This window comes from Collimonas sp. OK307 (genome assembly GCF_900113705.1).
GTDB lineage: Bacteria > Pseudomonadota > Gammaproteobacteria > Burkholderiales > Burkholderiaceae_D > Collimonas.
The window spans coordinates 57,672-115,342 of sequence record NZ_FOQI01000007.1; the positions used below are offsets into that span (position 1 = coordinate 57,672).

A 57,671-nucleotide genomic window follows, 5' to 3' on the forward strand; every position below is an offset into this window, starting at 1 on the left:
CTCAAGCAGATTGTCGATAACGGCGTCACCCAAAACATCACGACCTTGTCGAAACGGGTTAATGAACTGGGCGTGAGCGAGCCGATCATCCAGCGCCAGGGTGCTGACCGCATCGTAGTGCAAATGCCAGGCGTGCAAGACGTTTCGCGCGCCAAGGACATTATCGGCCGTACCGCCACGCTGGAAGTACGCATGGTGGATGAGTCGGTGACTCGCGGTACGGAAGCTACCGCTGCCGTACCTTTCGGCTCCGAACTGTTCAAGGTCGGCAAGAATGCGCCGGTGGTGCTGTACAAGGATCCTGTACTGACTGGCGACTATATCTCCAGCGCTGCAGTCAGCTTCGACCAGAACCAGCAACCGGCAGTCAGCATCGACCTTAATGGCGACGGCGGCCGCAAGATGCGAGACGCTACCCGAGGCAAGGTTGGCAAGGCGATGGCGATCGTGCTGTTTGAAAAAGGCAAGGGCGAAGTCCTGACCGTGGCGACGATTCAAAGCGAATTGGGTTCGCGCTTCCAGATCACCGGCATGGGTTCGCCGGAAGCGGCGGCCGACCTGGCGCTGCTGTTGCGCGCCGGCTCGCTGGCAGCACCGATGACGATCATCGAAGAACGCACCATCGGCCCGCAACTGGGCGCCGAGAACATCAAGAAGGGTTTTGATTCGACCATGTACGGCTTCGCCGTCATCGCCGTTTTCATGATCATCTACTACATGTTGTTCGGTCTGTTCAGCGTACTCGCCCTGTCGGTCAACCTGTTGCTGCTGATTGCGGTGCTGTCGACTTTGCAGGCAACGCTGACCTTGCCGGGTATCGCCGCGATTGCGCTGACCCTCGGTATTGCGATCGACGCCAACGTGCTGGTGAATGAACGTATCCGCGAAGAACTGCGCAACGGCAATTCACCGCAGGCAGCGATTTCCATCGGTTTCGACCGCGCCTGGGCCACCATTCTCGACTCGAACGTGACGACATTGATTGCCGGCCTGGCGCTGTTGATTTTCGGTTCCGGTGCGATCCGCGGTTTTGCAGTAGTGCATTGCCTCGGTATCCTGACTTCGATTTTCTCAGCGGTCTTCGTTTCGCGTGGTTTCGCCAATCTTTGGTACGGCCGCAAGAAGAAACTGACTAGCTTGTCGATTGGCCAGATCTGGAAGCCGAACGCTTGATTGATTTGCAACTAAGCTGCTGCAACTAAGCCGCAGCCAAGCTGCAAGCGGATATTGAATAACGTTGTGGCCGCATTGGCATCCATGGATGCGCGGCCACACAGGTAAGAACCAATGGTGTGAACCAAAAGGAATGTGATGGAACTTTTCCGTATCAAAAAAGATATTCCGTTCATGCGCCATGCATTGATATTCAATGCGATCTCGGCGCTGACGTTTGTATTCGCCGTATTCTTCCTGTTCTCGAAAGGCCTGCATCTGTCGATCGAGTTTACCGGCGGTACGGTAATCGAAGTCGCCTACAGCAAACCGGCCAATATCGAGGGCATACGCAAGACGGTTGAGGGCATTGGTTATACCGATAACCAGGTCACCAATTTCGGCACCGCGCAAGATGTGATGATTCGCCTGCCTGCAAAAAAGGGTGAAAATTCCAATGAGCAAAGCGCTACCGTACTGAAAGCCTTGCAGCAGCGGGACCCCGATGTCCAGTTGAAACGCACCGAGTTCGTCGGACCGCAGGTGGGTGACGAACTGGCGCATGACGGCTTGATGGCGCTGCTGTTCGTGGTGATCGGCATCATGATTTACCTGGCCATCCGCTTCGAATGGAAATACGCGGTAGCCGCGATTATCGCCAACTTGCATGACGTGGTGATCATCCTGGGCTTCTTCGCATTCTTCCAATGGGAATTCTCGTTGACTGTATTGGCGGCGATCCTGGCGGTATTGGGTTATTCGGTGAATGAATCGGTGGTTGTGTTCGACCGGGTACGCGAAACTTTCCGTGATCGCCGCTTCGGCAAACTGGCGGTTTCGGATGTGATGAACCATGCAATCACCAGCACGATTTCCCGTACCATCATCACGCACGGCAGTACTGAAATCATGGTGTTGTCGATGTTCGTGTTCGGCGGCCCTGCATTGCATTATTTCGCACTGGCGCTGACTATCGGTATTCTGTTCGGTATCTACTCTTCGGTGTTCGTGGCAGCGGCTGTGGCAATGTGGCTTGGCGTCAAACGTGAAGACATGATCAAGCCGATCAAGGAAAAAGACGAGACTGACGGCGCTGTAGTGTAAGGCGTTGCAGTTATAAAAAAAACCAGCCTTCGGGCTGGTTTTTTTTGGTCCGACGAAATGAACGCCGGATGCGGTACTTTAGATTTTCTTCGCCAGCAATGCCGCATGTCCGATGTAGTTGGACGGCGTCATGGCCAGCAGATGGTCTTTGGCTTCCTGCGGAATTTCCAGCTTGAGGATGAACTCGCGCAGGGCGTCTTTGGAGATGCCTTTGCCGCGTGTCAGTTCTTTCAGCTGCTCGTACGGGTTCTCGATGCCGTAGCGGCGCATCACGGTTTGCACCGGCTCGGCCAGCACTTCCCAGGTTGCGTCCAGATCGTCCGCCAGGCGGCCCGGATTGACTTCCAGCTTGTTCAAGCCGCGCAGGCAGCTATCGTAAGCCAGGATCGCGTAACCGAGGCCGACGCCGATATTACGCAGCACGGTGGAGTCGGTCAGGTCACGCTGCCAGCGCGACAGCGGCAGCTTTTCCGACATGTGCTTGAGCACGGCGTTGGCCATGCCCAGGTTGCCTTCGGAGTTCTCGAAATCGATCGGGTTGACCTTGTGCGGCATGGTCGACGAACCGATTTCGCCAGCCTTGGTGCGTTGTTTGAAAAAGCCGAGCGAGATGTAGCCCCAGATATCGCGATTCAGGTCGAGCAGGATGGTGTTGGTGCGGCTGATGGCATCGAACAGTTCGGCCATGTAGTCATGCGGTTCGATCTGGATGGTATAGGGATTGAACACCAGGCCCAGACGCTGTTCGATCACATTCTTCGAGAAATTTTCCCAGTCGAAATCGGGATAGGCCGACAGGTGGGCGTTGTAATTGCCGACCGCGCCGTTCATCTTGCCCAGGACTTCCACCGCAGCGATACGTTTCACCGCACGTTGCAGGCGCGCCACGACGTTAGCCATTTCCTTGCCGAGCGTAGTCGGGCTGGCTGGCTGGCCATGGGTGCGCGACATCATCGGCAAATCGGCATTGGTGTGCGCCAGCTCAGTCAGCTTGGCGATCACTTGTTGCAAGGCTGGCAGCAGCACGGTATCGCGCGCGGCTTTGAGCATCATGCCGTGCGAGGTGTTGTTGATGTCTTCCGAGGTGCAGGCGAAGTGGATGAATTCAGATGCTGCGACCAGTTCCGGTACATCCTTGACTTGTTCCTTGAGCCAGTATTCAACCGCTTTGACGTCGTGGTTGGTGACGGCTTCGATGGCCTTGATGCGTTCTGCATCAGCTTCAGTGAAATCGCTTGCCAGTTTATCTAGCAGTGCACTGGCGCTGGCGGAGAACGGTTTGATCTCGGCGAAGCCGGCACTCGACAGCGCTTGCAGCCAGGCGATTTCAACCTTGACCCGGTGGTGCATGAAACCGGCTTCAGACAGGATCGGGCGCAGCTTATCGGTTTTGGCGGCGTAGCGGCCATCCAGCGGGGACAGGGCGGAAAGCGTGGTAAGAGACATGATAATGATGACTATAGAGGTGAGTGAAGATAGGGCTGGCGCGCCAGTTGTTTCTGTTTTGCAACTGCACAGCGTCGCTATAGGTGCGAAAGACAACCAATCTGGAATTCTAACAACAACGTCTGGCAAAAGCGCAAGGCAAAAACGCAAGGCAAAAACAAGCTAAACCGAATTTTACCATTGGCACCGTGGTAAATATGCCGCTTTGCACACGGGCAGGGTCGGTGATGAACAAAGTGGCAGGGGGCGAATGCTATAATCAGCCAACATTTTTTACAATAAGTGACATATGAAGCTGATCGGTTCCTTAGGTAGTCCTTTTGTTCGCAAAGTTCGTGTTGTCATGGCGGAAAAGAAGCTTGATTACGACTTTGTGCTGGACGATGTCTGGGCTGCCGACACCAAGATCCAGGCTTCCAATCCGTTGGGCAAGGTACCTTGCCTGGTGATGGAAGATGGCGGCGCCATGTTCGATTCGCACGTGATCGTCGAATATCTTGACACCCTGACACCGGTTGGCAAGTTGATCCCGATCAACAGCCGCGAGCGTTCCGAAGTGAAATGCTGGGAAGCGCTGGCCGATGGCGTGCTGGATGCCGGTGTATTGATCCGCCTGGAAAACAACCTGCGGCCTGAAGAGCTGCGCAGCCAAGCCTGGATCGATCGTCAACAACGCAAGATCGACGCCGGCCTGAAAGCGATGGCGGCGGGTCTGGCGGAAAAGCCATTCTGCTCCGGCACCCATTATTCGCTGGCTGATGTTGCTGTTGGTTGCGCGCTGGGCTGGCTCAGCTTCCGTTTTCCGGACATTACCTGGCGCGAAGATTATCCGACGCTGGCCAAGCTGTTTGATAAATTATCTGAACGTCAGTCGTTCAAGGATACCGTTCCGCAATAATTTGTACGCTGCAAATTAGCCAATGCATTAAAATCATCAACCATGACTACGCAGAATTCTCATTCCACTTGCCAGCTTGCCCGTTGCGGTGCAGTGGCATTGTGCCGCGTAGTTAAAGCAGAAAAACAGCAGCTCATCTGACCGGAGCTCGCTGTTCCGTCAGATGGGCGACGGAACAGCAGGCTTTCGGATAAATCTCTCCCTCCCGCACGCAAACTCCTTCGCACTTCTGAACGGACCCATGACGGTCAACTCAGTTAATTTTTTTCAGGAGTGTTGTGATGTCAATCTTTACTGGTATCTGGGTGGCGCTGGTCACCCCTTTTTCCGATGGCCAAGTCGATCATCCGGCTTTGCGCAAGCTGGTGCGGCACTATGCCGAAGCTGGCGTGAGTGGACTGGTGGCGCTCGGCACCACCGGCGAAGCCGCCGCGCTGGACCAGCTTGAGCAACAGGCGGTGGTGCACACCGTATTGGATGCCGCGGCCGGCTTGCCGGTCATTGTCGGTTTGGGCGACAATCATAGTGGGCAGTTGCACCAAAACCTGCGGCAGTTTAGCGAGCGGGACAGGGACATCGCCGGCTTTTTGATTCCCGCACCTTGTTATGTGCGGCCGTCACAGCAAGGCATTATCGATCACTTCACCCGCCTGGCCGACGCCAGCCCGGTGCCGCTGGTGCTGTATGACATTCCCTACCGCACCGGCGTGCAGATCGAACTGCAGACTCTGTTGACACTCGCCGCGCATCCGCAGATACAGGCGGTCAAAGATTGCAGCGGATCGATAGCCACCACCCAGGCACTGATCGCGGACGGTCGCCTGCAAGTGCTGGCGGGAGAAGACATCAACATCTTCAACAGCCTGTGCATGGGCGGCAGCGGCGCCATTTCGGCATCGGTGAATGTCTGCCCGCAACGGTTCGTGGCGCTGTACCGTGCGGTAGTCGAGCAGCGTTTGCACGACGCCCGCGCCATTTTCCATGAACTGGCGCCGTTGATTCGGATGATGTTTGCAGAGCCAAGTCCGGGGCCGGTGAAGGCATTGCTGGCGCAGCAGGGATGGATCCGCGACGAGCTGCGCGCGCCGATGACGGCAGCCAGCCCGCCGTTGCAGGCGCAGCTACGCCAGCTGCATCTGGCTCAGAGCGAATCCTGCTGAGACTGCTGATTGGTCGCCAGGCTATTTTTTTTCGGAGCGAAGAAAGTCGACGGCGACTGGCCGAAGGTTTTCCGGAACATGGCGGAGAAGGCCGACTGGCTGGCGTAACCCAGTTCGGCCGCCACCAGCGACAGCGGCATGCCACGCGCGATCATCGGCGCCGCGTGCGCCAACCTGATCTGCTGCCGCCATTGACCGAAAGTCATGCCCAGGTCGCGCTCGAACAGGCGCGCCAGAGTTCTCTCCGAAGCACCAACCTGCTCTGACCAGTCAGCCAGCGTCTTGCTTGAATCGGGTGTTTCCATCAGTGCCTGGCAGATCGCCTGCAGGCGTTTTTCAGTCGGCAGGGAGATGCGTATGCCGGGTGTTCTTGCCGCGGCCAGTTCGTCCAGTATCAATTGGCTGAGCAGCGACTCGCGCAGGCTGTCGTCTTCGGCTTGCGACAGCGCCACAATCAGTTCACGCAACAAGCCCGACACTTCCAGCACAATGCAGTCCTGGCCGTGAAACGGCGCCGCATCGGGATGGACATACAAGGCTCGCAACTGCGATTTTTCGATGGTCGCCATTTCATGCTCCACGTACGGTGGAATCCAGATGGCCCGCAGCGGCGGCACGATCCAGGTGCTGTTGCCCACACTCACCCGTAATACGCCTTCCGGCGCATAGGTGACCTGGCCCCAGGGATGGGAGTGGGCGCGCAGCAATTCGGCGGCGGCAAGGTTACGGGCGCGCAAGCGTACCGGGTGCTGTGCATCCGGCACGACATCGACCAAGCCTATCTTGGTATGGGTAAGTATTTGTACGGGCATGATGATGGAATGGCAGAAACACGACAAATTATGTCTTTCTATCTTAAAACAGTCTCGGCTTTTTTGCTTACACTGATGCCTTGCGAATGAGAAAGAGTTATTGCAACGGCTGACCAGGCTGCTTTTCATCTCATTTGCGCCTTATTCCAACTAGCCATTCCATCACCATGCAAACCGCTGCCAAGCAGATTTCCCCCACGCTGGGATCGCACGATGCCGAAAAAACCGGTTTTCGCGTATTGGGCGCCATCAGTTTTGCCCATTTCCTGAATGACATGATCCAGTCGCTGATCTTGTCGATCTATCCGCTGCTGAAAGGTAATTTCAATCTCAGCTTTGCGCAGATCGGCCTGATTACCCTGACCTACCAAATTACCGCATCGATCTTGCAACCGCTGGTGGGGTTGTACACCGATAAACATCCTAAGCCGTATTCGCTGGCATTGGGCATGGGCTTTACCCTGGTGGGCTTGCTGATCTTGTCGGTTGCGCCTAGCTACGGCATCTTGCTGTTCGCCGCAGCTCTGGTCGGTACCGGTTCATCCATCTTCCATCCCGAGTCGTCGCGCGTGGCGCGCATGGCTTCCGGCGGGCGCCACGGGCTGGCGCAGTCGATATTCCAGGTTGGCGGCAATGCCGGCAGTTCCATGGGGCCGTTGCTGGCGGCATGGATTGTGATTCCGCACGGACAGACCAGCATCGCCTGGTTTTCAGCAGCTGCGTTGCTGGCGATTGTGGTGCTGTGGCAGATCGGTAACTGGTACAAGCGCAAGCGTATGGAGGCCAAAGGCAAGCCAGCTAAAGTAAAGCAGCACTATGTGGCGCTGCCGCGCAAAAAGGTCATGTTCTCGATCGGTATCTTGCTGATGCTGGTTTTCTCGAAATATTTTTACATGGCCAGCCTGAGCAGCTACTTCACGTTTTACCTGATCGATAAATTCCAGCTGTCGGTGCAATCGGCTCAGCTGCATTTGTTTGTATTCCTGTTCGCGGTGGCTGCCGGTACCGTGCTGGGCGGCCCGATTGGCGACAAGGTTGGCCGCAAGCTGGTGATATGGGTATCGATTCTGGGCGTGGCGCCATTTACCCTCATGCTGCCGTATGCGAATCTGTTCTGGACCGGCGTGCTGACGGTGGTGATCGGCGTGATCCTGGCTTCCGCATTCTCGGCCATCCTGGTATTCGCCCAAGAGCTGGTGCCTGGCAAAGTTGGTACCGTGTCAGGTCTGTTCTTCGGGTTTGCCTTCGGCATGGGCGGTATCGGCGCCGCCGCCCTGGGTCAGCTGGCAGACATGACGAGCATCCGTTTTGTCTATCAGGTCTGCTCTTTCCTGCCATTGATCGGATTGCTGGCGGCGTTCTTGCCGAATCTTGAGGGGCATCGGCGAAAAGTTGCTGGCTGATTGGAAATTCACGTAAAAAAAGCGCGCTGTCGAAAGCGCGCTTTTCTTCTATCTGCTACCGCATTACGGCATCGCTGTATTATTTCTTCTGCTTGGCCACCCACTGCTCCAGCGCCTGCAGCGTATTGCTGACATGTTTATCCGGGTCCAGGCTGCTGTATTCGTAAATGATGCTGCCGTTGGGAGCGATCACATACGATACCCGGTCGGCGTAGCTGGTTTTGGAGAGCAGCACCGAATCGTAGGACTTCATGATCTTCTGGTCCTGATCGGCGGCAACCGGAAATTTACTGCGGCATTCGCTGACTGAAAATTTGTTGAGCGTGTCGATGTTGTCGGCCGAAACGCCGATTACGGTAGCGCCGAGCGCTTTGTACTTGTCGACCGCATTGGCAAACAAGTGGGCCTCAATGGTGCAACCCTTGGTGAACGCGGCGGGATAAAAATAGAGCACTACCGGGCCTTTTTTCAGCTCGTCCGCCAGCGAATAGCTGAATACCTTGCCGCCGAGCGAGGCCTGGGTCGTAAATGGTGTAGCTTGTTCGCCAGCCTTGAGGGCGGCAAAGGCCGGCGCTGCAACAGCACTGCAAACCAATAAAGCGGCAATCAATCGTTTCATGAGGACTCCTGGTTAAAGATAGGTAGCATCATGCGTCGAGATCGCAACGTTGTCCAATCTCATGTTCAGTTTGCACGGGAGACCAGCTGCTTAGCGGCCATGCCAGCCACCACCACCACCCCAGCCTCTGCCGCCCCAGCCACGCGAGTAGCCAATACCGATATCCACGCTTGGTGCTACATAAACCGGTGCCGGAGCATAGTAGCCGCCACCGTAATAGCCACCGCCATAACCGCCGCCATAATATGCGTCACCACCGTACGGATAGGCGACGCAGCCGCCTAGCAGCAAGGTTGTGCCCAGCAAGGTTACACCTATTAAAAGTCGCTTGTTCATAAGGCTCTCCATCCATTGTTCTAATACAAATTGGATATAAGCCTAGCAGATTAGTTCAGATTGGGAAGAGTGATGTGTATCACGTGAAATCTGTGATGGTGGGGAGTATGCTTGAATAAGCTTTGATATAAGGAGGTAATTCAAGGATTTTTCCCTATACCCCGCCCAGTATCGATGCGGGGCATAGGAATTGATGTGCTACTTTTACAATCGGTAACCAAATTCACGATGAAATCGATCATCGATTTCGGCGCGGCTAGGTGTGTGATTCTGCGGGCCCTGATGGGCAATCTTGATGCTGCCCAACAAGCTGGAGAGACGACCGGTGGTGGCCCAGTCCATGCCGTTGCTCAAGCCATACAGCATGCCGGCGCGGAAAGCGTCGCCGCAGCCGGTAGGATCCAGCACTTGTTCGGCCTTAACGCAAGGAATGTCGATTTTTCCGCCAGCGGTGAATATCTCCGCGCCGAGTTCGCCACGGGTCACTACCAGCGCCGATACGCGCTCGGCAATTTGCGGCAGTGACAAGCCGGTGCGTGAAGCCAGCATTTCGGCTTCGTAATCATTCATGGCGATGTAGGTCGAGAGTTCGATGAAGTGCTTCAGTTCGTCGCCGTTGAACATCGGCATGCCCTGGCCCGGATCAAAGATCAGCGGGATGCCCAGCGCCACGCAGTCGGCAGCGTGTTGCAGCATGCCGTCACGGCCATCGGGAGCAACGATCGCCAGTTTGACCGGACCGGCATCGGCCACTTTGTTTTCGTGCGAGTAGGTCATCGCACCTGGATGGAAGGCGGTGATCTGGTTGTTGTCGGAGTCGGTGGTAATGAAACATTGCGCGGTGTAGATCGATTCGATGGTGCGCACGGTTTTGCGCGAAATACCTTGTCGATCCAGTCTCTCAAGATAGTCACCGCCATCGTGGCCGACGGTGGCCATGATCTGCGGATCCCCGCCCAGCAGCTTCAGGTTGTAAGCGATATTACCGGCGCAACCGCCAAAGTCGCGGCGCATGGTTGGCACCAGGAACGAGACGCTGATCTTGTGCAACTGATCCGCCAGCAACGAATCCGAGAAACGTCCCGGGAATTGCATGATGACGTCGAAAGCCAGTGAACCGCAGATGAGAGAGGACATATTATATTTTTTTGGACAGGGTTTAAACGTAGGGTGGGTACGCAGTGCCCACGCGTGAATTTACAACATCTACGAGACGATTAACGATACCGAGTTTAGCATTACGGATAATACAGATATACCCGGTAACCCGATGCTTTCAGCTGCAATAGCTCAAACCCCAGTTTCACAGGCTGTTCCTGGTCACTGCCGAAACCCTGGGCCGGACTGATCGATGCGTTCAAATAGTCGTGAGGCGCAAATACCCTCCGCACTATCGCCTTCTCATTCGCATCGTTCAAGGTCAGCTCGATGTTGGGCCAGGCTTGCACTGTGTCGCTGCGATTGCGCAGCAACAGGTTGAGTGAAAACAGATTGCGCGCCGGATCCACTGCTTGCAGTTCATTAGCCTCGATCGAAATACTGTCGATTTTCATAGGCAGGTCAATCGTACAGCCGATTTTCGCACAGGCGCTGACCAGCGCCGGCTTGAACTGCGGCATGCGCGCCGCCAGCTGGTCACGGAAAAAATAGGTCGACTGCCCAATCAATCCAACTAGCAATAGTGCGCCTATGCCCCACATGGCTCCACGCAGCGGGCCGCCGAGGCGCTGCCTGCGTCGCGCGCTCAGGACGAAGTCCGGTTCATCGCTGACATCCAGCTCGGGTTCGGCGGTTTTCTCGCGGTTTTTCTTTTTTCTGCTGTTTTCGCTGCTGTCGGTCGCGTTCGAGGAGGCTGCAGCTGCGGCGTTCTTTTCTCCGCGCCATGGCTTACGCTGAAGCTCATCGATGATGCGATCCAGCTCGTCATCGTCGCTGTGCGCGGTACCATCTTTCGCTCCGGTTTTTGCCGGCAACGGGTAATCGTCTTGCCCCGCAACGTGCATCAAGGTCATGCGCGCCATCTGATGATCTTCGTCATCGCCATGGGTATCGTCTACATGGCGATGCCAGACATTCGGCGCCTGCGAACTGGTTGTCGGTTCGTCCGGGTCGGTGGCGGCGGACGGCTTGATCAAGCCGAATGGCGTGTGATGCACATCGGCTGGCGCCGATTGACTGGTTTCTTCAGCGATGCGTAAATCTTCTTCGAGGCCATCAATCGCGGCTTCTACCCGATCCGACGCCGTGATCTTCGTTTCGGGTGCGTTTTGAGGTGTGCTTTGAGGCGTGTTAACGACGACCGGCTCGCTGATGCTTATTGTCGGTAGCGGGCGATCGGTTGCAAGCGCCGCTGCCGGCATTGGTTCTGGCACCGGCTCCTGCCGCGGTGCGATGTGAACCGCAGGTAGCGCTTCATCATGTTGAGGTTCTGCTACGGCAGCCTGGTCGGAGTCGAGGGTATGGGTTTGAACGGTGTTGACTTCTTGCTCTGGCGCCGCTGCAGGTGTAGCCACCGGCGCTGCCAATGGCGCTGCCAATGGCTTTGCCACTTCGGGCCGCACCAGGTGTTCGATACCGTTGAAGACTTCGCGGCAGCTGCCGCAGCGTACCAGGCCGCCGCGCAGCTTCAGCTGGTCATTGGCGACCCGAAAGGTGGTTTGACAATGCGGACATTGGGTCGCGAGCGCCATGGCGTGCTGCTTACTTCAGGCTTCCGGACAGCGCTACCCAGCCATCCTGTTCTGCCCAGACGGTCAATGGAATCCACTGCGCGTAGGCGGCAATGACATCATCTGCCTGCTCTGCCAGCACGCCGGACAGGGTCAGGCTACCGCCGGCCGCGATGCGGCTGCACAGCATCGGCGCCATCAGCTTGAGCGGGCCAGACAGGATGTTGGCCACCACGATGTCGAACACTTGCAGCGGGCTTTTCGTGCTGAAGTCTTCCGGCAGATAGTAGGCGACGTCGCAATGATTGCGTTCGCTGTTGTAACGCGCCGCATCGATCGCGTGCGGGTCGATATCGACGCCGATGACCGTGCTGCTACCGCCGAGTTTCTTGGCAACCATGGCAAGGATGCCCGAGCCGCAACCGTAATCGAGTACCGATTGCGGTTTTTGCAACGGCACATGGATTTCCAGCCACTCCATGCAGAGACGGGTGGTGGGATGGCTGCCGGTGCCGAACGCCAGTCCCGGATCGAGTTCCAGGATCAAGCCATTGGTGTCGGGCGCATCGTGCCAGCTAGGCACCACCCAGATATTCTTGCCGATATGGATCGGTTCAAATTGCGATTGCGTCAGGCGCACCCAGTCTTGTGCCGCGACCGGACGCAAGGAGTAGGGTGGGACTGCGACGCCACAAGCTTTGGCGGCGTTGTTGACGATAGCATCATGATCGGCATCGACCTCGGCCAGAGCCACCACCCGGCTGCGTTGCCAGGCGGCTTCCTTGGGCTCCATGCCGGGTTCGCCGAACAGAGGTTGTTCAGCCGCGGTTCCCAGGTCAGCATCTTCTACCGAAACCGATAAGGCGCCAGCATCCATCAACGCATCAGACAGCGTCTCGGCGTCGCTTAGTGCTACTTCAATAACAATTTCGGTCCAGCTCATCAGATGCCTTACTGTGTGTTGAGGAGTATCACCCGAGGGTGGCGCTCCTTATTTCTTTACGCGCTTATTTCTTTACTGCCTTATCCGTTTCTTTCGCCGCCACCGGCCGTTCGGCCAGCTTGTGCTCCAGATAGTGGATGTTGGTGCCGCCTTCGATGAAACGGGCGTCAATCATCAGTTCGCGATGCAGCTGGATGTTGGTTTGTATGCCTTCCACAACCATTTCCGACAGAGCGATCTGCATCCGCCTGATAGCTTGCTCGCGAGTGGCGCCGTAAGAAATCACCTTGCCTACCATCGAATCGTAATGCGGCGGCACGAAATAGCCTGCATATGCATGCGAATCAACCCGGATGCCAGGGCCGCCAGGTGCATGCCATGACAGGATTTTGCCAGGAGATGGCGTGAATTTGAACGGGTCTTCGGCGTTGATACGGCATTCGATCGCGTGGCCGGACAGCTGGATATCGCGTTGGCGGAAACGCAGCTTTTCGCCGGCCGCAATACGAATCTGTTCCTGCACGATGTCGATGCCGGTGATCATTTCGGTGATCGGATGCTCAACCTGAACCCGGGTATTCATTTCGATGAAGTAGAACTCGCCGTTTTCATACAGGAATTCAAAGGTACCGGCGCCGCGGTAATCCATCTTGCGGCAAGCTTCGGCACAACGATCGCCGATTTTTTCGATGATCTTGCGCGGGATGCCTGGCGCCGGCGCTTCTTCGATAACCTTCTGGTGGCGGCGTTGCATCGAGCAATCGCGTTCACCCAGCCAGACGGCGTTCTTGAACTGGTCGGCGAGGATCTGGATTTCCACGTGGCGCGGATTTTCCAGGTACTTCTCCATATACACTTCCGGATTGCCGAACGCGGCGCCGGCTTCGGTCTTGGTCATGGTGACCGCGTTGGCCAGTGCCGCTTCGGTATGCACCACACGCATGCCGCGTCCGCCGCCGCCGCCGGCTGCCTTGATGATGACCGGATAGCCGATCTTGCGGGCAATCTTGACGACTTCCTTCGGATCGTCCGGCAACGCGCCTTCAGAGCCCGGTACGCAAGGCACGCCGGCACGGATCATCGCTTGTTTGGCAGATACTTTATCGCCCATCAAGCGGATATTCGCCGGCCGCGGGCCGATGAAAACAAAGCCTGATTGCTCAACGCGTTCAGCGAAATCGGCATTTTCGGACAAGAAGCCGTAGCCAGGGTGGATTGCCTCGGCATCGGTGACTTCTGCCGCGCTGATGATGGCTGGCATGTTGAGATAGCTCAGGCTGGACGGCGCAGGGCCGATACAGACCGATTCATCTGCCAGTTTCACATACTTGGCGTCACGATCAGCCTCGGAATGGACCATCACGGTTTTGATGCCCATTTCACGGCAGGCGCGTTGGATGCGCAAGGCGATTTCGCCGCGGTTGGCGATAAGGATTTTTTCAAACATAGTAATTGGTATATGCGTCGCTAAAAGTTAAGCGTTATCAAGCATTGGGTTGGTAACTCAGGCCTCGCATGACTGCGGAAGACGGCTCTGCATTAACAACCAGAACGGCGAGATCCGTATGACGCGGATGCCGCCGTGCAGACTACTCAGTGATGACGTATTAGTATTAATTAGCCAATAATAAACAATGGTTGGCCGAATTCGACCGGCTGGCCGTTTTCCACCAGGATCTTCTTCACTACGCCAGAAACGTCGGCTTCGATTTCATTGAGCAATTTCATTGCTTCGATGATGCACAGGGTGCCGCCTTCTTTGATTTCCGAGCCGATTTCGACAAACGCCGGCGAGCCGGGAGCCGACGAACGGTAGAAAGTGCCGACCATAGGCGATTTGACAATATGGCCTTCCGGCACTACCTCTACCGGTGCCGCTGCAGCCACTGGTGCCTGCGCTGGCGCCGCTACCTGGTATTGGGCAGGGTGTTGTTGTGGTTGCATCATGACAACCTGGTTTTGCTGGGAAGCAGACGACTTGACGATACGGACCTTGCTTTCGCCTTCGGTCACTTCAAGCTCTTCGATGTCTGACTCCGCGACCAGGTCGATCAGCGTTTTGAGTTTTCTCAAATCCATATGCAATCCTTCAGAATATATTAATGAAAAGCTATTTTCGTTTTTTTGACAGACAGACAGCTCAGCGCAGTCGCAAAGAACCTGCAAAGACTCAGTGCTACTGCAAGGCTATCAACTAGAGTTTCTTAATGGCAAAATCAATTGCGGCACGGTAACCATCCACACCCAAACCACAAATGACACCCACTGCGACATCCGATAAATAGGAATGATGTCGAAATGTTTCTCGCTGGTGGATGTTCGAGATGTGGACTTCTATAAAACGGATTGCCACTCCCGTTAATGCGTCGCGTAAGGCCACGCTGGTATGCGTAAGCCCGCCGGGGTTGATCACAATGGCGTCGACACCTTCTGTTTTGGCCGCGTGGATGCGGTCTATCAGTGCGCCTTCGTGATTGCTTTGGAAGTGCTCAAGCCGAGCCCCGGCAGCAGTTGCCTGGACCCGTGCTGCTTGTTCGACATCGCTGAGCGTGGTCGAACCGTAGACTTCTGGCTCTCTTGTACCCAGCAAATTCAGGTTGGGTCCGTTGAGTAGAAGTATATTTTTTGCCATGGAGATGATGCTCCGTTTGACGATGATGGCCGCATTTTGCCGTCAAATGACGCTGACTGGCAAGGGGAAATTTGTTTCTGTTAAATTTCAGCGGGGCAATGTTAATTATTTTTCCCGAGTGCGCCAAGGCTACAGCAATCCCAGGTCTTGTCGTAACTCGTCAAATTTAATGCTACCCAGATACATTTTTTTTACCTGGCCATCGCGGCCTATCAAGACGGTAAAGGGCAGGCCGCCGCTCTGGTTGCCGAACTGCCGCAGCAGCGCAGTGGCGCCAGTACCGGCTACATATAATGGGTAAGAGATTTTGTACTTTTCTGCAAATTTAGCTATGTTGTCGGCGGAATCGATACCGATGCCGACGATTTGAATATTTTTAGCAGCTATCTCAGCTTGCAGGGCATTCAGTTCCGGCATCTCTTCCACGCATGGCGCGCACCAGGTTGCCCAAAAATTGACGACCAGGGGTTTGCCCTTCCATTGTGACAATGCAGTGCTCTTGCCACTGGCGTCAGGTATTTCCTGGGCCAGCAGACTGGCTACCGCCACGCTTTCAGGAGATGCCGGCGTATGGCGTTGAACGCCAAAATAAACGCCGATCACGCAAAATAGAATGGCAATCGGCACAAATATGAATATATTTCTTTTCATTAATCTTCTTTTTGATTGTCTTCCGGATTGATCAATGCAAGCACCGCATTAAGATCGGCACGTTCGGCCCGTTTACCGGATGCGGCCCTGATACTACCGCGCAAATCGTCAGTTTCATATAGGGTGAGATGAAGTCCTTCTTTTTTATACATGAAACTTACAGTTTCGACCGGGTCGTTATTACCACCGGTTTTAAGAGGTGGGCTGGTCGACAGCTCAAATTGCACATTCTTATTAAAAAGGAAAATTTCGACGTCTTTGGGGCTGTCGACAAACAAGTGTAAATAGATATCCGAGTGTTCCCCGGCAGTGCCGTTGAGGACGGCGCCTGTAAGATAAGGCTTAAATTGCGTTAGTTCACCCATGATTTCGGCGGCTATCCGGCGCAAATGCAAGAGGCGCGCCGGTTGGGTGTCGGCAAAGAACAGTGCGTTATAACTACGTACTTCTTCTTCGATCTGAGCGTTATCAGGCAGGAAATCACCGCGCGTTTTCCCACCACCTCGTTTGCTGCCGAGGCACAGCTCCACGGCTTTACGCTTCGCAGTGCCATAATCGGCGCCGTCCTCGGCGATCATGCGGGCCGCCGCCGCCGCAATTTCCGCGCGCAGCTGTTCTAGTTCAGGTGAAAGATTGGATGTCATGACCGGCATGATAAATCCATTTGACCGCGCGCGTTCTGCTGTCCGTGAATACACTAAATACAGGATTAAGCAGAATTTGAAACCGTTTGCCGGTTTTCAGTGCCTTACCTCCTCTTTTTTACTTTTTCCAGGCCCTGTTACCGGGTGCGGCGGCCGCTCAGGTAAAATCACGGTATTCCTCTTTTCAGCATAGTGAAACTCAAGAATGCATATTCATATCCTTGGTATCTGCGGCACCTTTATGGGTGGTTTGGCGGTGCTGGCCAAACAGGCCGGGCATAAAGTCACCGGCTGCGATGCCAATGTGTACCCACCGATGAGTACCCAGCTCGAAGAGCAGGGGATTACCCTGATTCAAGGCTTCGGTGTCGAACAAACTGCTTTGCAGCCCGATTTGTACGTAATCGGCAATGTTGTGGTGCGTGGTAATCCGCTGATGGAAGAAATCCTGAATCGCGGCTTGCCCTATATCTCGGGTCCGCAATGGATCGGCGAGCATATTCTGCGCGACAAGTGGGTTCTGGCGGTGGCCGGCACCCACGGCAAGACCACGACTTCAGCAATGCTGGCCTGGATCCTGGAAGATGCCGGCTACGATCCGGGTTTTCTGATCGGCGGCGTGCCGATGAATTTTGGCATATCGGCGCGTTTGTCGGGTAAGACAGGCGCTGGCACAGAGGCATCGTCGTTCTTTGTTATCGAAGCCGATGAATACGATACGGCATTTTTCGACAAGCGCAGTAAATTCGTCCATTACCATGCCAAGACCGCGATTCTGAATAACCTGGAATACGATCACGCCGACATCTTTCCTGATCTGGCGGCGATCGAAACCCAATTCCATCACTTGGTCCGCACCATCCCTGGCGTCGGCCGGCTGATCGTTAATGGCCGCGAACCGGCATTGCAACGTGTGCTGGACCGCGGATGCTGGAGCGAAAAGGAATTTTTCGGCGGTGATAACGACCAGCAGGGCTGGTCGCTGTACACGCAAGACAACGGCCACTTTGAAGTAGGTTTTAATGGCGAACCGCAGGGCACGGTGCAGTGGGAATTGAGCGGCGAGCATAACCGTATGAACGCCGTGGCCGCAATTGCCGCCGCCCGCCATGTCGGCGTACCGCCGGCGCAGGCCGTCGACGCCTTGTCCCGCTTTGAAAGTGTTAAACGGCGCATGGAATTGCGCGGCAGCGTTCGCGAGATAGCGGTGTACGACGACTTTGCCCACCATCCAACCGCAATTGCGACCACGGTCGCCGGTTTGCGCAAAAAAGTAGGCGCGGCGCGGATCCTCGCGGTGTTGGAGCCGCGCTCGAACACGATGAAGCTGGGAGCCATGAAAGAAGCGCTGCCGGGTAGTTTGAGCGAGGCCGACCTGGTGTTCGGCTATGGCGCCAGGGGCACTGGAAAAGACGCGCTGGACTGGAACCTGGCCGCAGCTTTGCAGCCGCTTAGCAGCAAAGCGAGTACTTACGACCAGCTCGACCAGCTGGTGGCGGCGATAGTCAAGGCGGCCCAACCGGGGGACCAGATACTGGTGATGAGCAACGGCGGTTTCGGCGGCGTCCATCAAAAGATTCTGACTGCGCTTTCTTTGCCGTTGCCGGAATTGCAATGATTTTGTATCTGCACGGTTTTCGCTCTTCGCCCCAATCGTTCAAGGCGCGTCTGCTAGCCGAGCGCATGCAGCAGCTGGGGCGGGCTGCCGAATATCTGTGTCCGCAACTGCCGGCATCACCAGCTGCCGCGATTGCTTTGGCGCGCGGCTGCCTTCAAGATTGCGATCCGGCTGACCTGACCCTGATCGGCTCCTCGCTGGGCGGTTACTACGCCACCTGGCTGGCTGAGCAACTGGGCTGTCGTGCGGTGTTGCTGAATCCGGCAGTCAAGCCGCCGCGCGACCTGGAAAAATATGTCGGGGTCAGTACCCAGTATCATTCCGATAAGCCATTTGAGTTCAAGCGCGAGTACATCGAAGAATTACAGGCTTTACAGATCGAACAAATCACCCGCCCGGAGCGTTATTTCCTGATTGCCGCCACTGGTGACGAAGTGCTCGACTGGCAAGAAATGGTCGGCCACTATCCGCAAGCGAGACAGCTGGTGATACAAGGCAGCGATCATGGCATCAGCGAATTCGCCGAGTATGCCGATACGGTGCTGGCATTTTGCGGGATTGCAATCGACCCCGCATCGACGGCGAGGATTTGATGTCACGTTCCCGTACGTACGCCCGATGGCATGATCATGCCAACGCCGTCGATCCTTCCGTTCATTTGCGCGACTGGCTGACCGATAGGGTCTCGCTGACCTATAAGCTGATGGCGCATTGCCAACAATTTCGGGTCCAGCGCTTGCGCCAGCAGCGCGCCATGTGCCTGGCCGAGGAATGGCAGGCAATCGGCTTGCCGCGCCGCCTCCAAGTGCAGGAGCGGGATGTCTTGCTGCGCTGCGACGACCATCCCATGGTGTTGGGACACACGGTGCTGGCACTCGACGCGACGACCACTGAATGGCCGTTTTTCGGCACCCTCGGTGAGCGCTCACTTGGCACCACGCTGTTCGGCGATCCGCTGGTGCAGCGTGGCCAGTTGCAATTTGCCCGGCTGTACGGCGATCATCCATTGGTGCGGCGCATGTGCGCTGCCAGTGGCAAGGACAATTTTCCTTACCCTTTATGGGCTAGGCGCTCGGCCTTCCGCCGTAAAACCGGCGTCATGCTGGTGACAGAAGTATTTTTTCCCGAGATCGAGGAGTTGCGGCGCGCGCGTCCGGACATAAAATTATTGTCCCCCGATTTTTCCGTTTCCTCTGATCTGTCCAGGCATATTCATCCGGCTCATCAATTATTATCATTTGGCGCTGCAAGATAAACAAACAAGCACGAAGTGCTGGCAGCGGTATCATCAGAAATCCACACGTAAAGCATGCAATGAATCTATTTTTTGAAGAGTCCGGCGACTTTAAAGCAGGTGTCGTACTGTCGCAGCAAGGCGAGGCCTATCAGGTCGAACTGCAATCGGGCAAACGCAGCAAGGTCAAGTCCAAGGACGTGTTGCTGCAATTCACCACGCCGACACCACAGCAATTGTTGGAAGACGCGCAACAAATCGCGCAACAGATCGAGCTCGATTTCCTGTGGGAAGTCGCAGGCCAGGATGAGTTCGGATTTGCCGAACTGGGCGCGGAATATTTTGGCCATGCGCCGCTGCCGGCAGAAGCTGCGGGTTTGTTGTTAAGCCTGCACACAGCGCCGATTTATTTTTATAAAAAGGGCAAGGGCCGTTACAAGGCCGCGCCGGAAGCCTCGCTGAAAGCAGCCCAGGCCGGTATCGAAAAGAAAAGACAGCAAGCCCTGGTCCAGGCCGAATACGTCGCACAGCTGAAGGCAGGGAAATTGCCTGATGTGATGAAGCCGCTGGCGCTGCAGCTCTTGTTCAAGCCGGACAAGAATAGCCTCGAATACAAGGCGCTGGAGGCCGCTTGCAATGAGTTGCAAACTTCGCCGCAGCGCTTGATGCTGACGGTCGGCGGTATAGCCTCGCCAAAGGAATTGCATCTGTCCAAATTCCTGCTGGAATTTTTCCCCAAAGGTTCGGGATTTCCAAAGATCGCGATTCCTGCAGTGGCGGATCTGCCTCTGGCGCCGGTGCTGGCATTTTCCATCGACGACGTGACCACGACTGAAATCGACGATGCCTTGTCGGTACAGACGCTGGCAGACGGCAAGATACGGATCGGGATTCATATCGCCGCCCCGGGCCTGGGCATCAAGCGCGGCGATGCGCTGGACGCGATTGCTCGCCAGCGCATGTCGACCGTGTACATGCCAGGCGACAAGATCACCATGCTGCCGGACGAACTGGTAGAAGCTTTCACCTTGGCCGAAGGGAAAAGCTGTCCGGCGCTGTCGCTGTACGCCACGCTCGATCCTGCCGACTGGAGTGTGATCAGCACAGAAACCAAGGCTGAACTGGTGCCGATTTCCGCCAACCTGCGCCACAACACGCTCGACGATCTGGTGACAGAAGAAAATCTCGCCAACGACGCCGGCGACTATCCGCACAAAGCTGATATTGCCGTGTTGTGGAAATGGATACAAGTGCTGGAGCAAGGCCGCATGGCCAAGCGCGAAAGTTTCGGCTTGCGGCCCGAGCAGAACAACCGGGTCGATTTCAATTTCTATGTGGAAGACGATGTTGTCACCATCGCGCGCCGCAAGCGCGGTGCGCCGCTGGACAAGATCGTCGCCGAATTGATGATTTTTGCCAACAGCAGCTGGGGTAAGCTGATGTCCGATCATGGCGTGCCTGGCATTTATCGTGCGCAAGGTGGCGGCAGCGGCGGCTGGACGGCCAAGATGCAGGTGCGCATGGTTACCCACGCTGCGCCGCATCAAGGGTTAGGGGTCGATCAATACGCGTGGAGCACGTCGCCGTTGCGTCGTTATACCGACCTGGTCAACCAGTGGCAGATCCTGGCCTGCGTCGAAGGTGGCGTCGCTGCACCGCTGGTAGCGCCATTCAAACCGCGCGACGCCGATTTGTTTGCGATCGTTTCCGGTTTTGATGCCGCGTATTCAGGCTATGGCGATTTCCAGTCGAATATGGAACGTTATTGGTGCCTGCGTTGGCTGGAGCAGGAGCAAGCGCGCCAGGTTGAGGCAGCTGTGCTGAAAGATGAAATTCTGCGACTGGCCGAGATTCCGTTGATCATCAAATTGCCAGGCATGCAACAGCTGGCGCGCGGAACCCAGGTCAAGCTGGATATCATCCGTTGGGACGAGATCGATTTGACGGTCGAGGCACGCTTGCTGGAAGTCTGCGCAGCGCCAAGCGCGGATGCTGAACAACCGGAGCCGGATGAAGATGAAATTTCTGAAGAGCTGGATGCCGCAATGGATATGCCGCATGAAGTGGTTGAGACAGCGGTCGAGGTAGCGCCGGCGGATCAGGCAACTAGCGAAGATGCTCCGGTCGTCGAACTTGAGGGCACCATCCAGGAGACCAAACCGCTGGCAGAATGAACTGTCGCTGTAATTTCACGACGGGCGAAGAAAGCAACGGTAAATTTCCCGTAGGCATCTCGCTTTGTCGTAGAATCCCTCTCTTTTATAGCGACTTTTAGCTCACGCGTGAAATCCTTTTTCCAAAATCGAATCCTGGTAGGCGCCATCGCAGCGTCGGTACTGGCGCATGCAGGGTTGTTGGCAGTCCGATTTGCGGCGCCGGAAGCGTTCAAGCTGAAACCCACTGATCCTGCGCTGGAAGTGATCCTGGTGAACGCCAAGCACAATACCAAGCCGGTCAAGCCGGAAGCGCTGGCGCAAGCCAATCTGGATGGCGGTGGCAATGCCGATGCAGGCCGCGCCAAATCCCCGCTGCCTGATATGCGCAAGTCGGAAGATGGCGACAATGTGCAGGCTACCAAGCGCCGGATCGAGCAGCTGGAACAGCAGCAACAGCAAATGCTGGCGCAAATGCGCAAGGACACGCCGTTGAAGATGCCAGCCATGGATCTGCACGACAAGGCTAGCGAGAACACGCCGCAACCTACCGGCAGCGATCTGGTCGAGAGCGCCAAGGCGATCGCCCGCAAGGAAGCGGAAATCGCCAAGAATATCGACGATTACAACAAACGGCCGAAAAAGACCCAGATCACCCCGAGCACGCGCGCAGTTGGCTACGCCGCCTATTACAAGTCGTTCCAGGACAAGGTCGAAAAGCTGGGCACCTTGAATTTCCCGAAAAAGAACGGCCGGAATTTGTACGGCAGGCTGGTGGTGTACATTCCTATTTACCAGGATGGCTCGCTGTACACGCGAGAGGGCGGTCCAAGAATCGAGCGCGGTTCCGGTAATCCTGACCTGGATCGCGCAACCCTGAAAATTATTGAGCGCTCGGCACCGTTCGGGCGCTTCCCTGAAAATATGCGCAGCAGCGGCAAAGACGATGTGTGGGAAGTGATTTCCACTTTCGAGTTTACCCGTGAGGGGCAGCTGGAAGCGCAACTGATGGGTGGGAGTAATCAATGACCGCTTTACCTTCGTTCGCCGCCTACGTTGTGATCGGCAATCCGATTGCGCATAGCAAGTCTCCCGACATCCATGCGCGCTTTGCTGCCGCTACCGGTCAAGACATGCGGTATGCACGCTTACTGGCGCCGCTCGACGGTTTTGTCGCGACAGTGCGGGAATTCGTCGCGCAAGGCGGCCGCGGCGCCAATGTCACCGTGCCATTCAAGCTGGAAGCGTATGCGCTTGCCAGCAAGTTGACGGCCAGAGCCAAAGCTGCAGGTGCGGTGAATACCTTGAAGTTCGATGGCGATGAAATATTAGGTGATAACACCGATGGCGTCGGCCTGGTAAACGATATCGTGCTGAATGCCGGTGTCGACCTGTCGCATAAAAAAATCCTGTTGCTGGGAGCAGGCGGAGCCGCGCGCGGCGTCTTGTTGCCGCTGCTGGAATGCCGGCCGGCGCAGCTGACAATTGCCAATCGCACTGCCACCAAGGCACTCGAGCTGGTGCAGCAGTTCCAGCAATATAACGGTGGCGATTGCGCATTGAGCGCTTGCGGTTTTGCCGACGTACAGGAGCAATACGACCTTGTGATCAATGCCACCTCCGCCAGTTTGCAGGCAGAGTTGCCGCCAATCGCAGCCAGCGTATTCGGCCCTGCAACGCTGGCCTACGACATGATGTACGGCGCACAGCCAACCGTGTTCATGCAGTTTGCGGCAACCCATGGCGCTCAGGTGCGTGACGGTTTGGGCATGCTGGTTGAGCAGGCGGCAGAAGCGTTTTTTGTCTGGCGTGGTGTGCGGCCGCATACCGACGAAGTGTTCGCCGCCTTGCGCGCGCAGCTTTAATTGTTGTTAATTATTTGCAGGGAATCAAGATGAAGTCAGCCGGCAAAATTTTCCTGCGCATATGCATGCTGCTGATCGCCGCAGTTCTGCTGCTGCAGGTTTATTTTTTCGTACAGATCTGGTGGTGGGTCGATCATAACCCCAGCTCTACCAGCTTCATGCGGCATCGCTTGTCGGAGTTGCAGGAAACCGTGCCTGACGCGCAGTTGCAATTCAAATGGGTGCCCTACGCACGCATCTCGACCAATCTGAAGCGGGCGATCATTGCCTCTGAAGATGCCAATTTCTCCGAACATGACGGCGTCGACTGGGATGCCCTGCAGCAGGCCTACGAGAAAAATACCAAGAAGGGCAAGGTGGTGCGCGGCGGTTCCACCATCACCCAGCAACTGGCGAAGAACCTGTTCTTGTCCGGTGAACGCAGTTATCTGCGTAAAGGGCAGGAACTGATCATCACCTACATGCTTGAGTTCTTGATGGACAAGGAACGGATATTCGAAATTTACCTGAACGTGGTGGAGTGGGGCAACGGCGTTTTCGGCGCCGAGGCGGCGGCCCAGCATTATTTTAGAACCTCGGCCAGCAATCTCGGCGCCAGCCAGGCAGCGCGACTCGCTGTGATGCTGCCGAAGCCGCGTTTTTACGATAAGAATCGCGGCTCGGCATATCTGTCGCAGCGCACCGGGCTGATCTTGCGGCGCATGGGATCGGCTGAATTACCTTAAATTGCCTTAATGTACGGGCCTGCCGAAAGTTGTTTAAATTATAGCGAATCACGATTGTCGGGACGCAACAAATTTAACCGCAGCTTCTCTGAAAAACAGTCTCCGAGGTAAGCATGATCAATGTATTTGTTTTACAAAATGGCCGCCTCAGCCAAGTCAACATCGAGAGTCACAGCGACCTTGAGCAAGTGCAGCCGGTATGGGTCGACCTGACCGAACCGAACGACCAGGAGCGGGCTTGGGTCAAGAGCATTTACGGCGTGACCTTACCGGGTGAAGACGAAGTCAAGGATATCGAGGCCTCGGCCCGTTATTACGAAGCCGAAAACGGCGACTTGCACCTGCGCACAGATTTTCTGTTTGAAGAAGACGACGGCCCGTCGTCGACCGTCACCGTGGCTTTTATCCTGGCGCGCAATATATTATTTTCGGTGCATGGAGAAGACCTGCCGGTGTTTCGGCTGGTGCGTATGCGTGCGCGCTCGCGGCCGGGCTCTATCGGCGACTACAAGGACGTGCTGCTGGATCTGTACCAGACCGATGCGGAGTATTCTGCGGACGCCCTGGAGGGCGTATACAAGAAGCTGGATGAGGTAAGCCAGCGCGTATTGCAAAAGAAACTTACCGATCAGGCCGCGGCCGAAGCTTTGAGCGCCATGGCGCATGAAGAGGATTTGAACGGCCGGATCCGGCGCAACATGATGGATACGCGCCGCGCGGTAAGTTTTTTGATGCGAGGCCGCTTGTTGAACGTGGATCAGTTTGAAGACGCGCGCCAGATTCTGCGCGACATTGAATCGCTGGACGGCCACACCGCCTTCCTGTTCGACAAGATCAACTTCCTGATGGATGCGACGGTGGGTTTCATCAACATCAATCAAAACAAGATCATCAAGATATTCTCGGTTGCCTCGGTAGCGTTTTTACCACCTACATTGATCGCCAGCATCTACGGCATGAACTTTCGCTTCATGCCAGAGTTCGACTGGTCTCTCGGCTATCCGTTTGCGCTGGTCTTGATGGTGTGTTCAGCAATCACGCCGTTCTGGTATTTCCGTCGGCGCGGCTGGTTGAATTAAAAAGAGACTTGCGTAACAAGGAGTAGCGTGGTCAGGATTTTCTGCGCCACGCCATGGCGCAACCATCGGCGTGGGCACTCGTGCCCACCCCACATTACACCAGCTGCGCAAACGCACCGCGCGCTGCCGCGATAGTCGCCTCGATCACCGCATCGTCATGCTGCGCCGATACAAAGCCTGCCTCGAATGCCGAGGGCGCCAGATACACGCCGGCGTCCAGCATCGCATGGAAGAATTTGTTGAACAGATCTTTGTTGGACGCCATCACCGCTGCGTAGGTGCCAGGCACCGTTTCCGCAAAATACAAACCGAACATGCCGCCGATCGCATCGCCGCAGAAAGTCACGCCGGCATCCTTGGCGGCCTGGCTCAGGCCGTTGACCAGTTTGCTGGTTTGCGCCGTCAGGTTCGTGTAAAAACCCGGTTCCTGGATCAGCTTGAGCGTGCTCATGCCAGCCGCCACCGCCACTGGATTGCCGGACAGCGTGCCGGCTTGATATACCGAACCCAGCGGCGCCATATGGCCCATCAAATCGGCACGTCCGCCGAACGCCGCCACTGGCAGGCCGCCGCCGATGACCTTGCCCAGCGCGGTGATGTCCGGCTTGATGTCGTACAGCGCCTGGGCACCGCCCAGCGCTACCCGGAAGCCGCACATGACTTCATCGAAAATCAATACAGTGCCGTATTGCGTGCACAGGCGCCGCATGGTTTGCAGGAACTCCGGTGTGGCGCGCACCAGGTTCATGTTGCCGGCAACCGGTTCGACGATCACGCAGGCGATCTGGTCTCCCATGTCCTTGAAGGCATCTTCCAGTTGCTGGGTATTGTTGTAATCGAGTACCAGCGTGTGCTTGACGAAATCTTCCGGCACGCCGGCCGAGGTCGGATTGCCAAAGGTCAGCAAGCCGCTGCCGGCCTTGACCAACAACGAATCGGCGTGGCCGTGGTAACAGCCTTCGAACTTGACGATCTTGTCGCGACCGGTGGCGCCGCGCGCCAGGCGTAGTGCGCTCATGGTGGCTTCGGTGCCGCTGGAAACCAGGCGTACTTGTTCTATCGACGGCACCAGTTTGCAGATCTCTTCGGCGATTTCAATTTCGCCTTGGGTCGGCGCGCCAAAACTCAAGCCGCGTGCGGCTGCATCCTGCACGGCCTTGATCACAGTCGGATGAGCGTGGCCGACAATTGCCGGGCCCCAGGAGCCGATGTAATCGATGTAGCGGCGGTCGTCGGCATCCCAGAAATAGGGGCCTTCGGCGCGGGTGATGAAACGTGGCGTGCCACCCACGGAGCGGAAGGCGCGCACCGGCGAATTGACGCCGCCAGGTGTGGTCAGTTGGGCGCGGGCGAACAGGGTATCGTTATTGGAAGTCATGTACTTAGTCGTCGGAAATAAAGTGAGTAAGGCGCTGTTTCGAGAACCGCGCAACAAAAAATCAGAGAGCGTCGCCGGCATCCTCGTCACGCCGTTCCAGGCCCTCCTCACGCGCCCAGAAATAGCGGTCTGGAATCAGTTTTCCCATTCCCAGCCGTTGCGCGGCAGTGACTGCAGCAAGGGTGAATTCCTGCGCTTCTGAAACTGCTTCAGGTACGTCCAGGCCGTTTGCCAGCATCGCTGCAATTGCCGCCGACAAAGTGGTGCCGGCGCCGCTGAACGAGCCGGATACGCGCGGCCACGAGTCTTGCCTGACGACGCCCGATTCATTGAACAGGGTGTTGCCGATTTCGGCGGCCGAGGTTGGCGTGCCGGTGACGAACAAGTATTCGCAGCCGAGCTCGATGATGCGCATCGCATCGATGCTCATCATGTCTTCGGACGAAGGTTCGCGCCAGGTTTCTGCCAGGCGCGCCAACTCGACCGCAGATACCAGCATCACCGTGGTTTGCGGAATCAGCAGTTCGCGGATTGCAGTCAGCAAGTCTTCGCTGTCTTGCCCCTGATCCGGCATGGCTGACAGAAAAGGGTCTAGAATCAGCGGGATTTCAGGATAATCCGAGACGATCTCGGCGATCACCGAGACGCTTTCGATACTGCCCACGGCGCCTACCTTGAAGGCCGCCACCGGCATATCCTCCAGCAGCACGCGCGCCTGGTCGGCTACCCAGTCGGCGTCGATTTGCTGGGTATCTTCGATACGGGCGGTATCGCCGATCAGGATAGACGTGATGACAGAAAGGCCATGGCAGCCCATGGCGGAAAAAGTGGCCAGATCGGCCTGAATTCCGGCAGCGCCGACGGGGTCGGCAACGCCGAAGGTCAATATAAGAGGAGAAGTTTGGTTTTGCACGGCGGGTAGATTAAGATATCCGACTTTGCATTTTACTTGATTGAAGGGTCGCCGCTGTGAGCAATAACGAAACTACCAAAACTGAGTTCAAAACCTGGATGTGTCTGATTTGCGGCTGGGTCTATGACGAAGAAGCCGGTTTGCCGGAAGAAGGCATTGCGCCCGGCACGTTGTGGGACGATGTACCGATGAACTGGACTTGTCCGGAATGCGGCGCGCGCAAAGAAGATTTTGAAATGGTTGCGATTTAAGCCAAATACCACATTTTCATTGCAGGAATATCAAGTTATCGTCTCAAGTTACAAAATAAATTGAACTTTATCGACTACCTACAAGAAACATTGTTCTAAGGAATGTCTTTCTTTGTTACAGTGACGCCGTAGATTTATTTGGATTGAATGAGACAATTTCATGACAACATCACTTGGCGGCGTCAACCTGAAGGTAATGGTAATTGACGATAGCAGCACAATCCGGCGTTCTGCGGAGATTTTCCTGAGCCAGGCTGGTTATCAGGTAGTACTTGCCGAAGATGGTTTCGACGCTTTGGCAAAAGTGAACGATCACAAGCCTGCGCTGATTTTCTGCGACATCCTGATGCCGCGCCTGGACGGCTATCAAACCTGCGCCTTGATCAAAAAAAGCGCTAAATTCCATGCTACGCCAGTGATCATGCTGTCGTCCAAAGACGGCCTGTTTGATCGCGCGCGCGGCGCCATGGTCGGTTCTGACGAATATCTCACCAAGCCGTTTACTAAAGACAGTCTGCTGAAGGCGGTGCGCCAGCACACCCAGACAGCGGAAGGTGCTATCCCGGTTACTGCTTAAGGCGGGTTAACTGATTTACATAATTTGAAGTACGAAGCAAATAAAGGTTGAACATGGCCATACAGAAAATTCTCATCGTCGACGACTCGCCAACCGAGCGTTATTTCCTGACCGATATCCTGGCGAAGGCCGGCTATTCGGTGTCGACTTCCGAAAACGGCGAAGGCATCCTGGACAAGATCAAGGCGGACAAGCCGCAGCTGATCCTGATGGACGTGGTGATGCCTGGCCAGAACGGCTTTCAGGTAACGCGCTCGATTACGCGTGATGACGACACCAAGGATATCCCTATCATCATCTGCAGCAGCAAGGGTTTGGAAACCGACCGTATCTGGGGCTTGCGCCAGGGTGCGCGCGATTACCTGGTGAAACCTATCGATCCCAAGGAACTGCTGGCAAAAATTGCAGCGCTTGGTTAATGAAACGCTGCGAACGCCGGATTTAACGTTGCTGTATTCACGCCAAATGAGCGCCCAATCAATATGACCCAATCAAGCTCGCATCTGACGGCAGAAGCATCGCCTTCGTCGCTACCTGTCAACAAGGTCGCACTGGACGCCGACTCGCGCCGCAGCCGGCTGCGCGAATTCCAAACGCACTTGCTGGAGCGGATGCAGGCTGCGCGTAGCGGCACTGACGAGCAGGAAAACCAGCTTGGCTTGTTGATCGGACAGACGCGCTGGTTGTTGAATTTGCAAGAGGCCGGCGAAATTGTCGCCGTCGAGCAGATTTCACGCGTGCCGCTGACCCACGACTGGTACCTGGGACTGAGCAATGTGCGCGGTACGCTGATCAGCGTGATCGATTTTGCGCGTTTTCAGGGCCATGGCGTGACGCAAATTGACAAAGAGTGCCGGATTGTTGCTTTCGCACCGACGTTTTCGTTCAACAGCGGCTTGCTGGTTTCCCGTGTTTTGGGCTTGCGCAACGTCGCCCAGATGACCTTGCAGGCCGCGGATTCGCTGGATCAGACGGGCGCCAAACGCTATCTCGATAGCGACGCCCAGGTCTGGACCGAGCTGAGCATGGCCCAAATCTTGCACGACCCTCGTTTTTTACAAGTAGGTTTATGAGTCCCAGGTACTGCTGCAACTGCGGTTGCAACTGCAGCAGTATCCGGTGGCAGCGAATTGGCAATTAGGAGATTCTGTAATGGCATTCAAACTACCGTCTTTATCCAAGGCGGCCAAGGAAGAGCAGGGCGAAGCAGGCGATCGTTTCATGCAAGAGGCATTGATGCATGATCCGGAGCAGACTGTCATGGAAGAACGTTTCATTCCTGAGCCGTCGCCCGCGCCGACATTGACGCCGATCGCTGCGCCGCAACCGACTCTGGCACCGGCGCCGACATTTGCCGCCGCTCCTCAGGAAACTGCCAAAGAATCCGCTGCTGCTGCAACCGGTGCTGCCACGGCTACCGCTTTCGGCGGCGCAGCGGCCAGCATCGCCAGTCCTGATTCGACACCGCTGCCGTTGATCGGCAAGCTGCCGCAACAAAAGCAGATCCGTCTTCTGGTGACGGTGCTGGTCGGTGCTTTGCTGCTGACTATCTTGTTCCTGTGGTTGAGCGCCAAGAGCTCCGCGATGAGTTCGACCCAGACCCAGATCGCCGGTGACGCGCTGATGCACTCGCAGCGTATCGGTAAAGCGACGCCGAATGCGATTCAGGGTAATCCTGAAGCGTTTAAGCAGTTGGCCGACAGCCGCAAGGAATTCAACCAGGATTTGGGCATCTTGCTGAAGGGTGGCGACTACAAGGGTCACAACATCGGCACGCCTAGCGCATCGATGGATACCAAGCTGACTGAAGTCAACAAGGTCTGGTCGAATACCGACAAGGCCGCGGACACTATCCTCAAGCTGCAAAAGGAATTGACCAGCTTCGGTGTGACGCTGCAAAAACTGAACGGCATTTCGCCGAACCTGCTCGATCTGTCGGAACAGATCGCGACACTGAAAACACAGACCGGCGCAACACCGCGCGAAATCGCCGCATCGTCGCAGCTGGTCATGTTGACCCAGCGTCTCGGTCGTAGCGCCAATGAATTCCTGACCTCGGAAGGTGTGAACCCGGAAACGGCATTCTTGCTGGGTAAAGATACCAATACTTTCCGCGACATCGTCAGTGGTTTCCTGAACGGCAGCGACGTACTGCGCCTGCCGGCCAGCAAGAGCGAAGAAGAACGCAGCAAACTGACTGAACTGGAAAAGAGCTTTGCCGAGTACCAGGAATCGGTGGCATCGATTCTGGGCAACATGCAGAACTTCGTTTCCGCTAAACAATCGGAACAATTGATCTTTACCGAGAACGAAAACCTCAAGCAACGCCTGAGCGCATTGCAAGATACCTATCGCGATGCACAGGACTCGCAAAGCATCTGGTTCTGGCTGATGTTGCTGGCTGCATTGACTACTCTGCTGGCAGCAGCAGGGATTGCCTGGGTCCAGGTGCAGGACGGACGTCACCGTACCCACGAAGCTGACGTACGCCGGATGGAGGCGGAAGAACAGCGTCTGCAAGCGATCCGCCAGGAAGAAGATGCAAGTAACGCCAACGACCAGAACCAGGCCGCGATTTTGCGCCTGATGAATGAATTGCAGGAAGTGGCGGATGGTGACTTGACGGTGCAGGCGACGGTGTCGGAAGACATTACCGGCGCGATTGCCGACTCGGTTAACTACACGGTGGAAGAGTTGCGCGGACTGGTTGGCCGGGTTACCGCAACCGCACAGCAGGTGACAGTGGCGTCGGACCAGGCGCAAAGTATTTCGATCGAACTGCTGGCGGCGTCGCAACGGCAGTCACGCGATATTCAAGAAACCACGCAAGCGGTTCTCGACATGGCGACCCAGATTACCGACGTTTCCAAATCGGCTAGTGAATCGGCTGAAGTGGCGCGGCAGTCGGTTAGTGCGGCGGAAGAAGGCTCCAAGGCAGTGGAAAACGCAATTTCCGGCATGAACGAAATTCGCGAACACATCCAGGAAACTTCCAAGCGCATCAAGCGGCTGGGTGAATCGTCACAGGAAATTGGTGAAATCACCGAACTGATTTCAGACATTACCGAACAGACCAACGTGCTGGCGCTGAACGCAGCAATCCAGGCCGCTTCGGCTGGTGAAGCCGGCCGCGGATTCTCGGTGGTTGCGGAAGAAGTTCAGCGTCTGGCGGAACGTTCGGGTGCAGCGACCAAGCAGATTGGCGCGCTGGTACGTACCATTCAGACCGACACCCACGATGCGGTGGTAGCGATGGAGCGTTCGACGCAAGGGGTGGTCGAAGGAGCCAAGCTGTCAGATGCGGCTGGTGCGGCGTTGTCGGATATCCGACGCGTTTCGAACCGTTTGGCGGAACTGATTCAAAGCATTTCTTCCACTACCGAGCAGCAGGCCAACTCGGCAAACGGCGTGGCTACCAACATTCAAAACATTCTTTCAGTTACTGAAAAAACACGGGAAGGTACACGACAGACGGCCTTGTCGATTCGTGAACTGTCCAAGCTGGCAGAAGATTTGAAGAGCTCGGTATCGCGTTTCCGCGTGACCAATTAATGTGTAGCACCGTGCTTGCTGTCCGTCTGACGGAGCAGCAAGTACGGTATCCCTTACCTGGGTTGCGCCGCTGTCGCGCCTTGGGTAATGGATATGCATAGTGGTCGATCCGCTTGGCCACTCCCTGAACCCACGAGGCAGTCATGACCACCGATTTTTCCAGTACCGCTGACTCTGCGCGGACGCATCTTGATACCGGACCATTGTCATGGGTGATGAGCGAAATTCGCGAGGCGCTGAATCAGTCCGGTAACGCCCTGTCCCAAGCGACTGGCGCTACCAGCGACGATCACTCGACCGCCATCCGCCATGCCAAAACCTATTTGCACCAGGCGCATGGCGCGTTGCAGATGGTCGACGTCGACGGCGTCATCATCATAACCGAAACCGTTGAAGACATACTCGAGCGTGCCGAATCAGGGCAGGCCGAACTGAACCAGCAGCATGTGCAGGTTATCGGCAATGCCTATCAGGCATTGATCGAATACCTGGATGAAGTATTGGCTGGCGGCAGCCATCAGCCGGTGCGTTTGTTCCCTTACTATCAGGCGCTGCTGGAGATCCGCGGCGCTGAAAGAATCCATCCGGCGGATCTGTTTTTCCCTGACCTGACCATTCGCCCGCACTTTCCTGCGGCGGAGCAGGTTGCGGCAGTCGACGCCGAAGTTTATCTGCCGTTGCGCAAGCGTTTCGAACGCGCACTGCTGCCATTCTTGAAAAGCGCCGACAAGACGGTTGAACTGGAAAACGCCGCAGCCATGCAAGTGGTAGTGACAGAAGTCGAGCAAATGCAGCGCAACCAGCAGTCGCGCGCGTTCTGGTGGGTGATGCACGGCTTCTCGGAAGCGGTTGCTAACGAGCAGATATCCAACGAACTCTACGTTAAACAATTATTTGCCCGCATTAACCTGCAGTTGCGCCGTCTGAGCCAGGGTTCGTCGAGTATCTCTGAACGGTTGTTGCGGGATGCCCTGTTTTTTATCGCCGGCGTTGAGCAAGCCTCCAAGCTGGCAAACCAGATTCGCATTGCCTATCGCTTGAACGGCCTGGTGCCGGCCGATTACAACATCCGCCACTACGGTCAGATCAGCCTGGATGCATTGGGCACTGCCAAAGATCGCCTGAACCAAGCCAAGAATATGTGGGACCGACTCGCTAGCGGCGATGCCAGCCCGGCAGCTGCCTTCGAACAGGAAATGCATGGTTTGAGCGAAGCCGGTAGCCAGCTTAACTCGCCATCGCTGTCGAAGCTGCTGCGCGAACTCAATGGCATCGCGCGGCACGCTGCACATTCGCGGCCAGGCGATGCGATCTGTATGGAAATCGCCACTAGCCTCTTGTTCATTGAAAATACGCTGAACCATATCAGCCGCCTGCCGGAGAATTTTTCCGAACGCGCCGATGCGATGACCGCGCGGCTGTTGTCGGTGGTGTCTGGCGAGAAGCTGGGCAAGCCGGCGCAATGGATTGACGATATCTATCGTGAAGCGCAGCAGCGCCAGACCGTCAAAATGCTGGCCTCTGAAATGTTGTCCAGCTTGCGCCAGGTCGAAAAAATGCTGGACGAATTTTTCAACGATCCGGAACGACGTGAGGTATTAACCCAGATCGAACAAGTGCTGCATCAGATTCAAGGCGCCCTGGCAATCCAGGAGCAGAGCGACGCCATGCGTGTGGTCGAACATACGCGCAGTACTCTGCAGCGTTTTGCGGCTGAAGGCAGTGATGTAGTACCGGAACAAAAAGAGTTTGAACAGATTGCGCAAAACATCGGCGCGCTCAGCTTCTTTATCGAAACTTTGCAGCACCAGTCGGATACGCAAAACAATCATTTTACTTTTGATGAAGAAGCGGGCGTGTTCCGCATCAACCTGCTGGAACGGCGTGCCATGGCAGCGGCTCCGTTACCCGATCCGATAGTGCCTTCATCTGCTGGCGATAGCCATGCGACTGTGGCAAAAACGGCTGTTGGCGATAGCTTGCCGTCCTTGCCCGAGTTGGCAACCGTAGAAGATGAACTGTTGCAGCATCAGCAACAATCCGCGGAACTGGCGTTGTCGCTGACCGCGCAGCCGCATGATCCGGAACTGCAGGAAAAATTGAAAGAATCGCTGGTGCAGATGCGGGGTGATGCTGCGTTGAGCGACAATCCCGACGCTACCGATCGGGCTCAGGCCGCCATCGATATCCTCGATCATCCGGATTTCTCCGGGTCGCAGCAATCGATGGCAGAAATTGTCACCACGATCGTGCCGTTGCACACGGCAGAAGTTGCGGCACCGGTGGCCGCGATAGCAGTAAGCGACGAGGAGGCCGATGCCGAACTGCGTGAGATTTTTTTGTCCGAAGCGGACGAGGTCCTGACTAATGCCAGGAATACCTTGCCGCTGCTGCACGACGCGCCCCATAAGCAAGAGCCTTTAACCGTATTGCGCCGTGCTTTTCACACCCTGAAGGGTAGTGGCCGCATGATCGGCTTGAACGCTTTCGGCGAAGCCGCCTGGAGCGTTGAACAGGTATTGAATTTGTGGCTGTCCGAATCGCGCGCAGTAAGCGACGATCTGAATGCCTTGCTGGACCACGCTGTGATGCAACTGGATGGCTGGGTAAAAGAGATTCAGCAGCACGGGCAGTCGCAACAGACGCCGGATGCATTGGCTGAAGCCGCTGCAAGAGTCCGCGAAGGCGGCTCGTTTGCGGACACTGCGCATGCGCCAGTTTCGACTGTTTTGGCCGCGCCGGAGGAATTGCATGAGTTCGGCGATTTGCCGGATGTGCCGCTCCAAGCCGAAGAAATCCAGCTGACCGACGACGATCTGGCTTTCTTCAGCGCCGCGCATGCTACAGATTCAGTTGATCTTGAGCAGACGCCATTGCCGGAGATTCTGTCTGAAGATCATGTTGCAGCAAATGCGGAGCCTGCAGTTATCGAGGCGACGCCAGAACTTCAGGCCGAGCCGGTCAGCGCCGAGGTAATCGCTTTTCCGGGCATGCAGGAAATCCGTCACGACGACAGCACCAAGCAAATTGGCGATCTGACTATCAGCCTGCCGCTCTACAACATTTATCTGGCCGAGACCGACCAGCTGGTACGCCATCTGTCGCACGATTTTGCCGAATGGCGGCATGAGCCGGAGCGGCCGGTGTTGACCCAATCGGTACATGCGGCGCATTCGCTGGGCGGTAGTTCCGCCACGGTCGGTTTCAAGCCTTTGCAGGAAGTTGCGCATGCGCTGGAGATGGCGCTGCAACGGATGGCGCTGCAGCCAGGCAGCTTGCACGGATCGGATTACGACACCCTCCAGCTCAGCGTTGAGCGCGTCAAATGGATGTTGCAGCAATTTACGCAAGGCGACATGCCGTATTACGAACCGGCCCTGGTTAGCAGCCTGGACAGTTTGTGGCAAGGGCAGGAATCGCGTGGCGTCGAAGCTGAGACGCTGCAGGAGTCTGCCGCAGACACCGTCGCGCATATCGATGTGGCGGAGGCGCCGCAAGTAAATCCTGAGCCTGAGTTCGAACCGGTAGCTGAGAGCCATTTCGAATCGCTCACGGCTGTCGCTGAAAATACCAGCGCTCCGGTCGGGAATGGCGAAGAACAACCCGCGCAACCTGTACAACCGATATCGATCGCGCCGGTTTTGTCAGTTACACCGCAGCATCCTGCTGCGGCAGTGCCCCATCTGTTCAATGCAGAAGCTGAAGAGATCGATCCCGCACTAGTGGTTCGGGATGAACTGGATCCCGACTTGTTGCCGGTGTTTCTGGAAGAGGGTAGCGACATGCTGCCGCAAATCGGCAGCGCCTTGCGCAGCTGGCAGCAGAACCCGTCTGACGTGAAGCCGTCGCAAGCAATCCTGCGCCATCTGCACACCATCAAGGGCAGTGCCCGCATGGCTGGCGCGATGGTGCTGGGCCAGCATATGCACGAGATGGAAAGCCATATCGAGGTGATTCTGCAGACGGGTGCATCGTCCCGCCAGACTATCGATGAGTTGTTGAGTCACTATGACCGCGGCGCGCAGATGTTCGAGAATCTGCGCAATCCGCAAGCGCAGCAGCCAGCAGTACCAACTGCTTCAGCTGAACCCGCCGCGACGCCAGTGGCACATGCTGCTGTCAATTTGCCGAGTGTGATGCCGTCGCTGGCCGCCGGCGTGGTGCCGATGCCCGCGGTAAGCAGCGCCACCGGGCTGGTATCGCAGGTGCGCGTCAATGCCGACGTGCTGGACCGGTTGGTGAATCAGGCCGGTGAAGTGTCGATTACGCGTTCGCGGCTGGAATCGGGTATCGGTACCTTGCAGATGTCTCTGTCGGAACTGACCGAAAACGTCGACCGCTTGCGTAGCCAGTTGCGGGAAATCGAAATCCAGGCGGAAGCGCAGATCAGTTCGCGCATGACGCTGGCCGGCGAGCGCGAATTCGATCCGCTTGAATTCGACCGTTTTACCCGCCTGCAGGAACTGACGCGGATGATGGCAGAGAGCGTCAACGACGTCGCCTCGCTGCAAAAGAATCTGACTATCACGGTGGATGGCGCCAATACCGACTTGTTGACGCAACGTCGCCTCACACGTGATCTGCAACAGGATCTGATGCATGTGCGTATGGTGCAATTTGCGAGTATCGGCGAGCGTTTGTATCGATTGACGCGCCAGGTCGCCAAAGAACTGGATAAACGGGTCAACCTGGATATCCGCGGCAGCAACGTTGAAATCGATCGCAGTGTGCTGGAAAAAATGATCGGCCCGTTCGAGCATTTGCTGCGTAATGCGATCGTTCACGGGATTGAATCGCGTGAAGCGCGGCGTGCAGCTGGCAAGAGCGAAACCGGTGAATTGAAACTCGAAATCCGTCAGGACGGTAATGAAATTCTGATTCAGTTGTCGGATGACGGCCAGGGTTTGAATCTGCAGCGGATTCGCGACAAGGCGCGCACGATTGGCTTGCTGGAAAGCGATCAGCAGATAAGCGACCTCGAAACCACCGACCTGATTTTCCGTCCCGGATTTTCGACCGCGGCGGATGTCACGGAACTGGCCGGCCGCGGTGTCGGCATGGATGTGGTGCGCTCGGAAGCGGCTTCCCTGGGCGGCCGCGTTGCCGTCAGCAGCGATGCTGGCCAGGGCACGCATTTCACGATTCACTTGCCATTGACACTGGCGGTTACCCAGGTGGTTCTGTTGACCACCGGCGGCAGCACCTATGCCGTGCCGTCTGCGCTGGTAGAACAGGTGCAGCAATTGAAGTCGAAGGCGCTGGCCGCGGCTTATAACGATGGCTCGTTGATCTGGCAAGGCCATAAAGTGCCGCTCCAATATTTGTCGACCTTGTTGGGCGATGCCGAGATGGTGCCGGTGGCGCAGCAGTATTCACCTGTCATCATTTTGCGCAGCGGTAATGACCGGGTCGCGCTGCATGTGGATGAAATCATCGGTAACCGAGAAGTCGTGGTCAAGAATATCGGCCCGCAACTGTCGCGGATGATCGGGATAGCCGGTGCTACCGTGCTCGGCTCGGGCGATATCGTGCTGATCTTGAATCCGGTGCCGCTGGCGCAGCGGCAGCTGCAAAATGCATCGCATGAACTGCGGGCGCCGCGGCAGTCGGATCTGGCTACCCATGACGTAATGGGCGCCGTGGCGGAAATGGGCAGCAGCGTCGAGCATGGCTTGCCGCAGACAGCTCATCCAGTCCAGGCAGTACAGGGTTTACGCAGCCAGAGTGTGGTGATGGTCGTCGACGATTCTTTGACCGTACGCCGGGTGACTCAGCGTTTGCTGTCACGTGAGGGTTATCAGGTGGTGTTGGCCAAAGACGGTGTCGACGCATTGGAGCAACTGCAAGCGATTACGCCTGACGTGATGCTGGTGGATATTGAAATGCCGCGTATGGATGGTTTCGATTTGAGCCGCAATATCCGTAACGACGAACGCACCCGTCATATCCCTATCATCATGATTACTTCACGCACGGCTGCTAAACATCGCAGCTACGCGATGGAGCTGGGCGTCAACGAGTATCTGGGCAAGCCGTATCAGGAAGATGAATTGATCAGCACCATCAGGTCATACATCAGTAAAGAAGTTAATACCCTGCAATAACACTTTGTGCGGGTGTGCGGAAGATACGTCTTCCACGCACCCGTATAAATTTCTCCTACTCTCCAGTCGTTTTTTTTACCACTGCGTAACGCTGCAAAGTCGCTTTTCGCGCTTCATCGTGTTGCACTAGCGGTGGCGGATAATTTTGCCCCAGACTGATTCCGGCTTTTTGTAGTTCTTGCGCAGGTGCCAGCCACGGCGCGTGGATGTGTTTATTGCCGAGAGCTGACAACTGCGGCAGATACCGGCGTATGAATTTGCCGTCGGCATCGAATTTCTCGGATTGTGTGATCGGATTGAAGATGCGGAAATAGGGTTGCGCATCGCAGCCCGAAGATGCTGCCCATTGCCAGCCCCCATTGTTGGCCGCAAGATCAAAATCGTTCAATCGCTCGGCGAAATAACGTTCGCCCCAGCGCCAGTCAATGCCAAGATCCTTGATTAAAAAAGATGCAACCACCATGCGAAGGCGGTTGTGCATGTAACCGCTCTGGTTGAGTTGCAGCATGGCGGCATCGACCAGCGGGTAGCCGGTACGGCCGTCGCACCATGCCTGGAACAACGCAAGCGCGTGCTCGCCGCTCTGCCATTGGATAGCGTCGTAGTCCGGTTTGAAAGCAGCTTGCACCACGTGCGGATAGTGATGCAGGATCATGAAGTAGAAATCGCGCCAGATCAGTTCGGATAGCCAAACCGCGGCGCCACTTGCGGCATCGCCCTGATGCAAGGTTTGATAAGCCATACGTGCCAGCGTGCGAATCGAGATGGTGCCGAAGCGTAAGTGTATAGAGAGATACGAGGGTCCTTTGATCGCAGGAAAATCCCGGTTTCGGTCGTATTGCCCGATACGCACCATGAAATCCTCCAGCAGGCGAGCAGCGCCTGACATGCCGGGATGGATCTTCAGCGTTTGCAGATTGGTGTGCTTAAAGCCTAGTGCCTCAAGGTTCGGTATGTTGCCCACCTGCGATGCAGGTGACGATGCCAATCGGGCCGCATATTTTTCAATCGGATAGGGCTTCAAAAAAAAGGAGCCGTCCGCTGTGGCCAGTTTTTTTAGCCAGGCATTCTTGTAGGGCGTAAAAACAGAAAACGGCTGGCCCGCCATCGTCAGCACTTCGTCGCATTCAAAAATCACCTGATCCTTGAAGCTTCGCCAATCGCGGCCGTCGGCTGCCAGCATGTTGGCTATATCGGCATCGCGTTGCCGTGCCTGCGGCTCGTAATCGTGATTGCTGAATACCGCGTTGACGCCAAGATGCTGTGCCAGTGCGGGGATAACGTCGCGGGCGGCGCCGTAGCGCACAATCAGCCCGCCGCCGAGCTTACGCAGTTCCAAGTCGAGCTCGATAACGCTGCCATGGATGAATTCCAGACGGCGATCGGCGCTCAGGCCAGCGTCAAGCAAGGGTTGTAGAATCTCGGTGTCGAACACGAATACGCAAAATACCGCCGCGCTGCTGGCTAACGCATGATGCAGAGCCGAATGGTCGGAGATGCGCAAATCGCGGCGAAACCAGGCCAGGGATTTTTCAAATTGCGGCATGGTGATAGTGATGACGCTAAAAAAAGTATGACGGAGAGGTAGCGCCGAAGCGGGATTGCGACGACTTTACCTGACAACCAGCACTATTCAAAGCGGCTTGAGCGTAGTTAAAACTGATAAAATGCGTCTATGGCTAAGCTCGATACAACTCCGGAAGATTCTCCCGCGCCCAAGAGCGACGCGAAGGCGGACGCAGATTCGCCGTCTCTGAATCTGACAAATCATTTCCTTATTGCAATGCCCTCCATGCTGGATCCCGTTTTCGGCGGGACCGTTGTCTATTTGTGTGAGCATAATGCTAATGGTGCACTCGGCGTGGTGATCAACAAACCGACCGATATGACCATGCAGGTGTTATTCGACCGTATCGATCTGAAGCTTGAGATCAGTCCCGGGGCAGGCGAGCTGGATTTCGACGATCCGATGGCCGAACGGCCAGTGATGTTTGGCGGTCCGGTCCAGGTCGAGCGCGGCTTTGTACTGCATACGCCGGTCAAACAGTATTCATCGACACTGAGAGTGACTGATCAGATTGCCATGACCACCTCCAAGGACGTGCTGGAGGAAGTCGCTCATGGCAACGGGCCGCAGCGGATCCTGGTCAGCCTGGGATGTTCCGGCTGGAGCGCCGGCCAGCTGGAAAGTGAAATTGTCCGTAACGGCTGGCTGACCGTGGCTGCCGATCCCGCTATCATTTTTGAATTGCCGATTGCCGAACGTTTTGCCGCAGCAGTCAATCTGCTGGGCATTTCCCCATATATGCTGACTGCGGAATCCGGACGTGCGTGAGTTGCCGGGATGGCCTGAGTTGCCGGGACCGCGGATGGACCTGCCCGGGAGCCTGGCATGAGTGGTTTGGCCGGCACGGTGCTGGGTTTCGATTTCGGCTTGAAGCGTATCGGAGTAGCCGTTGGCAATACAGTGTTGAAACAGGCGCAACCGCTGCAGGTGATCAGTGCGGCTACCAATGACGGCAAGTTTGCTGAAATCGCGGTACTGATCAAGGAATGGCAGCCGGTCCTGTGCGTAGTAGGCTTGCCCCTGCATCCTGATGGCGCAACCCATGAAATGACTGTCCGCTGCCAGCGTTTCGCCAACCAGCTGCATGGCCGCTATGATGTCGCCACGGTGCTGGTAGATGAACGCTACTCCTCTGCGGTGATCAGGCAGCAGCGAGGAGAAGTAATCGACGACCAGGCTGCAGCCATTATTCTGCAGCAGTATTTTGATGACTTATTTGAGTGACTTATCTGAATGATCTTGTTCTGATTTTGCGATGAAGATGCAATGACTACAAACACTCCCCAATTCGATGCCGAAGCACTGTATCAGGTGCTTGAGGCGAAAGTTAAAGCGGCGCTGGCGCAGGTCGACAATGTTGCCATAGTCGGTATTTACTCAGGCGGCGCATGGATCGCCGAACGCCTGGTCGCGGCCTTGCAATTGAATCCGGGCGAACGCCTTGGCTTTATCGACGTATCGTTCTATCGCGATGACTTTTCCGAAAAAGGCTTGCGTAGCGATATCAAGCCGACCCAGCTCCCGTTCGATGTCAACGGCGCCACGATCCTGCTGGTGGACGATGTGCTGTACACCGGGCGCACCACGCGCGCCGCGATCAATGAATTGTTTGACTATGGCCGTCCTGCAAAAATCATGCTGGCGGCGCTGATCGACCGCGGTGAGCGAGACCTGCCGGTGGCAGCCGATTTTGTCGCCGACGCGGTCACTCTGCAACCGGGCCAATCCCTACAACTTCAACGCGCCGACGACGGCAGCTTTTCCCTGATGGTGCACTCTAATGCTTAATCCCCAACTGAATAAAAACGGCGAACTGCAACATTTGTTGACCATAGAAGGATTGCCGACTTCGGTAGTGACTCATATCCTGGATACAGCATCGTCATTTGTCGGCGTTAGCGACCGCGATGTAAAAAAAGTCCCGCTGATGCGCGGTAAAAGCGTATTCAACCTGTTTTTCGAAAATTCGACCCGCACCCGCACCACTTTCGAGATCGCCTCGAAACGCTTGTCGGCCGACGTCATCAACCTGAATATTTCCGCCTCCAGCGCCAGCAAGGGCGAGTCGCTGCTGGATACAATCGACAATCTGTCGGCGATGCATGCCGACATGTTCGTGGTGCGCCACGCCCAATCCGGCGCGCCGTACCTGATCGCCAAACACCTCACCGATACCAGACAGCACCACGTCCACGTGGTGAATGCAGGCGATGGCCGTCATGCGCATCCGACCCAGGGCTTGCTGGACATGTATACGATCCGGCATTACAAGAAGGATTTCAGCAATCTGACGGTAGCGATTGTCGGCGACATCCTGCACAGCCGGGTGGCGCGCTCGGACATCCACGGATTGACCACGTTGGGCGTGCCGGAAGTGCGCGCCATCGGACCGCGCACTTTGCTACCTAGCGGCCTGGAGCAAATGGGCGTACGTGTGTTCACCGATATGAACGAAGGTTTGAAGGGTGTCGACGTGATCATCATGTTGCGCTTGCAGAATGAGCGCATGAGCGGGGCGTTGCTGCCATCGGCGCAAGAATTTTTCAAGAGTTACGGTTTGACGCCGGAGCGCCTGGCGCTGGCCAAGCCAGATGCGATTGTGATGCATCCTGGCCCGATGAACCGTGGTGTGGAAATCGATTCCGCCGTTGCCGACGGTGCGCAGGCTGTGATTTTGCCGCAGGTGACATTTGGCATTGCGGTAAGGATGGCGGTGATGAGCATTCTGGCCGGAAATTGAGATAAGTACGTATACGCCACGTTGCGTCATTCCCGCGAACGCGGGAATCCATTTTACTCAAATCAATTATTTATCGAATCGCCATAACATTTACAGATGAAACTTCACATCAAAAACGGCCGTCTGATCGACCCCGCAAACAATATCGACGCGCAACAGGATTTGTTTATTGCCGCAGGCAAGATCGTTGGCGTTGGCACTGCCCCCGCCGATTTTTCCGCCAACAAAACGATTGATGCCAGCGGCCTGGTGGTGACGCCGGGCCTGGTCGACCTGAGTGCACGTCTGCGTGAACCCGGCTATGAATACAAGGCCACGCTGGAATCGGAAATGCAGGCCGCCATGCAAGGCGGCGTCACCAGCCTGGTATGCCCGCCGGACACCGATCCGGTGCTGGATGAGCCTGGTCTGGTGGAAATGCTGAAGCATCGCGCCAAGAGTTTGAACCAGGCGCACGTCTATCCGCTGGGGGCATTGACAGTCGGACTGAAGGGCAAGGAACTGACTGAAATGGCAGAGCTGACCGATGCCGGCTGTATCGGTTTCGCACAGGCCGAAGAGCCGATTCTGGACACCACCGTGTTGCTGCGCGCCTTGCAATACGCGCGAACCTTTGACTACACCGTCTGGCTGCGTCCGCAAGATCCATATCTGGGACTTGGCGGGATTGCGCATAGCGGCGCGGTTGCTTCGCGACTCGGGTTGTCGGGCGTACCGACCATGGCAGAAACGATTCGCCTGCAGACCATTTTTGAACTGGTGCGCGCGACCGGCGCCCGTGTGCATCTATGCCGGATTTCTTCGGCACCGGGTCTGGAGTTGATCAGGAACGCCAAGAAAGAGGGCCTGCCGATCAGCTGCGACGTCGGCGCCCATCACATCCACATGACGGATGTCGATATAGGTTTCTTCGATTCGAATGCAAGAATGACGCCGCCGTTCCGTTCGCAACGCGATCGCGATGCGATTCGGCAAGCGCTGCTGGATGGCACTGTCGATGCAATCTGTTCCGACCATACGCCGGTCGACGACGATGAAAAATTGCTGCCGTTCGGCGAAGCAACGCCCGGCGCCACCGGCCTCGAACTGCTGCTGTCGCTAGCCTTGAAATGGGCTGAGGAATGTGTGTCTCCGGCTGAGCAAGGACTCAGCCGGGCAGTGGCAAAGATCACCACTGATGCAGCACGTGTAGCTGGCTTGCCGGCCGGCCAGCTGAAAGTTGGCAGCATCGCCGATATCTGTATTTTCGATCCGGCCGTACGCTGGAAAGTGGAAGCCAAAGAGTTGGCTAGCCAAGGCAAGCACACGCCGTTTCTCGGGTATGAACTGAGCGGAAGGGTGAAGACCACGATTGTGGCCGGTCATATAGCATTCGAACGTGTATGAGCGGCTTGCGTTTGATACGGGTGCTGATGCATCTGGTTGCCGGTCTGTGGACTTGCGCGGTCGTGTTCCCGCTGATCGATACGGCGGGGCGGCAGTTGCGCATACGGCGTTGGTCGGTTGAGCTGCTGGCGATCTGCCGGGTCCAGGTCACGCTACGCAATCCGCAAAACAATACAGCAGCATCGCGCGCCCTGATCGTTGCCAATCACGTATCGTGGCTTGATATCTTTGTCATCAACTCGATCCAGACTTGCCAGTTCGTGGGTAAATCGGATATCCGCGACTGGCCCTTGCTCGGCTGGTTGTGTGAAAAAGGCGGCACGATTTTTATCGCGCGTGGCAAGCAGCGCGATGTACGGCGCATATTCCAGGGCCTGGTGACAAGTATTGAAGCTGGCGCCAGGGTCGCCTTCTTCCCCGAAGGAACCACGGCGGCGCAGGGTTCGATCCTGCCTTTCCACGCCAATCTGTTCGAGGCAGCGCTCGATGCGAAAGTACCGGTCCAGCCTTACGCCTTGCGTTATCTGGATCAGCACGGAGCGTTGCATCCGGCCGCGGACTTCATCGGTGACATGACATTTGCCCAAAGCATGCTGGCGATTTTGAAAGCGCCTCCCATGCGAGCCGAGCTGATTCAACTGGCGCCTATCGACACGACCGGATTGCACCGCCGCGACCTGGCAGTTATCGCGCGTGCCTCGATTGCAGAGGCGTTGGGCGTGGCGGAAAAAAAAGCGGTCGAGACCTGACGTTTTATCCCGGTCGCTGCGCCTGCGGACAGCTGACCTGAAGCAGCATGCGATCGGCCAGCCGAACCGCGGTCAGTTTGCCGCCCCATACGCAGCCGGTATCCAGTCCGATCAGATTCGGCCTGAGCACCAGCCCCAGCGTCGACCAATGCCCGCACACCACTGTGACATCCTGGGTCTGCCGTTGCGGCACGTCGAACCACGGCAGATAGCCGGGCATGGATGTCCCGGTGCTGCCCTTGGCAGTCAATTCCATGGTGCCATCTTCAGTGCAAAAACGCAGGCGGGTCAAGGCGTTGACGATACAGCGCAAGCGCGCGTTGCCTTGCAGCGCTTCGTCCCAGCGAGCTGGCTGGTCGCCATACATCTCACGCAAGAACTCTACCCAATGCGGACCGCGCAGCACGCTTTCAACTTCTTGCGCCAACGACACCGTTTTAGCCGCAGACCACTGGGGCAGTGTGCCGGCGTGTACAAATAAATGGCCATCTTCCAGCAACGCCAGCGGGCACTGCCTTAACCAGTCGAGCAACTCTTCGCGATCGGGGGCGTTGAGAATGTCATCCAAAGTGTCGCTGCGATGGAGTTTGCGGATGCCATGTGCTGCGGCCAGCAAATGTAGATCGTGATTGCCGAGCAGGGCTTGTGCGCGATCGCCGAGTGAGCGGATCAACCTGAGCGTTGCCAGTGACTGCGGGCCGCGATTGACCAGGTCGCCGACGAAGATCAGACGGGCGCCGGGGCTGGTCGCATCGATGCGTTTTAGCAGATCCAGCAGGCTTTGGTGGCAGCCTTGCAAGTCGCCGATGGCAAATAAGGTGGAGCTGATGGATGTCATATTTTGTAGCAATTGCAACAATTGAGGTTCGTTATTGTAGATCGGGAGTATGGTTCTTGAGTCGCTCGCGAGGTTTTGTAATTTAGGCAAGTACACAAATTAATATCAGACTTGAGGACGCAGGCTGCGGCACTTCCTTTATTTAGATTTGTCAGAAGCTACTCAGGCGGCAATTATTGTCAGGTTGTTGTTTTGCAACAAAATGTTACATAGCTTACCAATATGTGCCTGGTTAAAGATGACTAAATGTTATTTAGGTAACTTATATTGGCCGCCAATAGTGGATAATCCAAGGTTACGCGCGAATTTGGTGACTTCGAAAAAATGCGCAACGTTTAGTGCGAGTGGTGCGTAACCTTCGAAAACCTATTTTTAGGATATAGACATGATTTTTATTACTGGCGGAGCTGGTTTTATTGGTTCCAATTTCGTACTCGACTGGTTGTCGCAAAATGACGAACCGGTGATTAATTTCGATAAGCTGACTTACGCTGGGAACATGAATAATCTGGCGAGCGTTCGCCAGGATCCGCGTCATATCTTTGTGCAGGGCGATATCGGCGACACCGCACAAGTTACCGCTCTCCTGATGCAATACAAGCCGCGTGCGATTATCCATTTTGCTGCAGAAAGCCATGTCGATCGCTCCATACATGGGCCAGCGGCTTTTGTGGAAACCAATGTCAACGGCACTTTCGGGCTGTTGGAAGCTACCCGCTCCTACTGGAGTGCCCTGCCAGACGCGGAAAAAGCAGCCTTCCGTTTTCTGCACGTATCAACCGACGAAGTCTACGGCACGCTGGGCCCCGCTGACGCACCGTTCACCGAAAGCACGCAGTACGCACCTAACAGTCCGTATTCGGCATCGAAAGCAGCCTCGGATCACCTGGTTCGCTCCTACCATCATACTTACGGTCTGCCGACGCTGACCACCAATTGCTCCAATAACTACGGTTCGTACCACTTCCCGGAAAAACTGATCCCCCTGATCATCACCAATGCTCGCGCAGGCAAGCCGTTGCCGATATACGGCGACGGACAGCAAGTGCGCGATTGGCTCTACGTGAGTGATCATTGCACCGCGATTCGTCGCGTGCTGGAAGCCGGCAAGCCTGGTGAGGTCTATAACGTTGGCGGCTGGAATGAGAAGGCCAATCTGGATGTGGTGCATACCTTGTGCGACATTCTCGATGAACTGGATCCAAAATCGGCCGGCAGCTATCGCGATCAAATTACCTACGTCACCGATCGCCCCGGCCATGACCGCCGCTACGCCATTGATGCTCGCAAGATCGAACGTGAGTTGGGCTGGAAACCGGTAGAAACTTTCGATACCGGCATTCGCAAGACAGTACAGTGGTATCTGGCCAATCAGGACTGGGTAAAGAATGTCCAGTCCGGCGATTATTTGAAATGGGTAGAGAAAAACTACGAGCAACGCCAAAATTCGGTGGAGGTCAAGTAATGACAGCGCCTACATTGCAAAGCCGCAAGGGAATTATCCTGGCGGGTGGATCCGGTACCCGGCTGTACCCCGTCACCATGGCGGTTTCAAAACAACTGCTGCCAGTGTACGACAAGCCGATGATCTACTATCCGCTGACCACACTGATGTTGGCCGGCATACGGGAAATCCTGATCATTTCGACGCCGCAGGACACTCCGCGCTTCAAAGAATTGCTGGGCGACGGGCGGCAATGGGGGATAGAGCTAAGTTACGCCGTTCAGCCAACCCCGGATGGCCTGGCCCAGGCGTTCATTATCGGCCGCGAATTCGTCGGTGACTCACCCTCTGCCTTGATTTTGGGCGACAACATCTATTATGGCCACGATTTCGAGAGCCAGTTACGTGCCGCGTCTGCGCGCACTGAAGGCTCCACCGTATTTGCCTATCACGTCCACGATCCGGAACGCTATGGCGTGGTCGAGTTTGACGACCAGAGGCGAGCGGTAAGTATTGAAGAAAAGCCGGCGCAGCCGAAATCCCACTACGCGGTAACCGGACTTTATTTCTATGACGGTGACGTATGCGACATCGCGGCCGGCATCAAGCCATCACCGCGAGGCGAGCTCGAGATTACCGATGTCAATCGCGTCTACCTGGAACAGCATCGCTTGAATGTCGAGTTGATGGGACGAGGCATGGCTTGGCTGGATACCGGCACGCACGAATCATTACTGGAAGCGGGGCAGTTCATTGCCACCATTGAGAATCGTCAAGGCCTGAAAGTGGCCTGTCCAGAAGAGATTGCCTACCGTAAGGGATACATCGATGCTGCGCAACTGGAGCAATTGGCGCAATCGCTGAAGAAGAATGGATATGGCCAATATTTGTTGGGCTTACTGAAAGATAAGGTGTATTAACCATGCAAGTACAAACCACGAATATTCCAGAAGTATTGATTTTCGAACCGAAGGTTTTCGGTGACGATCGGGGTTTCTTCTATGAGAGTTTCAATGAGCGCCGTTTCAATGAATTGACGGGTATCAGCACTAATTTTGTCCAGGACAATCATTCCAAATCCGCCAAAAACGTTTTGCGCGGATTGCACTATCAAATTCGTCAGCCGCAAGGCAAGCTGGTGCGTGTGGTAGCGGGAGAAGTGTTCGATGTCGCTGTCGACGTGCGTAAAAGTTCACCTACTTTCGGCCATTGGGTCGGTGTAACGCTATCGGCCGAAAATAAGCGGCAGTTATGGATCCCAGAGGGCTTCGCCCACGGCTTTGTTGTTACTAGCGAGTCCGCGGAATTTCTCTACAAGACTACGGATTATTGGGCACCGGAATTTGAGCGCAGCATCCTCTGGAATGATCCCGCCATTGCCATCGACTGGCCGATTCAAGGCACGCCTTTGCTTTCGGGAAAAGATCAAATCGGCAAGCTATTGGCTGATGCGGAGGTATTCGCGTGAAGATACTCCTTACGGGAAAAACCGGCCAGGTAGGTTTTGAACTGGAACGAAGTCTGCAAGGTCTGGGTGAAATTATTGCCCTTGACCGCAGCCAGATGGATCTCGCCAACCTGGATCAGGTGCGCGATGTGATTCGGCAGATCAAGCCCACGTTAATCGTCAATCCGGCGGCCTATACCGCCGTCGATAAAGCTGAAAGCGAACCTGACCTGGCGATGCGGATTAACGCAGAGGCGCCGGCAGTCATGGCAGAAGAAGCCAGGAAACTCGGCGCAGCGATGATCCACTATTCAACGGATTATGTATTCGACGGCACCAAGACTACGCCGTACACCGAAGAGGATGCCACGTGTCCGATTAATGTGTATGGAGAAACCAAATTGGCCGGCGAACAGGCAATCCAGGCAGCAGGTATTCCGCATCTGATACTTCGTACCAGTTGGGTCTACGGGATGCGTGGCAAGAATTTTTTGTTGACCGTACTACGCTTGGCGCAAGAGCGCGAAGAGTTGCGTATCGTCGCCGATCAGCACGGTTCGCCGACATGGTCACGTACCATCGCTGATACTACGGCTCATATCGTTGCTCAGCTCAGGAGTGAAGGCGCGCACAAACTTCCCGATACGTTGGAAAGCAGGTCCGGTTTGTATCACCTCACTGCCCAAGGTCAAACCACGTGGCACGGGTTTACTAAAACCGTTCTTGATCACCCATCGGTCACCAAAAAACCATTAGTTATCCCAATAACAACGCAAGACTATCCATTGCCGGCGAAACGTCCTGGTAATTCTGTACTGAATTGCCAAAGCCTGATTAGCGCATTTTGTGACTTGCCGGCTTGGGACCACGCGCTCAAATTGTGTCAGGAATAATTTCCGCTCAAGTCGGAGTCCAAATTATTTTGCGCGACGTTATTTGTGAGTTACCCAAGAACGAAGGGTAACTATCTGGCTCAAGGGGAAGTGAGTAAAAATCAATGGATTGATTTTTACTCACTTCCCGAAGAGTCAAATCTTCACAAAAACATATTATTCTTGCCACTTTACAGGTTTACTAATGTCTCTTAAGAGAAATACCCTATGGAATTTGTTTGGCACGGGGGCGCCACTTTTAGTTGGTGTTTTTTCGATTCCATTTTTAATGAAAAATTTAGGGATTGAGTCCTTCGGCATATTAACGTTGATATGGGCATTGATCGGTTATTTCAGTCTGTTCGATTTTGGCCTGGGCCGGGCACTAACCCAAAAGGTAGCTTCACAGCGAGCATTGGGGGCCATCGATAAACTTCCCCAGTTGATTAAAGCTGGACTGGTCTTTACTGCAATTGCAGGGATCGTCGGGGGACTCATCTTGGCAGTGCTTGCAGCGCCCCTCGGTAATTCCTGGCTGAATGTGAGCGTGGGATTGCAAAAGAGCGCTGTATATTCATTAGCGATTGCAGCTATTGGGATACCTCTGACTACTATTACAACCGGTCTGCGAGGTGTATTAGAAGGGTTTGAAGATTTCAAGCAAATAAATCTCCTGAAAATTCTATTGGGGATTGCGAATTTCGGGTTGCCTGTCGTTAGCATAGTGCTATTCGGACCGATACTTGAACTCGCCGTCGCAAGTTTGGTAATTGCTCGTTTGTTGAATATGTTGTTACATATCTATCCAATCAATGCCAAATTGGGTTGGACATGGGCAAAAGCGAAACTGGATTATTCTCATGTGCGGGAATTGTGGCAATTCGGTGTGTGGATGACAATGTCGAATGTAATTAGCCCGCTGATGGTTACTGCGGATCGCTTCCTGATTTCTGCAGTTATTGGAGCAGCTTCAGTTGCATATTACACAGTACCATTTGATTCTCTGATAAGAATACTTATTATCCCGGGTGCATTAACAGCCGCTCTCTTCCCGAGGTTAGCTTCATTAATTACGACAGATTTACCAGCAGCAAAAAAATTATATTCAAAATCAGTTTTGATCGTGGCAAAAGTCATGACACCGGTTTGCCTGACCATTATTTTAGGGTCATATTTTGGTCTGTCCCTATGGCTTGGAGTTGATTTTGCTAAAAAATCCTGGTTATTGACCTCCATTTTGGCTTTCGGGATTTTATTTAACGGCATTGCCCAAATACCATTCGCTGTAATTCAAGCTTCTGGCAATGTGAGGGTAACTGCACTGGTGCATTTGTTTGAATTAATTACATACGTTCCTCTTCTACTCATCGCGTTGAAATTTTTTGGCTTGCAAGGCGCCGCAGGTGTGTGGGTGCTGCGGGTCGCAATGGATTGGTTAATTTTGCAGGGTATTGCGAAAAATATTTTGAAAAGATAAAGATGACTCGAGATATAGCAATTGGGTTTGTAATATATAACCCGGAAGATGGTTTTTTAGACAGAGTTAAAATGGCAATTGAATGTGATTATCAGATTTATATATTTGATAATTCACCTGAAAAAGAAAGTATCAGAAAATTTTCCGAAAATAGAAATGGAATAAAATATTTCACTACCGGGAAGAACCTTGGCCTTGGGTTAGGTATTTCTTCTGTTTGTGCTCAGGCATTTTATGAAAACAAATCGGCTCTGCTTTTTTTCGACCAAGATACAATATTTAATAAAGATACCTTAGATTGTATCGAGAAATATCATTTTCAGCGTCCTGAATTGGCGGCAACACATAGCGCGATTGTTTTCAACGCCAAACGAATTGAAGAACTGGACAGCGGCAATTGTTTTAAGGATGTACCCCTGGCGATCAATAGCGGCAGTTTGTTTTATCTGAAAAATCTGAAAAAAATAAATTGGCATAGCGAAAAATATTTTGTCGACTGTGTTGACTATGAGTTTTGCTTTAGATCGAAGATGAATGGTCTGAAGATCGGCGAATATTCTTGTACTCCAGGTTTCGATCACGTAACTGAGCAAGCAGATAAAAAATATAAAATTTTTGGTAAACACTATTTGATGAGAGCTTATCCGTCATCGCGGATAATTGATGTATCAAAATCGAGTATCAAGTTGATATTTACTGCAATGACTTCAGGTCAATTGGCGTTTTCCCTGAATATAACAAAGCTTTTTTTGATTTATATTGCAAGTCAAATAGTTGCTAGATTTTTTAATGCAGTAGGTGAGGAAAAGGTTTGATAATGAATGTTTCTAATGACACAAAATATGCTGCATTTACAGTTTGTAATTTGGCATATTTGCCCAAGGCATTGGTTTTGGCCGAGTCGGTGTTGAAATATGAACAGAAGAAAATCAAAATATATTTGATCGACCGAAAATGCGATGTGGTATTGCCAGATTCATTAGCTGATTTTATTTGGATTGAAGATGCCGGGGTACCGGATCTTTATAACCTTGCATTTAAATACGATATTACAGAGTTCAGTACATCTGTGAAGCCGTTCCTTGCATTGAAGTTATTGGAGAAATTCGATAATGTCATTTTTCTGGACCCGGATACATGCATCTATCATTCTCTTGATCCGATTTTGGCCGATCTCGAGGCGCATCCGATTGTACTGACTCCACACTATACTCAGCCTCAAGATAATGCATGGCCTAATAGTGATGTCGGCATGCTGTGTTTCGGATCTTTTAATCTTGGTTTTTTTGCAATTAATAAATCTGACGAAGGAGTAAGTTTTCTGAAATGGTGGAGTGATCGCTGTTTCCGGTTTTGTTATTTTGAAACTCAGTTTGGTTTATCTACAGATCAAAAATGGGTGAGTATCGCACCTTGTTTCTTTGAGAACCTGTATGTATCCTTTAATTTGGGATATAACGCCGCGTTCTGGAATGTCCAGGAAAGATATATTTCTAAAGACGATAATGGTTGCTATATAGTTAATGATAAATATCCGCTGATATTTTTCCACTTTAGTTCGTTCGATGAAAAAAATCCTGATCTCTTAAGTAAGAAATCCTTCTTTCATAAAGGTGAGAATAGCGGCGATTTGCTGGAATTGAGCGTATCTTATAAAGCCGCATTGCAGAAACATACTACAGCGGCCTCAAAGCGGAAGTACGGATTTGATTATATGTCAAATGGCGATTACATCTCGCCGACTCTGCGGCGGGCGTATGCATGTGTTGCCAGCGAGTTGGAGCCTGGTTGCGATCCTTTTAATTCTGACGGTCCGGTAGGAAAATTTGCAAAGAAAAATTTCCTTCTTGAAAAAAAATCCACCCAATTTGTTGCCAACAGCTATAACGATATCGGAAAACACAAAAATAAATTTGCCGTCGTAAATTTCTTTATGCGTTTGATTTTACGAATTCTTGGGCCAAATCGTTTCGCGAATTTCGCCAGATTATTAGTGCATCTTTCGAGCTATAGACAGAATCGGGATATGTGGAAAATTTGAGTTTGATCAGATTTTTCAAGAAATATAATTGCGTTGGCTTCGGCTTGATTTGAAAATTGGAAGTCAAATCATTATTTCTATAAATTTATGCAAATATACGACACCGGAGCAAGAGATTGAACGTTGATAAAAATGTGAAAGATAGCTGCCGGCTATAAAAAAAAATATGCAGATAAATGGCGGCATGAGAAATATGGATTTTATGAAAGTGTATTATGGCTGAAAACATTGATAAGTTACTTGCGATTTTTTTTAGTATTCTTATTTTTGCACAAGCTTATTGCATTCGAAGTGCTGTTGGCACATGGATTTTCCCGGCTTGTTTATTTTCTATAGCATGGTTTGCATTTACTTTTTTTCCTTTGGTCGTATTATTTAATGTCCCTGTTGAACCATTATCCGTTTTATTTATAGCACTTTGCGTTTTTTCTTTTTCTTTAAGTGCATTGCCGTTCAATTGGACAAAGGCATTTGAAAATAACAAGAAAAAAGATGATGATGATTCGGCTAAATTCAATAGTGGCTTCATGCGCAAGCTATTTTATTTTTCAAGTATTTCTGCAGTTGTTTTTACAATAATTAGCGTGATTTCCAATGGTTTCGATTTGTATTCGATGATATTCGATATTTTGGACACCAGCGGTAAATATGCAGCTATGCGAGGACAAGGTGAGTTAGATTACGGAAGTTGGGGGCGCTTAAGTATTATTTTCACTTATGCTACTGCTGTGTTGGGTGGGCTCGTATACTACGGCGAGAAAAAGAGAATCCAGAAATTTATATTTATCTTCATGGCGTTCGCTCCTTCGTTATTTGTAATGTTAACTCAGTCTGCAAAACTTATATTATTTCTTTCGATTGCTTTTTTCTATGGTTCTATCTTTGTTAGAAAAATATATTCGAATCAGCTGACATTGGTAAATAGCGCTTTTTTTGCCCGCTTGATTGGATATGGCTTGCTTCTGTTCCCTCTTGTAGCCGTATCATTTTTATCAAGAGGGATGTCAGATAACGACGATGCTACAGGGATTTTTCATAAAGTGTCCAATTCCTTTTTTTCTTATGTGTTTGGACATTTATATGCATTTTCAGATTGGTTTTCTCACTATTTGGGTGGAAGAACGGAACTGAATTACAGTGATAGTTTTTTTTCGTACGGAAACTATACATTCCAGTCAGTATTTGATTTCTTTGGAAGTAAAAAAATATTTCCTGCAGGGGTTTATGAGGAATATTTTTCATACCAGGAAATGTTTACTACTAATATTTATACAATATTTCGCGGACTTATATATGACTTTGGTAGCGTTGGAACATTGCTTTTTATGTTCTTGCTTGGATTGGTAATTCATGCTTTTTTTTACAGACTACTGAATTCAAGAAACTCTTGGATCTCATGCGTAGTATTTATAATTTCTATAGTTTGTTTTCAGGCATCATTTATCATTAGTTTGTTTATGGCGCGATATATGTATTTGCTCATTGTTGTTTTATTTTTGTTTCTTGTTGCCAATGATTTGATTTGGAAAAAATATAAAGTTAAGAGATGATTTTCATGTTGGATGATTTTGTAATTTTAATTCATTGCCTGGAATTTAATTTTTAATAAAAAATTAAAATTTGTTATCTGAATGAAATAGTTTTAATTGAAGCATTCGCTGTCGTTATTTCAAGAGTTCGTGTGATTGTTCGATACAATCAGATGATGAATCTCTGGATTGACCTAGGAGGAAAAGTTTTTATGTTTTATAATTATTCAGATAATTATATATATTTCTTTTCCTGTAAATTAATTCATTATCAATCGTAGATTAAAAATGTTTAAAAATAAATTGTTATTAATTACCGGTGGTACCGGGTCTTTCGGTAATGCTGTCTTAAAACGGTTTTTAGACACGGACATTGGTGAAATACGCATATTCAGCCGCGATGAAAAAAAGCAGGATGATATGCGGAAGAAATACAACAACCCTAAATTGAAGTTTTATATTGGGGATGTACGTGACTATTCGAGCATCTTAAACGCGACGCGGGGTGTGGATTACATTTTCCATGCGGCGGCTTTAAAGCAGGTGCCTTCCTGTGAGTTCCATCCGATGGAAGCGGTAAAGACCAACATTATCGGTACCGATAATTTGCTCGAGGCAGCAATTCAAAACGGTGTTCGGCGTGTGGTTTGCTTGAGCACGGACAAGGCGGCTTATCCTATCAACGCCATGGGCATTTCCAAAGCCATGATGGAAAAAGTCATGGTTGCAAAGTCACGCAATGTGGATGATGCCAAGACCGTCATTTGTGGCACGCGTTACGGTAACGTGATGGCGTCACGCGGCTCTGTGATCCCGTTATTCGTGGATCAGGTGCGGGCAGGGCAGCCGATTACCATCACAGATCCGGCGATGACGCGTTTTATGATGACGCTTGAAGATGCCGTCGATTTGGTGTTGTACGCTTTCGAGCATGGCGCCAACGGGGATATTTTCGTGCAGAAGGCGCCTGCAGCGACGGTTGACACCCTGGTGCACGCCTTGTTATCAATTATGCAGAGGCCTGCCCATCAGGTAAATGTCATTGGGACGCGCCATGGCGAAAAACTATATGAGACTTTGTTGAGCCGAGAGGAAATGGCTGCAGCGGAAGACCGAGGTAACTATTTCCGAGTGCCCCCCGATTTGCGTGACCTGAATTACGGCAAATTCGTGGAGCAAGGAGAGCAAAAGATCTCAAATTGCGATGACTATAATTCACATAACACAGACCGTCTGGACGTTGAGGGCATGAAAGCGTTACTTATGAAATTAGACTTTATCCGTTCCATAGTGCGTGGTGAGAGCGCTGTCGCTGAGGGATGATGAGATGAAAGTGTTAGTGACAGGGGCTAATGGCTTCATTGGTAAAAATTTGCTGATTCATTTACGTGAACGAAAGGATATTGAAATCCTCACGTTTTTGAAGGCTGATGATCTTCAGGCACTGGCGGAGAAAGTGGCTGCGGTAGATTTTATCTTTCACTTGGCCGGGATTAATCGTCCGCAAACTGAAGAAGAGTTCATCGAGGGCAATGTTGATTTGACCAGAGCTTTGTGTGATGCGGTTCAGGCCACTGGTCGGTCAGTGCCCATTGTTTATACATCCTCCATCCAGGCCGAGCGCGGCAATGCTTACGGCATCAGCAAGCGTATGGCTGAGGATGCTCTGCGCGCACTTGGCGCTGCTACCGGTGCGCCTACCTATATCTATCGCTTGCCTAACGTATTTGGTAAGTGGTGCCGTCCTAATTACAATTCTGCGGTGGCGACCTTCTGCCACAATATCGTGCACGACTTACCCATCCAGATCAATGACCCCGAGGCTGAGATCCAGTTGGTCTATGTGGATGATGTTATCGCTGATTTTTTGCGTGTAATGGATAGCCGGCCGGCAAGCGAAGAGTGCGAAGACGTACAACCGGTCTATAGCATAACCGTTGGAGATTTGGCGGAGCAGTTGCGTGTATTCAAGGAAAACAGGAAATCGCTTGTGATTGAGTCGGTTGGCGCGGGCTTGACGCGCGCGCTGTATTCGACTTTCATCACCTATTTCACCCCGGAGCAGTTTTCTTATCCTTTGATCAAACATGAAGATCCGCGCGGTGTCTTTGTCGAGATGCTGAAAACACGTGACTCTGGCCAGTTCTCATATTTTACCGCGCACCCGGGTATCACCAGAGGCGGGCACTATCATCATACGAAGACTGAGAAATTCTTGGTCATAAAGGGCGAGGCGTGTTTTCGCTTCCGTCATATCGACACCGGCGCGAGCCATGAGCTTCGTACCAGCGCCAGCTCACCCGAGGTGGTGGAGACCATTCCGGGATGGTCACACGACATCACAAATATCGGTGAGGAAGAAATGATTGTCATGTTATGGGCGAACGAGATATTCGACCGTCAACATCCAGATACGATTACGTACAAGGTTTAACGATGAAAAAACTGAAAGTCATGACGGTCGTTGGGACGCGTCCGGAAATTATTCGCTTATCTCGTGTGATGGCGAAGTTAGATGAATATTGCGATCACGTGATTGCACACACCGGACAAAATTATGATTACGAATTGAATGAGATTTTTTTCCAGGATCTGGAGGTTCGTAAACCTGATCATTTCCTGAATGCGGCAGGCGCGAACGCTGCAGAGACTATCGGTAAAGTGATTATCGCCGTGGATGCCGTCTTGGCACAGGTGCAGCCTGATGCGTTGCTTATACTGGGGGACACTAACAGTTGTCTGGCGGCGATTCCTGCTAAACGTCGGAAAATTCCGATTTTCCATATGGAGGCGGGTAATCGCTGCTTTGATCAGCGGGTGCCAGAGGAGACTAATCGCAAGATTGTCGATCACACGGCGGATGTCAATTTGACATATAGCGCTATAGCTCGCGAATACCTATTGCGGGAAGGTTTGCCGCCTGACCGGATCATCAAGACAGGCAGCCCTATGTTTGAGGTGTTAAATCACTACAAGGCAGGGATTGACGCATCAGATGCAGTGAGCCGTTTAGGATTAACGGAAGGAAAATATTTTGTTGTTAGCGCGCATCGCGAGGAAAATATTGATTCGGACATTAATTTCGCCAAGTTGGTGAGTACCTTGAACGCCGTCGCTGAGACATATGGTGAGCCAGTCATCGTATCAACTCATCCACGTACGCAAAAAAAGGTGGATGCGAAGGCGGTCACCTTCCATCCATTAATCCGATTACTTAAACCGCTCGGATTCAAAGATTACGTAAAGTTGCAAGCTTGTTCCCGGGCTGTTTTATCTGATAGCGGAACGATTACGGAAGAGTCTTCAATTCTTAATTTCCCTGCACTCAACATACGTGAAGCGCATGAACGGCCCGAGGGTATGGAAGAAGCTTCCGTTATGATGACGGGGCTGGAAGTAGATCGCGTGTTGCAAGGTTTGAAGATATTGGAGAGTCAAAAACGCGGTGACGAGCGAGATTTACGGCTCGTTACCGATTACAGTGTGCCGAACGTGTCCGACAAAGTTGTGAGAATTATCCATAGCTATACGGATTATGTAAATCGCGAGGTGTGGCACAAAGTAGGGTAATCTGAATTGTGAAAATATTAATTGTTAGCCAATATTTTTGGCCAGAGAATTTTCGTATTAATGATCTAGCGACAGAATTGGCTGGTCGTGGTC

Annotated in this window: 54 protein-coding genes (2 of these 54 cut by a window edge); 38 read left to right on the forward strand and 16 right to left on the reverse strand. The window is 53.7% G+C overall.

Annotated elements, in window-relative coordinates; all coding sequences use genetic code 11:
- Together secD and secF are read left to right on the forward strand one after the other, a co-directional pair.
- A protein-coding gene (gene secD, locus BM205_RS11025; protein ID WP_092414555.1) for a protein translocase subunit SecD crosses the window boundary here: on the forward strand, positions 1-1,173 show its 3' portion. It extends 693 nt beyond the left edge of the window; only the last 1,173 of its 1,866 coding nucleotides appear in the window; its start codon lies beyond the left edge, outside the window; the stop codon is at positions 1,171-1,173.
- 138 nt (positions 1,174-1,311) lie between these two features.
- Positions 1,312-2,256 (forward strand): protein translocase subunit SecF, encoded by a 945-nt coding sequence (secF, locus tag BM205_RS11030; protein WP_092414556.1) that lies wholly within the window; start codon positions 1,312-1,314, stop codon positions 2,254-2,256.
- 78 nt (positions 2,257-2,334) lie between these two features.
- On the opposite strand, the gene purB is transcribed toward secF, so the two are convergent.
- A complete protein-coding gene (purB, locus tag BM205_RS11035; protein WP_092414557.1) occupies positions 2,335-3,702 on the reverse strand; it encodes an adenylosuccinate lyase in 1,368 nt (455 codons plus the stop codon).
- A 4-nt stretch (positions 3,703-3,706) separates the two neighbouring features.
- On the opposite strand from purB, the gene BM205_RS24275 reads away from it, so the two are divergent.
- From BM205_RS24275 to dapA, 3 genes are all read left to right on the forward strand, one after another.
- Positions 3,707-3,868 carry a hypothetical protein gene (locus BM205_RS24275; protein ID WP_175511241.1) on the forward strand — a complete coding sequence of 54 codons (162 nt, stop codon included), beginning with the start codon at positions 3,707-3,709 and terminating at the stop codon, positions 3,866-3,868.
- 123 nt (positions 3,869-3,991) lie between these two features.
- Positions 3,992-4,600 (forward strand): glutathione S-transferase C-terminal domain-containing protein, encoded by a 609-nt coding sequence (locus tag BM205_RS11040; RefSeq protein WP_092414558.1) that lies wholly within the window; start codon positions 3,992-3,994, stop codon positions 4,598-4,600.
- A 281-nt stretch (positions 4,601-4,881) separates the two neighbouring features.
- Positions 4,882-5,760 carry a 4-hydroxy-tetrahydrodipicolinate synthase gene (gene dapA, locus BM205_RS11045; RefSeq protein ID WP_092414559.1) on the forward strand — a complete coding sequence of 293 codons (879 nt, stop codon included), beginning with the start codon at positions 4,882-4,884 and terminating at the stop codon, positions 5,758-5,760.
- Here dapA and BM205_RS11050 read toward each other — a convergent pair.
- Positions 5,742-6,572, reverse strand: a complete 831-nt coding sequence (locus BM205_RS11050; protein ID WP_175511242.1) for an AraC family transcriptional regulator — start codon at positions 6,570-6,572, stop codon at positions 5,742-5,744. The genes dapA and BM205_RS11050 overlap by 19 nt on opposite strands.
- A 167-nt stretch (positions 6,573-6,739) precedes the next feature.
- Between BM205_RS11050 and BM205_RS11055 the strand changes: the two genes are divergently transcribed.
- Positions 6,740-7,975, forward strand: a complete 1,236-nt coding sequence (locus tag BM205_RS11055) for an MFS transporter (protein WP_092414561.1) — start codon at positions 6,740-6,742, stop codon at positions 7,973-7,975.
- A gap of 79 nt (positions 7,976-8,054) precedes the next feature.
- Here the strand turns inward: BM205_RS11055 and BM205_RS11060 are convergent, their stop codons facing one another.
- The 10 genes from BM205_RS11060 to BM205_RS11105 all read right to left on the reverse strand — a co-directional run bounded on the left by BM205_RS11060 (position 8,055) and on the right by BM205_RS11105 (position 16,478).
- A complete protein-coding gene (locus tag BM205_RS11060) occupies positions 8,055-8,594 on the reverse strand; it encodes a peroxiredoxin (protein ID WP_092414562.1) in 540 nt (179 codons plus the stop codon).
- Positions 8,595-8,684: 90 nt separating this feature from the next.
- A complete protein-coding gene (locus BM205_RS11065) occupies positions 8,685-8,930 on the reverse strand; it encodes a hypothetical protein (RefSeq protein ID WP_092414563.1) in 246 nt (81 codons plus the stop codon).
- A 204-nt stretch (positions 8,931-9,134) separates the two neighbouring features.
- On the reverse strand, positions 9,135-10,067 hold the full coding sequence (locus BM205_RS11070) for a carbohydrate kinase family protein (RefSeq protein ID WP_092414564.1): 933 nt from the start codon (positions 10,065-10,067) through the stop codon (positions 9,135-9,137).
- A 101-nt stretch (positions 10,068-10,168) separates the two neighbouring features.
- Entirely contained in the window at positions 10,169-11,620 is a 1,452-nt protein-coding gene (locus tag BM205_RS11075; RefSeq protein ID WP_092414565.1) for a DUF3426 domain-containing protein, read from the reverse strand.
- Positions 11,621-11,630: 10 nt separating this feature from the next.
- Entirely contained in the window at positions 11,631-12,542 is a 912-nt protein-coding gene (gene prmA / locus BM205_RS11080; RefSeq protein ID WP_092414566.1) for a 50S ribosomal protein L11 methyltransferase, read from the reverse strand.
- Between the two features lie 64 nt (positions 12,543-12,606).
- On the reverse strand, positions 12,607-13,989 hold the full coding sequence (accC, locus tag BM205_RS11085) for an acetyl-CoA carboxylase biotin carboxylase subunit (RefSeq protein WP_092414567.1): 1,383 nt from the start codon (positions 13,987-13,989) through the stop codon (positions 12,607-12,609).
- Positions 13,990-14,159: 170 nt separating this feature from the next.
- Entirely contained in the window at positions 14,160-14,621 is a 462-nt protein-coding gene (gene accB, locus BM205_RS11090; RefSeq protein WP_092414568.1) for an acetyl-CoA carboxylase biotin carboxyl carrier protein, read from the reverse strand.
- A gap of 115 nt (positions 14,622-14,736) precedes the next feature.
- Complete coding sequence (gene aroQ / locus BM205_RS11095) at positions 14,737-15,174, reverse strand: type II 3-dehydroquinate dehydratase (RefSeq protein WP_092414569.1); 438 nt, start codon at positions 15,172-15,174, stop codon at positions 14,737-14,739.
- A gap of 129 nt (positions 15,175-15,303) precedes the next feature.
- A complete protein-coding gene (locus BM205_RS11100; RefSeq protein WP_092414570.1) occupies positions 15,304-15,825 on the reverse strand; it encodes a TlpA disulfide reductase family protein in 522 nt (173 codons plus the stop codon).
- On the reverse strand, positions 15,825-16,478 hold the full coding sequence (locus BM205_RS11105) for a hypothetical protein (RefSeq protein WP_092414571.1): 654 nt from the start codon (positions 16,476-16,478) through the stop codon (positions 15,825-15,827). The genes BM205_RS11100 and BM205_RS11105 overlap by 1 nt, the downstream gene beginning before the upstream one ends.
- A 196-nt stretch (positions 16,479-16,674) precedes the next feature.
- On the opposite strand from BM205_RS11105, the gene mpl reads away from it, so the two are divergent.
- The 8 genes from mpl (at position 16,675) to corA (ending at position 25,143) form a co-directional block, all read left to right on the forward strand.
- Positions 16,675-18,087, forward strand: a complete 1,413-nt coding sequence (mpl, locus tag BM205_RS11110) for a UDP-N-acetylmuramate:L-alanyl-gamma-D-glutamyl-meso-diaminopimelate ligase (protein WP_092414572.1) — start codon at positions 16,675-16,677, stop codon at positions 18,085-18,087.
- Entirely contained in the window at positions 18,084-18,680 is a 597-nt protein-coding gene (locus BM205_RS11115; protein WP_092414573.1) for a YqiA/YcfP family alpha/beta fold hydrolase, read from the forward strand. The genes mpl and BM205_RS11115 overlap by 4 nt, the downstream gene beginning before the upstream one ends.
- The gene (locus BM205_RS11120; RefSeq protein ID WP_092414574.1) at positions 18,680-19,342 is read left to right on the forward strand and encodes a chorismate--pyruvate lyase family protein; all 663 of its coding nucleotides are present in this window, start codon (positions 18,680-18,682) and stop codon (positions 19,340-19,342) included. The genes BM205_RS11115 and BM205_RS11120 overlap by 1 nt, the downstream gene beginning before the upstream one ends.
- Before the next feature lie 59 nt (positions 19,343-19,401).
- On the forward strand, positions 19,402-21,495 hold the full coding sequence (locus BM205_RS11125; protein WP_092414575.1) for a ribonuclease catalytic domain-containing protein: 2,094 nt from the start codon (positions 19,402-19,404) through the stop codon (positions 21,493-21,495).
- Between the two features lie 108 nt (positions 21,496-21,603).
- Positions 21,604-22,503 (forward strand): TonB C-terminal domain-containing protein, encoded by a 900-nt coding sequence (locus tag BM205_RS11130; RefSeq protein ID WP_092414576.1) that lies wholly within the window; start codon positions 21,604-21,606, stop codon positions 22,501-22,503.
- Complete coding sequence (gene aroE / locus BM205_RS11135) at positions 22,500-23,339, forward strand: shikimate dehydrogenase (protein WP_092414577.1); 840 nt, start codon at positions 22,500-22,502, stop codon at positions 23,337-23,339. Before BM205_RS11130 ends, aroE begins: the two co-directional genes overlap by 4 nt.
- 29 nt (positions 23,340-23,368) lie before the next feature.
- The gene (gene mtgA, locus BM205_RS11140; RefSeq protein WP_092414578.1) at positions 23,369-24,064 is read left to right on the forward strand and encodes a monofunctional biosynthetic peptidoglycan transglycosylase; all 696 of its coding nucleotides are present in this window, start codon (positions 23,369-23,371) and stop codon (positions 24,062-24,064) included.
- 113 nt (positions 24,065-24,177) lie between these two features.
- Positions 24,178-25,143 carry a magnesium/cobalt transporter CorA gene (corA, locus tag BM205_RS11145; RefSeq protein WP_092414579.1) on the forward strand — a complete coding sequence of 322 codons (966 nt, stop codon included), beginning with the start codon at positions 24,178-24,180 and terminating at the stop codon, positions 25,141-25,143.
- Positions 25,144-25,237: 94 nt separating this feature from the next.
- Here the strand turns inward: corA and hemL are convergent, their stop codons facing one another.
- Together hemL and BM205_RS11155 are read right to left on the reverse strand one after the other, a co-directional pair.
- The gene (gene hemL, locus BM205_RS11150) at positions 25,238-26,521 is read right to left on the reverse strand and encodes a glutamate-1-semialdehyde 2,1-aminomutase (protein ID WP_092414695.1); all 1,284 of its coding nucleotides are present in this window, start codon (positions 26,519-26,521) and stop codon (positions 25,238-25,240) included.
- Between the two features lie 61 nt (positions 26,522-26,582).
- Positions 26,583-27,434 carry a bifunctional hydroxymethylpyrimidine kinase/phosphomethylpyrimidine kinase gene (locus tag BM205_RS11155; protein ID WP_092414580.1) on the reverse strand — a complete coding sequence of 284 codons (852 nt, stop codon included), beginning with the start codon at positions 27,432-27,434 and terminating at the stop codon, positions 26,583-26,585.
- A gap of 98 nt (positions 27,435-27,532) precedes the next feature.
- Between BM205_RS11155 and BM205_RS11160 the strand changes: the two genes are divergently transcribed.
- From BM205_RS11160 to BM205_RS11185, 6 genes are all read left to right on the forward strand, one after another.
- Positions 27,533-27,685: a rubredoxin gene (locus BM205_RS11160; protein WP_038495022.1), complete on the forward strand. Its 153-nt coding sequence runs from the start codon at positions 27,533-27,535 to the stop codon at positions 27,683-27,685.
- Between the two features lie 160 nt (positions 27,686-27,845).
- On the forward strand, positions 27,846-28,262 hold the full coding sequence (locus tag BM205_RS11165) for a response regulator (RefSeq protein ID WP_092414581.1): 417 nt from the start codon (positions 27,846-27,848) through the stop codon (positions 28,260-28,262).
- Positions 28,263-28,315: 53 nt separating this feature from the next.
- The gene (locus BM205_RS11170; RefSeq protein WP_038485766.1) at positions 28,316-28,681 is read left to right on the forward strand and encodes a response regulator; all 366 of its coding nucleotides are present in this window, start codon (positions 28,316-28,318) and stop codon (positions 28,679-28,681) included.
- Positions 28,682-28,744: 63 nt separating this feature from the next.
- Complete coding sequence (locus BM205_RS11175) at positions 28,745-29,335, forward strand: chemotaxis protein CheW (protein ID WP_092414582.1); 591 nt, start codon at positions 28,745-28,747, stop codon at positions 29,333-29,335.
- A 79-nt stretch (positions 29,336-29,414) separates the two neighbouring features.
- Positions 29,415-31,814 (forward strand): methyl-accepting chemotaxis protein, encoded by a 2,400-nt coding sequence (locus BM205_RS11180; RefSeq protein ID WP_254783851.1) that lies wholly within the window; start codon positions 29,415-29,417, stop codon positions 31,812-31,814.
- Between the two features lie 143 nt (positions 31,815-31,957).
- A complete protein-coding gene (locus BM205_RS11185; protein WP_092414584.1) occupies positions 31,958-37,918 on the forward strand; it encodes a hybrid sensor histidine kinase/response regulator in 5,961 nt (1,986 codons plus the stop codon).
- 55 nt (positions 37,919-37,973) lie between these two features.
- Here BM205_RS11185 and BM205_RS11190 read toward each other — a convergent pair whose 3' ends face one another.
- Complete coding sequence (locus BM205_RS11190) at positions 37,974-39,464, reverse strand: cryptochrome/photolyase family protein (RefSeq protein ID WP_092414585.1); 1,491 nt, start codon at positions 39,462-39,464, stop codon at positions 37,974-37,976.
- A gap of 129 nt (positions 39,465-39,593) precedes the next feature.
- On the opposite strand from BM205_RS11190, the gene BM205_RS11195 reads away from it, so the two are divergent.
- The 6 genes from BM205_RS11195 to BM205_RS11220 all read left to right on the forward strand — a co-directional run bounded on the left by BM205_RS11195 (position 39,594) and on the right by BM205_RS11220 (position 44,360).
- Positions 39,594-40,253 (forward strand): YqgE/AlgH family protein, encoded by a 660-nt coding sequence (locus BM205_RS11195; protein ID WP_092414586.1) that lies wholly within the window; start codon positions 39,594-39,596, stop codon positions 40,251-40,253.
- Positions 40,254-40,310: 57 nt separating this feature from the next.
- Positions 40,311-40,709, forward strand: coding sequence for a Holliday junction resolvase RuvX (gene ruvX / locus BM205_RS11200; protein ID WP_092414587.1), 399 nt, complete (start codon positions 40,311-40,313; stop codon positions 40,707-40,709).
- 42 nt (positions 40,710-40,751) lie between these two features.
- Positions 40,752-41,273: a bifunctional pyr operon transcriptional regulator/uracil phosphoribosyltransferase PyrR gene (gene pyrR / locus BM205_RS11205; protein ID WP_092414588.1), complete on the forward strand. Its 522-nt coding sequence runs from the start codon at positions 40,752-40,754 to the stop codon at positions 41,271-41,273.
- Positions 41,266-42,225 carry an aspartate carbamoyltransferase catalytic subunit gene (locus tag BM205_RS11210; RefSeq protein ID WP_014004791.1) on the forward strand — a complete coding sequence of 320 codons (960 nt, stop codon included), beginning with the start codon at positions 41,266-41,268 and terminating at the stop codon, positions 42,223-42,225. Before pyrR ends, BM205_RS11210 begins: the two co-directional genes overlap by 8 nt.
- 96 nt (positions 42,226-42,321) lie before the next feature.
- A complete protein-coding gene (locus tag BM205_RS11215; protein WP_092414589.1) occupies positions 42,322-43,611 on the forward strand; it encodes a dihydroorotase in 1,290 nt (429 codons plus the stop codon).
- Positions 43,608-44,360, forward strand: a complete 753-nt coding sequence (locus BM205_RS11220) for a lysophospholipid acyltransferase family protein (RefSeq protein ID WP_092414590.1) — start codon at positions 43,608-43,610, stop codon at positions 44,358-44,360. The genes BM205_RS11215 and BM205_RS11220 overlap by 4 nt, the downstream gene beginning before the upstream one ends.
- A gap of 4 nt (positions 44,361-44,364) precedes the next feature.
- On the opposite strand, the gene BM205_RS11225 is transcribed toward BM205_RS11220, so the two are convergent.
- Complete coding sequence (locus tag BM205_RS11225; protein WP_092414591.1) at positions 44,365-45,198, reverse strand: symmetrical bis(5'-nucleosyl)-tetraphosphatase; 834 nt, start codon at positions 45,196-45,198, stop codon at positions 44,365-44,367.
- 385 nt (positions 45,199-45,583) lie between these two features.
- Here BM205_RS11225 and rfbB point away from each other — a divergent pair, with 385 nt between their 5' ends.
- The 12 genes from rfbB to BM205_RS11285 all read left to right on the forward strand — a co-directional run.
- Complete coding sequence (gene rfbB / locus BM205_RS11230) at positions 45,584-46,663, forward strand: dTDP-glucose 4,6-dehydratase (RefSeq protein ID WP_092414592.1); 1,080 nt, start codon at positions 45,584-45,586, stop codon at positions 46,661-46,663.
- A complete protein-coding gene (rfbA, locus tag BM205_RS11235) occupies positions 46,663-47,562 on the forward strand; it encodes a glucose-1-phosphate thymidylyltransferase RfbA (protein ID WP_092414593.1) in 900 nt (299 codons plus the stop codon). Before rfbB ends, rfbA begins: the two co-directional genes overlap by 1 nt.
- A 2-nt stretch (positions 47,563-47,564) precedes the next feature.
- A complete protein-coding gene (rfbC, locus tag BM205_RS11240) occupies positions 47,565-48,110 on the forward strand; it encodes a dTDP-4-dehydrorhamnose 3,5-epimerase (protein WP_092414594.1) in 546 nt (181 codons plus the stop codon).
- Positions 48,107-48,982, forward strand: a complete 876-nt coding sequence (gene rfbD / locus BM205_RS11245; protein WP_092414595.1) for a dTDP-4-dehydrorhamnose reductase — start codon at positions 48,107-48,109, stop codon at positions 48,980-48,982. The genes rfbC and rfbD overlap by 4 nt, the downstream gene beginning before the upstream one ends.
- A 184-nt stretch (positions 48,983-49,166) precedes the next feature.
- Positions 49,167-50,438 (forward strand): flippase, encoded by a 1,272-nt coding sequence (locus BM205_RS11250; RefSeq protein WP_092414596.1) that lies wholly within the window; start codon positions 49,167-49,169, stop codon positions 50,436-50,438.
- Between the two features lie 2 nt (positions 50,439-50,440).
- Positions 50,441-51,253, forward strand: a complete 813-nt coding sequence (locus tag BM205_RS11255) for a glycosyltransferase family protein (protein WP_092414597.1) — start codon at positions 50,441-50,443, stop codon at positions 51,251-51,253.
- A gap of 2 nt (positions 51,254-51,255) precedes the next feature.
- Entirely contained in the window at positions 51,256-52,479 is a 1,224-nt protein-coding gene (locus BM205_RS11260; RefSeq protein WP_217646038.1) for a glycosyltransferase, read from the forward strand.
- 215 nt (positions 52,480-52,694) lie between these two features.
- A complete protein-coding gene (locus BM205_RS11265; RefSeq protein ID WP_092414598.1) occupies positions 52,695-54,029 on the forward strand; it encodes an O-antigen polymerase in 1,335 nt (444 codons plus the stop codon).
- Between the two features lie 267 nt (positions 54,030-54,296).
- Entirely contained in the window at positions 54,297-55,331 is a 1,035-nt protein-coding gene (locus tag BM205_RS11270; RefSeq protein ID WP_092414599.1) for a polysaccharide biosynthesis protein, read from the forward strand.
- Between the two features lie 4 nt (positions 55,332-55,335).
- A complete protein-coding gene (locus tag BM205_RS11275) occupies positions 55,336-56,442 on the forward strand; it encodes a UDP-2-acetamido-2,6-beta-L-arabino-hexul-4-ose reductase (RefSeq protein ID WP_092414697.1) in 1,107 nt (368 codons plus the stop codon).
- Between the two features lie 2 nt (positions 56,443-56,444).
- Positions 56,445-57,578 (forward strand): non-hydrolyzing UDP-N-acetylglucosamine 2-epimerase, encoded by a 1,134-nt coding sequence (wecB, locus tag BM205_RS11280; RefSeq protein WP_092414600.1) that lies wholly within the window; start codon positions 56,445-56,447, stop codon positions 57,576-57,578.
- Positions 57,579-57,586: 8 nt separating this feature from the next.
- Positions 57,587-57,671 carry the 5' portion of a glycosyltransferase family 4 protein gene (locus BM205_RS11285; protein WP_092414601.1) on the forward strand. Its footprint extends 1,148 nt past the window's final position, so the window shows 85 of its 1,233 coding nt (coding positions 1-85); the start codon lies at positions 57,587-57,589; its stop codon lies off the right edge, out of view.

Coding starts and splice junctions, on each gene's coding strand:
- BM205_RS24275 (WP_175511241.1), top strand. CDS start 3,707: ATGATGACTATAGAGGTGAGTGAAGATAGGGCTGGCGCGCCAGTTGTT.
- pyrR (WP_092414588.1), top strand. CDS start 40,752: ATGACTACAAACACTCCCCAATTCGATGCCGAAGCACTGTATCAGGTG.
- aroQ (WP_092414569.1), bottom strand. CDS start 15,174: ATGGCAAAAAATATACTTCTACTCAACGGACCCAACCTGAATTTGCTG.
- BM205_RS11190 (WP_092414585.1), bottom strand. CDS start 39,464: ATGCCGCAATTTGAAAAATCCCTGGCCTGGTTTCGCCGCGATTTGCGC.
- hemL (WP_092414695.1), bottom strand. CDS start 26,521: ATGACTTCCAATAACGATACCCTGTTCGCCCGCGCCCAACTGACCACA.
- BM205_RS11050 (WP_175511242.1), bottom strand. CDS start 6,572: ATGCCCGTACAAATACTTACCCATACCAAGATAGGCTTGGTCGATGTC.
- BM205_RS11175 (WP_092414582.1), top strand. CDS start 28,745: ATGACCCAATCAAGCTCGCATCTGACGGCAGAAGCATCGCCTTCGTCG.
- BM205_RS11250 (WP_092414596.1), top strand. CDS start 49,167: ATGTCTCTTAAGAGAAATACCCTATGGAATTTGTTTGGCACGGGGGCG.
- BM205_RS11165 (WP_092414581.1), top strand. CDS start 27,846: ATGACAACATCACTTGGCGGCGTCAACCTGAAGGTAATGGTAATTGAC.
- dapA (WP_092414559.1), top strand. CDS start 4,882: ATGTCAATCTTTACTGGTATCTGGGTGGCGCTGGTCACCCCTTTTTCC.
- accC (WP_092414567.1), bottom strand. CDS start 13,989: ATGTTTGAAAAAATCCTTATCGCCAACCGCGGCGAAATCGCCTTGCGC.
- mtgA (WP_092414578.1), top strand. CDS start 23,369: ATGAAGTCAGCCGGCAAAATTTTCCTGCGCATATGCATGCTGCTGATC.
- prmA (WP_092414566.1), bottom strand. CDS start 12,542: ATGAGCTGGACCGAAATTGTTATTGAAGTAGCACTAAGCGACGCCGAG.
- BM205_RS11260 (WP_217646038.1), top strand. CDS start 51,256: ATGAATGTTTCTAATGACACAAAATATGCTGCATTTACAGTTTGTAAT.
- aroE (WP_092414577.1), top strand. CDS start 22,500: ATGACCGCTTTACCTTCGTTCGCCGCCTACGTTGTGATCGGCAATCCG.
- BM205_RS11180 (WP_254783851.1), top strand. CDS start 29,415: ATGGCATTCAAACTACCGTCTTTATCCAAGGCGGCCAAGGAAGAGCAG.
- BM205_RS11220 (WP_092414590.1), top strand. CDS start 43,608: ATGAGCGGCTTGCGTTTGATACGGGTGCTGATGCATCTGGTTGCCGGT.
- mpl (WP_092414572.1), top strand. CDS start 16,675: ATGCATATTCATATCCTTGGTATCTGCGGCACCTTTATGGGTGGTTTG.
- BM205_RS11060 (WP_092414562.1), bottom strand. CDS start 8,594: ATGAAACGATTGATTGCCGCTTTATTGGTTTGCAGTGCTGTTGCAGCG.
- BM205_RS11270 (WP_092414599.1), top strand. CDS start 54,297: ATGTTTAAAAATAAATTGTTATTAATTACCGGTGGTACCGGGTCTTTC.
- BM205_RS11225 (WP_092414591.1), bottom strand. CDS start 45,198: ATGACATCCATCAGCTCCACCTTATTTGCCATCGGCGACTTGCAAGGC.
- BM205_RS11185 (WP_092414584.1), top strand. CDS start 31,958: ATGACCACCGATTTTTCCAGTACCGCTGACTCTGCGCGGACGCATCTT.
- wecB (WP_092414600.1), top strand. CDS start 56,445: ATGAAAAAACTGAAAGTCATGACGGTCGTTGGGACGCGTCCGGAAATT.
- BM205_RS11040 (WP_092414558.1), top strand. CDS start 3,992: ATGAAGCTGATCGGTTCCTTAGGTAGTCCTTTTGTTCGCAAAGTTCGT.
- corA (WP_092414579.1), top strand. CDS start 24,178: ATGATCAATGTATTTGTTTTACAAAATGGCCGCCTCAGCCAAGTCAAC.
- BM205_RS11160 (WP_038495022.1), top strand. CDS start 27,533: ATGTGTCTGATTTGCGGCTGGGTCTATGACGAAGAAGCCGGTTTGCCG.
- BM205_RS11075 (WP_092414565.1), bottom strand. CDS start 11,620: ATGGCGCTCGCGACCCAATGTCCGCATTGTCAAACCACCTTTCGGGTC.
- purB (WP_092414557.1), bottom strand. CDS start 3,702: ATGTCTCTTACCACGCTTTCCGCCCTGTCCCCGCTGGATGGCCGCTAC.
- rfbA (WP_092414593.1), top strand. CDS start 46,663: ATGACAGCGCCTACATTGCAAAGCCGCAAGGGAATTATCCTGGCGGGT.
- BM205_RS11275 (WP_092414697.1), top strand. CDS start 55,336: ATGAAAGTGTTAGTGACAGGGGCTAATGGCTTCATTGGTAAAAATTTG.
- BM205_RS11105 (WP_092414571.1), bottom strand. CDS start 16,478: ATGCCGGTCATGACATCCAATCTTTCACCTGAACTAGAACAGCTGCGC.
- accB (WP_092414568.1), bottom strand. CDS start 14,621: ATGGATTTGAGAAAACTCAAAACGCTGATCGACCTGGTCGCGGAGTCA.
- BM205_RS11215 (WP_092414589.1), top strand. CDS start 42,322: ATGAAACTTCACATCAAAAACGGCCGTCTGATCGACCCCGCAAACAAT.
- BM205_RS11170 (WP_038485766.1), top strand. CDS start 28,316: ATGGCCATACAGAAAATTCTCATCGTCGACGACTCGCCAACCGAGCGT.
- BM205_RS11265 (WP_092414598.1), top strand. CDS start 52,695: ATGGCTGAAAACATTGATAAGTTACTTGCGATTTTTTTTAGTATTCTT.
- ruvX (WP_092414587.1), top strand. CDS start 40,311: ATGAGTGGTTTGGCCGGCACGGTGCTGGGTTTCGATTTCGGCTTGAAG.
- BM205_RS11070 (WP_092414564.1), bottom strand. CDS start 10,067: ATGTCCTCTCTCATCTGCGGTTCACTGGCTTTCGACGTCATCATGCAA.
- rfbC (WP_092414594.1), top strand. CDS start 47,565: ATGCAAGTACAAACCACGAATATTCCAGAAGTATTGATTTTCGAACCG.
- BM205_RS11100 (WP_092414570.1), bottom strand. CDS start 15,825: ATGAAAAGAAATATATTCATATTTGTGCCGATTGCCATTCTATTTTGC.
- BM205_RS11055 (WP_092414561.1), top strand. CDS start 6,740: ATGCAAACCGCTGCCAAGCAGATTTCCCCCACGCTGGGATCGCACGAT.
- secF (WP_092414556.1), top strand. CDS start 1,312: ATGGAACTTTTCCGTATCAAAAAAGATATTCCGTTCATGCGCCATGCA.
- BM205_RS11195 (WP_092414586.1), top strand. CDS start 39,594: ATGGCTAAGCTCGATACAACTCCGGAAGATTCTCCCGCGCCCAAGAGC.
- BM205_RS11210 (WP_014004791.1), top strand. CDS start 41,266: ATGCTTAATCCCCAACTGAATAAAAACGGCGAACTGCAACATTTGTTG.
- BM205_RS11255 (WP_092414597.1), top strand. CDS start 50,441: ATGACTCGAGATATAGCAATTGGGTTTGTAATATATAACCCGGAAGAT.
- BM205_RS11115 (WP_092414573.1), top strand. CDS start 18,084: ATGATTTTGTATCTGCACGGTTTTCGCTCTTCGCCCCAATCGTTCAAG.
- rfbB (WP_092414592.1), top strand. CDS start 45,584: ATGATTTTTATTACTGGCGGAGCTGGTTTTATTGGTTCCAATTTCGTA.
- BM205_RS11125 (WP_092414575.1), top strand. CDS start 19,402: ATGAATCTATTTTTTGAAGAGTCCGGCGACTTTAAAGCAGGTGTCGTA.
- BM205_RS11065 (WP_092414563.1), bottom strand. CDS start 8,930: ATGAACAAGCGACTTTTAATAGGTGTAACCTTGCTGGGCACAACCTTG.
- BM205_RS11120 (WP_092414574.1), top strand. CDS start 18,680: ATGTCACGTTCCCGTACGTACGCCCGATGGCATGATCATGCCAACGCC.